General features: G+C 67.0%; 46 protein-coding genes, 3 tRNA genes and 1 pseudogene (2 of these 50 only partly in view). 25 read left to right on the top strand and 25 right to left on the bottom strand.

All coding sequences use genetic code 11. The features are described from left to right. Positions 1 to 1990 carry the beginning of a phosphoribosylformylglycinamidine synthase gene (gene purL, locus AC5WJ1_RS06505; protein WP_135705055.1) on the bottom strand. It extends 2057 nt beyond the left edge of the window, so only the first 1990 of its 4047 coding nucleotides appear in the window; its start codon is at positions 1988 to 1990; its stop codon lies beyond the left edge, outside the window. Positions 1991 to 2368: 378 nt separating this feature from the next. On the opposite strand from purL, the gene AC5WJ1_RS06500 reads away from it, so the two are divergent. From AC5WJ1_RS06500 to pgi, 7 genes are all read left to right on the top strand, one after another. Further along, complete coding sequence (locus tag AC5WJ1_RS06500; RefSeq protein ID WP_195431409.1) at positions 2369 to 3733, top strand: amidase; 1365 nt, start codon at positions 2369 to 2371, stop codon at positions 3731 to 3733. A 115-nt stretch (positions 3734 to 3848) separates the two neighbouring features. Then, the gene (locus AC5WJ1_RS06495; RefSeq protein ID WP_135705053.1) at positions 3849 to 4814 is read left to right on the top strand and encodes a TRAP transporter substrate-binding protein; all 966 of its coding nucleotides are present in this window, start codon (positions 3849 to 3851) and stop codon (positions 4812 to 4814) included. 83 nt (positions 4815 to 4897) lie between these two features. Next, a complete protein-coding gene (locus AC5WJ1_RS06490; RefSeq protein WP_135705052.1) occupies positions 4898 to 5449 on the top strand; it encodes a TRAP transporter small permease subunit in 552 nt (183 codons plus the stop codon). Then, a complete protein-coding gene (locus AC5WJ1_RS06485) occupies positions 5449 to 6759 on the top strand; it encodes a TRAP transporter large permease (protein WP_133096875.1) in 1311 nt (436 codons plus the stop codon). The genes AC5WJ1_RS06490 and AC5WJ1_RS06485 overlap by 1 nt, the downstream gene beginning before the upstream one ends. Positions 6760 to 6813: 54 nt before the next feature. Next, positions 6814 to 8109, top strand: a complete 1296-nt coding sequence (locus AC5WJ1_RS06480; RefSeq protein ID WP_135705051.1) for a D-amino acid dehydrogenase — start codon at positions 6814 to 6816, stop codon at positions 8107 to 8109. 5 nt (positions 8110 to 8114) lie between these two features. Further along, positions 8115 to 9722, top strand: coding sequence for an NAD(P)H-hydrate dehydratase (locus AC5WJ1_RS06475; protein WP_135705050.1), 1608 nt, complete (start codon positions 8115 to 8117; stop codon positions 9720 to 9722). A gap of 181 nt (positions 9723 to 9903) precedes the next feature. Then, complete coding sequence (gene pgi, locus AC5WJ1_RS06470; protein ID WP_434032895.1) at positions 9904 to 11547, top strand: glucose-6-phosphate isomerase; 1644 nt, start codon at positions 9904 to 9906, stop codon at positions 11545 to 11547. A gap of 4 nt (positions 11548 to 11551) precedes the next feature. On the opposite strand, the gene AC5WJ1_RS06465 is transcribed toward pgi, so the two are convergent. Beyond that, on the bottom strand, positions 11552 to 12250 hold the full coding sequence (locus AC5WJ1_RS06465) for an ABC transporter ATP-binding protein (RefSeq protein ID WP_133096871.1): 699 nt from the start codon (positions 12248 to 12250) through the stop codon (positions 11552 to 11554). On the opposite strand from AC5WJ1_RS06465, the gene AC5WJ1_RS06460 reads away from it, so the two are divergent. After that, the gene (locus tag AC5WJ1_RS06460) at positions 12237 to 12926 is read left to right on the top strand and encodes an arylesterase (protein ID WP_135705049.1); all 690 of its coding nucleotides are present in this window, start codon (positions 12237 to 12239) and stop codon (positions 12924 to 12926) included. The genes AC5WJ1_RS06465 and AC5WJ1_RS06460 overlap by 14 nt on opposite strands. A gap of 118 nt (positions 12927 to 13044) precedes the next feature. On the opposite strand, the gene AC5WJ1_RS06455 is transcribed toward AC5WJ1_RS06460, so the two are convergent. After that, the gene (locus tag AC5WJ1_RS06455; protein WP_494476429.1) at positions 13045 to 14976 is read right to left on the bottom strand and encodes a SurA N-terminal domain-containing protein; all 1932 of its coding nucleotides are present in this window, start codon (positions 14974 to 14976) and stop codon (positions 13045 to 13047) included. Positions 14977 to 15184: 208 nt separating this feature from the next. Here AC5WJ1_RS06455 and AC5WJ1_RS06450 point away from each other — a divergent pair, with 208 nt between their 5' ends. Beyond that, positions 15185 to 16501, top strand: a complete 1317-nt coding sequence (locus tag AC5WJ1_RS06450) for an IS4 family transposase (protein WP_135704128.1) — start codon at positions 15185 to 15187, stop codon at positions 16499 to 16501. Positions 16502 to 16685: 184 nt separating this feature from the next. On the opposite strand, the gene AC5WJ1_RS06445 is transcribed toward AC5WJ1_RS06450, so the two are convergent. The 7 genes from AC5WJ1_RS06445 to mnmC form a co-directional block, all read right to left on the bottom strand. Continuing rightward, positions 16686 to 16762, bottom strand: a tRNA-Asp gene (locus AC5WJ1_RS06445). A gap of 50 nt (positions 16763 to 16812) precedes the next feature. Further along, positions 16813 to 16888, bottom strand: a tRNA-Val gene (locus AC5WJ1_RS06440). 181 nt (positions 16889 to 17069) lie between these two features. Continuing rightward, entirely contained in the window at positions 17070 to 19481 is a 2412-nt protein-coding gene (gene lon / locus AC5WJ1_RS06435) for an endopeptidase La (protein ID WP_133096923.1), read from the bottom strand. Positions 19482 to 19736: 255 nt separating this feature from the next. Next, complete coding sequence (clpX, locus tag AC5WJ1_RS06430) at positions 19737 to 21014, bottom strand: ATP-dependent Clp protease ATP-binding subunit ClpX (RefSeq protein WP_133096868.1); 1278 nt, start codon at positions 21012 to 21014, stop codon at positions 19737 to 19739. A gap of 271 nt (positions 21015 to 21285) precedes the next feature. Beyond that, complete coding sequence (clpP, locus tag AC5WJ1_RS06425) at positions 21286 to 21936, bottom strand: ATP-dependent Clp endopeptidase proteolytic subunit ClpP (RefSeq protein ID WP_029049269.1); 651 nt, start codon at positions 21934 to 21936, stop codon at positions 21286 to 21288. A 120-nt stretch (positions 21937 to 22056) separates the two neighbouring features. After that, complete coding sequence (gene tig, locus AC5WJ1_RS06420; RefSeq protein ID WP_135705047.1) at positions 22057 to 23415, bottom strand: trigger factor; 1359 nt, start codon at positions 23413 to 23415, stop codon at positions 22057 to 22059. A 210-nt stretch (positions 23416 to 23625) separates the two neighbouring features. Beyond that, positions 23626 to 25599 (bottom strand): bifunctional tRNA (5-methylaminomethyl-2-thiouridine)(34)-methyltransferase MnmC2/FAD-dependent 5-carboxymethylaminomethyl-2-thiouridine(34) oxidoreductase MnmC1, encoded by a 1974-nt coding sequence (mnmC, locus tag AC5WJ1_RS06415; RefSeq protein WP_494476428.1) that lies wholly within the window; start codon positions 25597 to 25599, stop codon positions 23626 to 23628. A 143-nt stretch (positions 25600 to 25742) separates the two neighbouring features. Here mnmC and AC5WJ1_RS06410 point away from each other — a divergent pair, with 143 nt between their 5' ends. Further along, the gene (locus AC5WJ1_RS06410) at positions 25743 to 26600 is read left to right on the top strand and encodes a 23S rRNA (adenine(2030)-N(6))-methyltransferase RlmJ (RefSeq protein WP_135705045.1); all 858 of its coding nucleotides are present in this window, start codon (positions 25743 to 25745) and stop codon (positions 26598 to 26600) included. 31 nt (positions 26601 to 26631) lie between these two features. Here the strand turns inward: AC5WJ1_RS06410 and AC5WJ1_RS06405 are convergent, their stop codons facing one another. After that, positions 26632 to 27003, bottom strand: a complete 372-nt coding sequence (locus AC5WJ1_RS06405) for a VanZ family protein (protein ID WP_133096864.1) — start codon at positions 27001 to 27003, stop codon at positions 26632 to 26634. Between the two features lie 259 nt (positions 27004 to 27262). Here AC5WJ1_RS06405 and AC5WJ1_RS06400 point away from each other — a divergent pair. From AC5WJ1_RS06400 to AC5WJ1_RS06390, 3 genes are all read left to right on the top strand, one after another. Then, positions 27263 to 27349 (top strand) — tRNA-Leu (locus AC5WJ1_RS06400). Between the two features lie 137 nt (positions 27350 to 27486). Further along, the gene (locus AC5WJ1_RS06395; protein ID WP_494476427.1) at positions 27487 to 27795 is read left to right on the top strand and encodes a hypothetical protein; all 309 of its coding nucleotides are present in this window, start codon (positions 27487 to 27489) and stop codon (positions 27793 to 27795) included. Then, positions 27792 to 28145 (top strand): hypothetical protein, encoded by a 354-nt coding sequence (locus AC5WJ1_RS06390; RefSeq protein WP_135705043.1) that lies wholly within the window; start codon positions 27792 to 27794, stop codon positions 28143 to 28145. The genes AC5WJ1_RS06395 and AC5WJ1_RS06390 overlap by 4 nt, the downstream gene beginning before the upstream one ends. A gap of 41 nt (positions 28146 to 28186) precedes the next feature. Here AC5WJ1_RS06390 and AC5WJ1_RS06385 read toward each other — a convergent pair whose 3' ends face one another. Continuing rightward, positions 28187 to 31300, bottom strand: a complete 3114-nt coding sequence (locus AC5WJ1_RS06385) for an efflux RND transporter permease subunit (RefSeq protein ID WP_494476426.1) — start codon at positions 31298 to 31300, stop codon at positions 28187 to 28189. A gap of 7 nt (positions 31301 to 31307) precedes the next feature. Then, positions 31308 to 32495 (bottom strand): efflux RND transporter periplasmic adaptor subunit, encoded by a 1188-nt coding sequence (locus AC5WJ1_RS06380; RefSeq protein ID WP_133096861.1) that lies wholly within the window; start codon positions 32493 to 32495, stop codon positions 31308 to 31310. Between the two features lie 301 nt (positions 32496 to 32796). On the opposite strand from AC5WJ1_RS06380, the gene hpnD reads away from it, so the two are divergent. Both hpnD and AC5WJ1_RS06370 read left to right on the top strand, forming a co-directional pair. Continuing rightward, positions 32797 to 33633: a presqualene diphosphate synthase HpnD gene (hpnD, locus tag AC5WJ1_RS06375; RefSeq protein WP_195431419.1), complete on the top strand. Its 837-nt coding sequence runs from the start codon at positions 32797 to 32799 to the stop codon at positions 33631 to 33633. A gap of 36 nt (positions 33634 to 33669) precedes the next feature. Then, positions 33670 to 34932 carry a Zn-dependent hydrolase gene (locus AC5WJ1_RS06370; protein ID WP_135705040.1) on the top strand — a complete coding sequence of 421 codons (1263 nt, stop codon included), beginning with the start codon at positions 33670 to 33672 and terminating at the stop codon, positions 34930 to 34932. A gap of 16 nt (positions 34933 to 34948) precedes the next feature. Here AC5WJ1_RS06370 and AC5WJ1_RS06365 read toward each other — a convergent pair whose 3' ends face one another. Next, positions 34949 to 35176: a hypothetical protein gene (locus tag AC5WJ1_RS06365; RefSeq protein ID WP_255519910.1), complete on the bottom strand. Its 228-nt coding sequence runs from the start codon at positions 35174 to 35176 to the stop codon at positions 34949 to 34951. Between the two features lie 438 nt (positions 35177 to 35614). Between AC5WJ1_RS06365 and ompR the strand changes: the two genes are divergently transcribed. The 5 genes from ompR (at position 35615) to AC5WJ1_RS06340 (ending at position 40007) form a co-directional block, all read left to right on the top strand. After that, positions 35615 to 36337, top strand: a complete 723-nt coding sequence (gene ompR / locus AC5WJ1_RS06360) for an osmolarity response regulator transcription factor OmpR (RefSeq protein ID WP_010810107.1) — start codon at positions 35615 to 35617, stop codon at positions 36335 to 36337. A 24-nt stretch (positions 36338 to 36361) separates the two neighbouring features. Further along, positions 36362 to 37711: an ATP-binding protein gene (locus AC5WJ1_RS06355; RefSeq protein ID WP_133096857.1), complete on the top strand. Its 1350-nt coding sequence runs from the start codon at positions 36362 to 36364 to the stop codon at positions 37709 to 37711. 317 nt (positions 37712 to 38028) lie between these two features. Next, positions 38029 to 38577: a peroxiredoxin gene (locus tag AC5WJ1_RS06350; RefSeq protein ID WP_133096856.1), complete on the top strand. Its 549-nt coding sequence runs from the start codon at positions 38029 to 38031 to the stop codon at positions 38575 to 38577. Between the two features lie 118 nt (positions 38578 to 38695). Continuing rightward, a complete protein-coding gene (locus tag AC5WJ1_RS06345) occupies positions 38696 to 39217 on the top strand; it encodes a carboxymuconolactone decarboxylase family protein (protein ID WP_133096855.1) in 522 nt (173 codons plus the stop codon). A gap of 214 nt (positions 39218 to 39431) precedes the next feature. After that, entirely contained in the window at positions 39432 to 40007 is a 576-nt protein-coding gene (locus AC5WJ1_RS06340) for a GNAT family N-acetyltransferase (RefSeq protein ID WP_133096854.1), read from the top strand. A 42-nt stretch (positions 40008 to 40049) separates the two neighbouring features. Here AC5WJ1_RS06340 and ispF read toward each other — a convergent pair whose 3' ends face one another. Then, positions 40050 to 40559 (bottom strand): 2-C-methyl-D-erythritol 2,4-cyclodiphosphate synthase, encoded by a 510-nt coding sequence (gene ispF, locus AC5WJ1_RS06335; RefSeq protein ID WP_133096853.1) that lies wholly within the window; start codon positions 40557 to 40559, stop codon positions 40050 to 40052. A 14-nt stretch (positions 40560 to 40573) separates the two neighbouring features. Then, entirely contained in the window at positions 40574 to 41323 is a 750-nt protein-coding gene (gene ispD, locus AC5WJ1_RS06330; RefSeq protein WP_133096852.1) for a 2-C-methyl-D-erythritol 4-phosphate cytidylyltransferase, read from the bottom strand. Between the two features lie 234 nt (positions 41324 to 41557). Between ispD and mfd the strand changes: the two genes are divergently transcribed. The 5 genes and pseudogenes from mfd to AC5WJ1_RS06305 all read left to right on the top strand — a co-directional run bounded on the left by mfd (position 41558) and on the right by AC5WJ1_RS06305 (position 48165). After that, positions 41558 to 45007 (top strand): transcription-repair coupling factor, encoded by a 3450-nt coding sequence (mfd, locus tag AC5WJ1_RS06325; protein WP_133096851.1) that lies wholly within the window; start codon positions 41558 to 41560, stop codon positions 45005 to 45007. Between the two features lie 91 nt (positions 45008 to 45098). After that, a complete protein-coding gene (argE, locus tag AC5WJ1_RS06320) occupies positions 45099 to 46313 on the top strand; it encodes an acetylornithine deacetylase (RefSeq protein WP_195431423.1) in 1215 nt (404 codons plus the stop codon). Positions 46314 to 46575: 262 nt separating this feature from the next. Further along, on the top strand, positions 46576 to 47430 hold the full coding sequence (gene serB, locus AC5WJ1_RS06315; protein ID WP_494476425.1) for a phosphoserine phosphatase SerB: 855 nt from the start codon (positions 46576 to 46578) through the stop codon (positions 47428 to 47430). A 155-nt stretch (positions 47431 to 47585) separates the two neighbouring features. After that, positions 47586 to 47861 (top strand): annotated as a pseudogene (locus AC5WJ1_RS06310) (PepSY domain-containing protein); the annotation flags it as partial. A gap of 64 nt (positions 47862 to 47925) precedes the next feature. Then, complete coding sequence (locus tag AC5WJ1_RS06305; RefSeq protein WP_029049291.1) at positions 47926 to 48165, top strand: DUF2789 domain-containing protein; 240 nt, start codon at positions 47926 to 47928, stop codon at positions 48163 to 48165. Positions 48166 to 48210: 45 nt separating this feature from the next. On the opposite strand, the gene AC5WJ1_RS06300 is transcribed toward AC5WJ1_RS06305, so the two are convergent. The 9 genes from AC5WJ1_RS06300 to phaC all read right to left on the bottom strand — a co-directional run. Further along, positions 48211 to 49437 (bottom strand): cystathionine beta-lyase, encoded by a 1227-nt coding sequence (locus AC5WJ1_RS06300; protein ID WP_135705034.1) that lies wholly within the window; start codon positions 49435 to 49437, stop codon positions 48211 to 48213. 164 nt (positions 49438 to 49601) lie between these two features. Beyond that, a complete protein-coding gene (locus AC5WJ1_RS06295) occupies positions 49602 to 50210 on the bottom strand; it encodes a hypothetical protein (RefSeq protein WP_494476424.1) in 609 nt (202 codons plus the stop codon). Positions 50211 to 50227: 17 nt separating this feature from the next. Beyond that, positions 50228 to 51412 (bottom strand): beta-ketothiolase BktB, encoded by a 1185-nt coding sequence (gene bktB / locus AC5WJ1_RS06290; protein WP_494476423.1) that lies wholly within the window; start codon positions 51410 to 51412, stop codon positions 50228 to 50230. 115 nt (positions 51413 to 51527) lie between these two features. Continuing rightward, positions 51528 to 52907, bottom strand: coding sequence for a 30S ribosomal protein S12 methylthiotransferase RimO (gene rimO, locus AC5WJ1_RS06285; protein ID WP_135705032.1), 1380 nt, complete (start codon positions 52905 to 52907; stop codon positions 51528 to 51530). A 144-nt stretch (positions 52908 to 53051) separates the two neighbouring features. Next, the gene (locus AC5WJ1_RS06280; protein ID WP_494476422.1) at positions 53052 to 54020 is read right to left on the bottom strand and encodes a tRNA dihydrouridine synthase; all 969 of its coding nucleotides are present in this window, start codon (positions 54018 to 54020) and stop codon (positions 53052 to 53054) included. Positions 54021 to 54249: 229 nt separating this feature from the next. Beyond that, positions 54250 to 54801 carry a polyhydroxyalkanoate synthesis repressor PhaR gene (gene phaR / locus AC5WJ1_RS06275; RefSeq protein ID WP_018004481.1) on the bottom strand — a complete coding sequence of 184 codons (552 nt, stop codon included), beginning with the start codon at positions 54799 to 54801 and terminating at the stop codon, positions 54250 to 54252. Between the two features lie 425 nt (positions 54802 to 55226). Then, on the bottom strand, positions 55227 to 55967 hold the full coding sequence (locus AC5WJ1_RS06270) for a 3-ketoacyl-ACP reductase (protein WP_135705030.1): 741 nt from the start codon (positions 55965 to 55967) through the stop codon (positions 55227 to 55229). Positions 55968 to 56071: 104 nt separating this feature from the next. After that, positions 56072 to 57253, bottom strand: coding sequence for an acetyl-CoA C-acetyltransferase (locus AC5WJ1_RS06265; RefSeq protein WP_029049660.1), 1182 nt, complete (start codon positions 57251 to 57253; stop codon positions 56072 to 56074). 81 nt (positions 57254 to 57334) lie between these two features. Beyond that, positions 57335 to 57671: the end of a class I poly(R)-hydroxyalkanoic acid synthase gene (gene phaC / locus AC5WJ1_RS06260; RefSeq protein WP_135705029.1), read on the bottom strand. 1433 nt of this gene lie beyond the right edge of the window; 337 of the gene's 1770 nt are visible here — the last part of the coding sequence; its start codon lies off the right edge, out of view; its stop codon occupies positions 57335 to 57337.

Raw genomic sequence — 57671 nt, 5'->3', positions numbered from 1 at the left:
CGGCCTGCTCCAGGCTAATGCTGGTCACGTCCACCGCAGGCAACGGCTGCTCGACGCGCTTGACGTCGCGGTGCATGCGCGGCGGCTTGCCCAGCAGCACGTCCATCGGCATGTTGACGGCGTAGTGCTCCTTGAGCGCAGCGTCGACGCTGGCATCGACCAGTTGCAGCTGCTTTTCCTCGGTGGCGATGCCGACCACGGCGAATGGCGAACGTTCGCGCTCGCACATGGCCTGGAACTGCGGGAAGCTGTCCGGCGCGATCGCCAGCACATAGCGCTCCTGCGACTCGTTGCACCAGATTTCCGCCGGCGACAGGCCGGACTCTTCCAGGTGCACCTGGCGCAGGTCGAAGCGCGCGCCACGGTCGGCGCCGTCCACCAGTTCAGGGAAGGCGTTGGAGATGCCGCCAGCACCGACGTCGTGGATCGAGAGGATCGGGTTGGCGTCGCCAAGCTGCCAGCACGCGTTGATCACTTCCTGCGCGCGGCGCTCCATCTCTGGGTTGCCGCGCTGGACCGAGTCGAAGTCCAGGTCGGCGGTGTTGGTGCCGGTTGCCATCGAGCTGGCGGCGCCGCCGCCCATGCCGATGCGCATGCCCGGGCCGCCCAGCTGGATCAGCAGCGTGCCGGCCGGCAGCGGGTTCTTGTGCGTGTGCGAGGCATCGATATTGCCAATGCCGCCGGCGATCATGATCGGCTTGTGGTAACCGCGCACGGTGCCGCCGACGTTCTGCTCGTAGACGCGGAAGTAGCCACCCAGGTTGGCGCGGCCGAATTCATTGTTGAACGCGGCGCCGCCGAGCGGGCCGTCGATCATGATCTGCAGCGGCGAGGCGATGCGGTCCGGCTTGCCGGTCACGCCAGGCTTGTCGTCGGGGTTGCGGTGCGCCACCGGCTGGGCGGCGTCGCGGTCGTTTTCCCAGGACTCCACCGCCTCGGGCAGCATCAGGTTGGACACCGTGAAGCCGGTCAGGCCGGCCTTGGGCTTGGCGCCGCGGCCAGTCGCGCCTTCGTCGCGGATTTCACCGCCGGCGCCGGTCGAGGCACCCGGGAACGGCGAGATCGCGGTCGGGTGGTTGTGCGTCTCCACCTTCATCAGCGTGTGCGTCAGCGCCTCGTGGCGGCCGTACTTGTGGCTGTCGCCGCGCGGGAACCAGCGCTCGGCCACGTCGCCTTCCATCACCGCCGAGTTGTCCGAATAGGCCACGATCGAGCCCTGCGGATTGAGCTCGTGCGTATTGCGGATCATCGCGAACAGCGACTTGTCCTGCTGCACGCCGTCGATGGTCCAGGTGGCGTTGAAAATCTTGTGGCGGCAGTGTTCGCTGTTGGCCTGCGCGAACATCATCAGCTCGACGTCGGTCGGGTTGCGCTCCAGCTTGCCGTAGGCGTCGACCAGGTAGTCGATCTCGTCCTCGGACAGCGCCAGGCCCATCTCGACGTTGGCCGCGGCCAGCGCGCTGCGGCCGGCGGAGATGTCGATGAAGCGCAGCGGCTTGGCCGGCAGTTCCTGGAACAGGCCGGCGGCATCGTCGCGCGAGGCCACCACGGTCTCGGTCATGCGGTCGAACAGGTGCGCGGCGACGGCGGCGCGGGTGTCCGCGTCCAGCGACTTGCGGCCGCGCAGCAGGCCCTTCTTGCAGATCACGGTGATCTCGATGCCGCGCTCGATGCGGTGGATATGCGTCAGGCCGCAGTTATGGGCGATGTCGGTGGCCTTGCTGGCCCACGGCGAGATCGTGCCGAAGCGCGGGATCACGACGAAGCGGTCGCCCTCGGGCTGCTCGGCGAACGGTGCGCCATAGGTCAGCAGCGCCGCCACGCGCGACTGGTCGTCGGCCGACAGCGGCGTCTGCGCGTCAACAAAATGCAGGAACTGGCCGTGCACCGATTCGATATCGGCATCGATTTGCCGCAGGGCGGTAAGCAGGCGTTGCTGACGGAAGGCGGAAAGCGCCAAAGCGCCGGGGAAGCACGAGAAATGCGCCATGATCGTAGCGGTCGGGAGGCGTGTAGTAAGGCCGGGAAGGCCTGGGTAATGGCTGGGTATGGCTGCTGCTTGGCCGGCACCGCTGCATGGGGTGTCCGGCTGGCGGGAAACCGCTATTGTACCTTGCCGAGGGCGTGATTTTGCACTGCGCCATCACGACGGCTCCGTGCTACACGGATTCGTGATAATGCTTATGCATCACTTTACGCAATTTATCGCCCATGCGGCATGTGCGACCGCCGGGCCGACACCGGGCCGAATCTCGCCTGCCATGCACGGCACGCGGCGCTTATGCGCGCCATTCGGCATTTTTAGCTTGACACTTGATTCCCGAATTATGAGCATGGTCACCACCCCCGGTACCGCAACCCCGCGCCCATGCCATCCATGCTTCCCGATCTCGATACCCTGAACACCCGCCTGCGCGAGGGCGCCACCAGCCGCGCGGCGATCCTCGAGCAGGCCGCCGCCGCGGCAGCCGGGCCCGCCGCCGAGGCGGTGTTCCTGCACAGCACGTTCGAGGCTGCTGCCCAGGTTGCCCGCGCCGCCGATGCCGCCAGCGGTGCCGGCAAGACGCTGCACCCGCTGGCCGGCCTGCCGGTCTCGGTGAAAGACCTCTATGACATCGCCGGAGAAGTCACGCGCGCAGCCTCGGTCGTGCGCCGCGATGCCGCCCCGGCGACGGCGGACGCGACCGTGGTGGCGCGCCTGCGCCAGGCGGGCGCCGCCCTCGTCGGCCGCACCAATATGACGGAGTTCGCCTTCTCCGGCGTCGGCATCAATCCCCACTACGGCACGCCGGCCAACCCGGCCAGCGAGCCCGGCACGCCGCGCATTCCCGGCGGGTCGTCGTCGGGCGCGGCAGTGTCGGTGGCGCTCGGGCTGGCGGTCGCCGCGCTCGGCAGCGATACCGGCGGCTCGATCCGCATCCCGGCCGCGCTGTGCGGCATCACCGGTTTCAAGCCGACTGCCCGGCGCGTGCCGCTGACCGGCGCCTTCCCGTTGTCGTATACGCTCGACACCGCGTGCGCCATGGCGCGCACGGTCGGCGACTGCGTCGCGGTCGATGCCGTGATCGCCGACCAGGCGGTGCTGCCGCGTGTCACCAGCCCGACGGCGACGCGGCTGGCAATTCCGCGCCAGTACCTGCTGGACGACCTCGACCCCGTCGTGGCCCGCGCCTTCGACCGCGCACTCGGCCGGCTGTCGGCCGCCGGCGTGCAGCTGGAACACGTCGACCTGCCCGAGCTTGGCGAGCTCGCCGCCCTGAACGCACAGGGCGGCTTCAGCGCGCCCGAGGCCTATGCCATCCACCGCCATGTGCTGGCCGGCAAGCGCGAGCTGTACGACCCGCGCGTGGCGTCGCGCATCGACCGCGGCGCAACGGTCAGCGCCGCCGACTATATCGACCTGGGCCGCGCCCGCCTCGACTGGATCGCCCGCATGGAAGCGCGCCTGGCCCGCTTCGACGCCGTGGTGTGCCCGACCGTGCCGATGGTTGCGCCCGAGATCGCCCCGCTGCGCACCGATGACGCGCAGTTCTTCCGCGTCAATGCCCTGCTGTTGCGCAATACCTCGGCCTTCAACTTCTTCGACGGCTGCTCGATCTCGATGCCCTGCCATGCGCCGGACGAACTGCCGGTCGGGCTGATGCTGTCGCACGGCCCGATGCGCGATGCCGGACTGCTGGGCACGGCGCTTGCATTGGAACGGATCGTGCAACCGTCTTCGCGCGACGACTGAGACCGCCGCCGCGCTGTTGATCTTGCGCCGACCGCGGCCCGCCGCGCAAGGCACCAGGTAGTACGCAGACAAGCTGTACAACCGCGCCCCCGAGCGCACACCAGGAGAGATCGAGATGCGAGTCAAGGCAATCGTTGCGGCTGGCCTGGCGCTGGCCGCCATGACGGTACAGGCGGATACCAAGTGGGACCTGCCCACCGGCTACCCGGCGAGCAACCTGCATACGGAAAACCTGCAGCAGATGGCCAACGACGTCGACAAGGCGACCGGCGGCAAGCTCAAGATCGTGCTGCATCCCAATGGCTCGCTGCTCAAGGCCAACGAGATCAAGCGCGGCGTGCAGACCGGCCAGGTGCAGATGGGCGAGATCCTGATGTCGCTGCTGGCCAACGAGAATCCGGTGTTCGGCGTGGATTCGGTGCCATTCCTGGCCACCAGTTATGGCGATGCCTACAGGCTGTGGCAGGCCTCGCGCCCGGTCACAGAGAAGGTGCTCGACAAGCAGGGCATCAAGCTGCTCTATGCGGTGGCATGGCCGCCCCAGGGCATCTACGCCAACAAGCCGATCAACTCGGCCGCCGACATGAAGGGACTGAAGTGGCGGGCCTACAACCCGGCCACCTCGCGCATCGCCGAACTGGTCAGCGCGCAGCCGGTGACGATCCAGGCGGCCGACCTGGCGCAGGCGCTGGCCACCGGCACGGTCAATTCGTTCATGTCGTCGGGGGCGACAGGGGTCGACACCAAGGTGTGGGAAAGCGTGAAGTACTTCTACACCGTGGATGCGTGGCTGCCCAAGAACATGCTGGTGGTCAGCAAGAAGGCCTTCGCGGCGCTGGACAAGCCCACGCAGGACGCGCTGCTCAAGGCCGTCGCCGACGCCGAGAAGCGCGGCTGGCAGGTCTCGGAGCAGAAGACCAGGGAGTACCTGGCCACCTTGTCGAAGAACGGCATGACGGTGCAGGCGCCCTCGCCGCAGCTCAAGGCCGACATGCAGAAGGTCGGCCAGACCATGGTGGACGACTGGGCCAAGACCGCGGGCGATGACGGGAAGGCCATCCTCAACGCTTATCGCAAGTAAGCAAGCAAGCCCGTACCGCAGCCTTCCCGCCAGGCCGCGCAGGCTGGCATGGCGGGAATTCCTTCCTTCCTGACGCTGCCATCATGCCGACTACCCCACTCCCCAAGCGCTGGCTCGACCGTCTGCTCGACCTGTTCGCCGCGCTCGGCGCGCTCTGCATTTTCGCCGTCTGCGTGATCATGATCCTGATGTCGCTGTCGCGCGAGACCGCGGTGATCTTCAAGGGCGGCGACGATATCGTCGCGTGGCTGTGCGCGGCCTCGGCCTTTCTCGTCCTGGGCCAGACTTTCCAGCACGGCGGCATCGTGCGCGTGGAAATGCTGCTCGAAGCCGTCGGCCCACGCCTGCGCTGGGTGCTGGAGGTGGTCTCGCTGACCGTCTGCCTGGCGTTTGCCGCCTACGCGGCATGGGCACTCGGCACCTTCGCCTGGCAAAGCTGGGACATCGGCGATGTCTCGCAGGGACAGATCGTGATCCCGCTGTGGATTCCGCAGAGCTTCGCGGTGGTGGGCATCATCGGCTTCCTGCTGGCGGTGGCCGACGAATGGCTGCGCGTGCTGCGCCGGCAGAAGCCGCGCTACCGGCTCGCGCAGGAAGCCAGGCTCGCCGCCGGCGATTTCGGGGAGACGGTCTGATGAGCACAGTCCTGGTTGCATTGGTCCTGCTGCTGGTGCTGATCGTCTTCCTGGCGATCGGCGCGTGGATCCCGGTGGCCATCGCGGTCACGTCGTGGATCGGGCTGGTGGTCTTCTCCGACCGCGAGGCGCTGGTGAGCCTGGCCAACGCGTGGTGGTCGTCGAGTGCGTCGTACACGCTGGCCTCGCTGCCGCTCTTTGTCTGGATGGGCGAGATCCTGTTCCGCACCAAGCTGTCGGAGCAGATGTTCACCGGGCTTTCGCCGTGGTTGAACTGGCTGCCAGGGCGGCTGATGCACGTTAACATCCTGGGTTGCGGCATCTTCGGCTCGGTGTCGGGATCGTCTGCGGCGACGTGCGCCACCATCGCCAAGTCCGCGTTGCCGGAGCTGACGCGGCGCGGCTATGACGAGCGCACCACGCTCGGCTCGCTGTCTTGCGCGGGCACGCTGGGCATCCTGATCCCGCCGTCGATCACGATGGTGGTGTATGCGGTGTCGGCGGACGTGTCGATCATCCGCGTGTTCCTGGCCGGCTTTATCCCCGGGCTGATGCTGATGCTGCTGTTCTCCGGCTATATCGTTGTCTGGGCGCTGGCCAACCCGGACAAGACCCCGGCGCCAGACCGCTTCGACTGGCACGCGCGGCTGGCGTCGATCCGTCAGCTGCTGCCGTGCATCGTGCTGATCGCCTTTATCGCGTGGGTGATGGTCACCGGTTATGCCACCGCGACCGAAGCGGCGGCTTACGGCGTGGTGGCGTCGCTGGGGCTGGCGTGGGCGGGCGGCTCGCTGACGCGCGCGGCGTTCTGGGACAGCCTGATGTCGGCGACGCGGCTGACCGCGATGATCATGTTCGTGCTCGGCGCCACCTCGTTCCTGTCGGTGACGATGAGCTTTACCGGCATCCCGCGCGCACTGGCCGAGTGGGTGGCGGCGCTGCAACTGTCGCCGTGGGCGCTGATCGCGGTGCTGACGGTGATCTACATCGTGCTCGGCACCGCGCTGGACGGCATCTCGATGATCGCGCTGACGACTGCCACGGTGCTGCCGATGGTGCAGGCGGCCGGGTTCGACCTGGTCTGGTTCGGCATCTTCATCGTGCTGCTGGTGGAGATCGCCGAGGTGACGCCGCCGGTGGGGTTCAACCTGTTCGTGCTGCAGAGCATGACCGGCAAGGACAGCAACTATATCGCCCGGGTCTCGCTGCCGTTCTTCATGATGATGGTGGTCGCCATCGGCATCATCACGATCTGGCCGCAGGTGGTGACGTGGCTGCCTGACCTGGTCATGCAGCAGGAGGTCAAATAGCATGGGCCCGGCGCCGCTCGTGCGCCGCTGCGCTGGGCGGAGGCCGCTGACCGCATGCATGTGATTGTCATCGGCGCCGGCGTAATCGGCGTCTGTTCCGCGTGGTACCTGCGCCAGGCCGGTTTCGACGTGACCGTGCTGGAGCGGCGCGCCGCGCCCGCGCAGGAAACCAGCTTCGGCAATGCCGGCATGATCGCGCCGGGCTATGTCACGCCGTGGGCGGCGCCGGGCATGCCGGGCAAGGTGCTGCGCACGCTGTTCGCGCGCGAGGCGCCGGTGGTGTTCCGCCCGTCGGCGGACCCGGCGATGTGGCGCTGGATCGCGCGCTGGCTGCGCGAATGCGATCTGGAACGCTACCGTGCCAACAAGCTGCGCATGCAGCGGCTGGCGTTCTACAGCCGCGCCTGCCTGCACCGGCTGCGCAGTGAACTGGAGATCGACTACGAGCAGTCGCAAGGCTACCTGCAGCTGTTCCGCACCGCGCGCGACCTGGACGTGGCAGGCCCCGCGGTGGCGCTGCTGCGCGAGAACAATGTGCCGCACCGGCTGGTCAGCGCGCAGGAATGCCGGCGCATCGAACCCGGCCTGGCGGCCGATACGCCGCTGGCCGGCGGCCTGCACCTGCCCGAGGATGAGTCCGGCAACTGCCCGATGTTCGTGCGCGCGCTGCACCGGCATGCCGAGGCGGCGGGGGTGGCATTTCGCTTCGAAGCTCAGGTAGCGCGCATCCGGCCAGACCAGCGTGGCAAGCTGCAGGTCGAACTCGCGCACGGCAAGAGCGAGAGCGCGCTGGTGCTGGCCGCCGACCGCGTGCTGGTCGCCGCCGGGGTCGACAGTGTCCCGCTGCTGCGGCCGCTGGGCCTGCGCGTGCCGCTGTATCCGGTCAAGGGATACTCGATCACGCTGCTGGTGCGCGACGAACTGCAGGCGCCGCTGGGCGCGCTGATGGACGAGTCGTACAAGATCGCGATCACGCGGCTGGGCAACCGCATGCGCGTCGCCGGCACGGCCGAGCTGGGTTCGCGCCGGCTCGACCTGCGCCCCGCCGCGCTGCGCACACTGGTCAAGGTAGCGCGCGACTGGTTCCCGGTGGCGGGCAACTACCAGGAAGCCACGCAATGGGCCGGTGCGCGCCCGATGCTGCCGGACGGACCGCCGCTGATCGGCCCCACCGCCGTGCCCGGCCTGTTCCTTAACCTCGGCCACGGCTCGACGGGCTGGGCGATGAGCTGCGGATCAGGCAAGATTGCGGCTGACCAGATCGCCGCCAGCGCCGGCGCGGCACGCGGGCCCGACATCGACATGGAGGGGCTGCTGCCGGACCGCTATGGCCTTGGCCCCGCCGGATAGCCACCATGAGCCACCCTGCCACTTCCACCGCCGCGCCGCAAGACCAGGGCGACGGCTGGTTCGAGCTCGACGCCGCCTCGCCCTTGGCTGTGCCGCTGTACGACGTCGCCGCCATCCGCCGCATCGAGAATGCCGCATTCGCACGACTGCCTTCGTTCACGCTGATGTCGCGCGCCGGCGCTGCCGCCGCGGACTGGCTGGCGCGGCATGCGCCGGCGGGTCCATTGTTATTTCTTGCCGGGCCGGGCAACAACGGTGGCGACGCACTGGTGGCCGCGACGCTGCTGCACGGCGCGGGCCGCACGGTGCAGGTATGGATCGCGGCGAACCCGGCCCGGCTGCCGGCCGATGCGGCGATCGCGTGGCAGCAGGCGCAGGCGGCCGGCGTGCCGATCCGAGAAGCCGGGGAGATGCCGGCATCCGCATCGGATCCCGCACCGGAGTGGCCGCCACAGGCCGCCGCCATCGTCGACGGCCTGCTCGGCATCGGGCTGAACCGCGCGGCCAGCGGCGCCATGGCGTGGTGGATCGAGCAGGTTAACCGCAGCGGGCTGCCGGTATTCGCGCTCGACATTCCCAGCGGGCTGTTCGCCGATACCGGTGCGGGCGCACCGGCGATCCGCGCCCGCCGCACGCTGACCTTCATTGCCGCCAAGCCCGGCCTGCTGACGCTGGATGGCCGCGATTGTGCCGGCGCCGTCGACATCGCGCCGATCGGCCTCGACTATCCTCCCGCGGAACCGCCGCATGCAATGGCCAACGGCACGGCGCTGTTCGGCGCAGCGCTGCCGCGACGGCACCATGCCGGCAACAAGGGCACGCATGGCTCGCTGGCGGTGATCGGCGGCAACCACGGCATGACGGGCGCGCCCTTGCTCGGTGCCCGTGCCGCGCAGTTCCTGGGCGCGGGCAAGGTCCATATCGGCTTTCTGGCGCAGCCGGCGCCGCTGCTCGACCCGGTGCATCCGGAACTGATGCTGCATGCGCTGGACGGCCTGGCGCCGGGCGCAATGTCGGCACTAGTGATCGGCCCCGGGCTTGGCACCGACGCCACGGCGCAGCGACACTTCGCGCGGCTGCTGCAGGCACTAGCCACGACGCCGGTGCCGACGGTGCTCGACGCGGATGCGCTCAACCTGCTCGCTGCCGATCCCGCCCATGCCGGCGCGCTGGCCGCCGCCCGCGCACCCTGCGTGATGACGCCGCACCCGCTTGAAGCGGCGCGCCTGATGGGCACCTCGGTGACGGACGTGCAGCGCGACCGCATCGCGGCGGCCACCGCGCTGGCCAGGCAATGGCAGGCGGTGGTCGTGCTGAAGGGCTCGGGATCGGTGATCGCAGCGCCGGACGGCAGTCCCGCCACACTGAACCCGACCGGCAACGCGGCGCTGGCCAGCGCCGGCACCGGCGACGTGCTGGCCGGCATGATCGGCGCATTGCTGGCGCAGGGCATGCCGCCGCTGCCGGCCGCGCAGGCGGCGGTATGGATCCACGGCCAGGCGGCGGACGACCTCGTCACGCAAGGCACCGGACCGGCCGGCGTGACCGCCAGCGAACTGTACCTGCCCGCACGCACCGTATTCAACCGGTTGCTCACGGAGAGCGGCGCGTGACGTCCGGTGCGCCGGTCACGACGCGGCCGTCAGACAACGTCCGATAGCTGGCTGGCACGCCGGATGCTATGTTGCAAGTGGTAACGATATGGCGTGGCGACCTGCACGGATGGTCACATTGCTGACGCTATACTTCCTGTCTGCGACTCGGCTCGCGCCCCTGCAACCTGAATTGTCCTGCATGCCCACTGACCTTCACGCCTGGAACGCCCTGCTTCGGCACCATGACACGATTCGCGATGCACAGATGCGCGAGTGGTTCGATGCCGATGGCAAGCAGCGCGTCGCGCAGTTTTCGCTGGAAGCCGCCGGCCTCTATCTCGACTATTCGAAGAACCGCATCACGCCCGAGACCATGCGGCTGCTGGTGCAACTGGCAGCCGAATCCGGTGTGCCGCAGCGGCGCGACGCGATGTTTGCCGGCGAGCATATCAACACCACCGAGGACCGCGCGGCGCTGCATGTGGCGCTGCGCGCCACGGCCGGTGATGGCTACAAGGTCGACGGCGAGCGCGTCATGCCGGCCATCCAGCAGGTGTTGGTGCGCATGCGCGACTTCTCCGAGCGCGTGCGCAGCGGCGCATGGAAAGGCGCCACGGGCGAACGCATCACCGACGTGATCAACATCGGCATCGGCGGCTCCGACCTCGGGCCGCGCATGGTATGCCGCGCGCTGTCGCACCTGTCCGACGCTGATGGCCACGACGGCCCGCGCATGCACTTCGTCTCCAATGTCGACGGCACCGACCTCGCCGAAACGCTGGTGCGCCTCGACCCGCAACGTACGCTGGTGATCGTCTGTTCCAAGACCTTCACCACGCTGGAAACCATGGCCAATGCGCGCAGCGCGCGTGCCTGGTTCATCGCCAGCGGGGTGGCCGAGAACGACCTGGCCAAGCATTTCGTCGCGGTCTCGACCAATACCGACGCGGTGCGCGAGTTCGGCATCGATCCCGCCAACATGTTCGAGTTCTGGGACTGGATCGGCGGGCGCTTCTCGCTGTGGTCGTCGGTCGGCCTGTCGATCACGCTGGCGGTGGGCTTCAACGCCTTTGCCGACCTGCTCGCCGGCGGCCACGCCATGGACGAGCACTTCCGCACCGCGCCGCTGGAGCGCAACATGCCGGTGATCCTCGGCATGCTGGGCATCTGGTACCGCAATTTCTGGCACCTGCCGACCAGCTGCATGGCGCCCTACTCGACTTCGCTCGAACTGTTCCCCGCATTCCTGCAGCAGCTGGAGATGGAGAGCAACGGCAAGTCGGTGCAGCTCGACGGGCAGCGCGTGCGCACGCATACCTCGCCGGTGGTGTGGGGCACGGCCGGCACCAACGGCCAGCATGCCTACTTCCAGCAGATTCACCAGGGCTCGCAAGTGGTGCCGGTGGATTTCGTCGCGCCGCTGGTGCCGCCGCGCCGGCTGCCGGGCCATCACGCCAAGCTGCTCGCCAACTGCTTTGCGCAGGCCGAGGCGCTGATGCGCGGCCGCAGCGCCGACGAGCTGCGCGCCGGGGGGCTGAACGACGAAGTTCGCATCGCCCATATGGTGTTCGATGGCAACCGGCCCAGCAATACCTTGCTGATGGAGGACCTGACGCCGCACGTGCTGGGCGCGCTGATCGCGCTCTATGAGCATCGCACCTTCGTGCAGGGCGTGGTGTGGAAGATCAATTCGTTCGACCAGTGGGGCGTGGAACTGGGCAAGATCCTCGCGCGGCCGATCGAAGCCGAGCTCACCGGCGCCGGCACCGGCCAGCACGACGCCTCGACCGCGGCGCTGATCGAGCGCGCCCGCGCGGTCCTGAAGGCAGGCGCCGCCAGCTAGCGCGTCAGACCTCAGCGCCCATCCATTCGTCGCTGGCCACACGGCCGGCGTCGATGGTCAGGATGCGCCCACAGCGTGCCGCCACCGAGCGGTCATGCGTGACCAGCACCAGCGTCGAGCCGGCGTCGCGGTTGAGCGCGAACATCAGCGCGATCACCGCCTCGCCGGTGGCCGTGTCGAGGCTGCCGGTGGGTTCGTCGGCAAACAGGATGTCGGGACGCGCGACGAACGCGCGTGCCAGCGCCACGCGCTGCTGCTCGCCGCCCGACAACGTGCGCGGATAGTGGCTCAGGCGCGCTCCCAGGCCGACGCGTTGCAGCATGTCCACCGCGCGCTCGCGCACCTGCGACGTTTCACCGCGCAATTCCAGCGGCAGCATCACGTTTTCCAGCGCGGTCAGGTGCCCCACCAGCTGGAACGACTGGAACACAAAGCCGACATGCCGGCCGCGCAGCGCTGCGCGCTGGTCCTCGTCCAGTGCATACAGGTCCTGCCCATGCAGGCGCACCGTGCCCGCGCTGGGCAGGTCCAGCCCGGCCAGCAGTCCCAGCAGCGTCGACTTGCCCGAGCCGGACGCGCCCACGATGGCCAGCGTTTCACCCGGCGTGACGGAAAACGACACCTCGTGCAAAATCGTCAGCGAACCTGTCGTGTCGGCTACGGTCTTTCCAAGGGACTCGACGGCAAGAATGGAAGAGGACATGGATAAAGTGATCCGAGTGATCGGAGAAATCCGGCACAAAAGGCGCAGGCTGCTGCTGGCAGCCGCGGCGACGCTGACGATGTTGGGCGGGATGCAGCCCGCACAGGCCGCAGCGCCTGCGTTGCTGGTGCTGGGCGACAGCCTGTCCGCCGAATACGGCATCACGCGCGGCACCGGCTGGGTCACGCTGCTGCAAGACCGGCTCAGGCAAGAGCGCTTCGATTATAACGTCGTCAATGCCAGCATCAGCGGCGAGACCACCATCGGCGGCAAGACTCGCTTGCCGGACCTGTTGTCGCGGCACAAGCCGGCCATCGTGGTGGTGGAGCTGGGTGCCAACGACGCCCTGCGCGGCCTGCCGCTGCAGACCACGGAGTCCAACCTGCGCCAGATCGTCAGCAGCGCGCAGAAGGCCGGCGCCGGGGTGCTGCTGGTCGGCATGCGCATCCCGCCCAACTATGGCCAGGACTACACCGAAAAGTTCTTCTCGCTGTATCCGAAGCTGGCCGGCGAATACAAGGTGCGGCTGGTGCCGTTCTTCCTCGACAAGGTGATGGCCAGGCAGGATTGGTTCCAGCCGGACCGCATCCACCCCACCGCCGAGGCGCAGCCGGCACTGCTGGAGACAGTGTGGCCGCAGCTCAAGCCGATGCTCAAGCGTAACGCTGACAGGTAGACGATTAAGAGATAAGAGACGATCACGGCGAAGCTTCCAGCAACAAAAAACCCCTGCCTCCATGGCAGGGGTTTTTTGCTTGCGGCGCGCGGCGTGGCGCGTGCCAGCCTTACCAGCCTTACTCGGCGTTCTGCGCCTGCTTGTCCGCCGGCGTCAACAGCTTGACCTTGGAGCGCGCCTTCAGGCTTTCATAGAAGGCCTGCAGGTCAGCCTGGCCGGCGAGTTGCGACAGTTGCTGCGCTTCGGCCTGGCGTTGCGCCGGGTTGGCTTGCGCCGGCTGGCTGACCTTGGAGATGCGATAGACGGCATAGCCATCGGCGCCCAGGTCAACGCCAACTACCGCGGGCAGCTTGGTGGCATCGGCCCGCATCACTGCCTCGACCGCCTTCGGCGGCACGCCATCGGCCTTGGCGCGCGACACGGTCTGCACCGCGCCGAAGCCGTCGGCGCTGTCGGCCTTCTTCAGCGCCTCGAGGCGCGCCTCGCCATCCTTGCGGGCCAGTTCCGCAGCCTGCTGGGCGATATAGCCTTCGCGCACCTTGGCTTCCACTTCCTCGAACTTGCGCACGGTGGCCGGGCGATAGTCGACGATGCGGGCCGCGACCAGCGTATTCGGCGCGACCTGGACGGCTTCGGTATTGCGCTTCTTCTGGACCGACTCTTCGCTGAACAGTGCCTTCAGCACCTTTTCGTTGTTGAGCGGGTTCTGCGCGCCCTGGGCCGGGTTCGGCTTGCGCGTCACGTTGTCGGCGGTCTGGATCGTCAGCTTGAATTTGTCGGCGGCCGGCTTCAGGCTGTCAGCCTGTTCGTACACCATGTTGCCGAAGGCGTCGGCCTGCTCGGCGAACTTCTTGTCGGCCAGCTGTTTGCGCAGCTCGGCTTCCAGTTCGGTGCGCACGGCTTCAAGCGGCCTGGTTTCAGACGCCTTGATGCCGGTCAGCTTGATGATGTGGAAACCGTAGTCGGTCTCGACCACGTCGCTGATCTGGCCATCCTTGAGCGCGTACATCGCCTCCTCGAACGGCTTGACCAGCGCGCCCCGGCCCATGAAGCCGAGGTCGCCGCCCTTCTCGGCCGAGCCCGGATCCTGCGACTGCTTCTTCGCCACATCGGCAAAGGTCTCGGGATGCTTGCGCAGCTCTTCCAGCAGCTTGGTCGCCTTGTCCTTGGCGGCCTGGCGTTCGCCAGCCGGTGCATCCTTCGGCGCGACGATCAGGATATGGCTGGCACGGCGCTGCTCATCGGTACGGAAGCGCGCGATATTGCTTTCGTAGTAGGACTTCAGCTCTTCCGGCGTGACCGCCTGCGCGGCAGCAAGGGCTTCGCCCGACAGCACCAGATATTCGACCTTGGCCTGCTCCGGCACCGAGAACGCCGACTGGTGGCTGTCATAGTAAGCCTTCAGCGCGGCGGCATCGGGCTGCACCTTGGCGGTGTAGCTGGCCGGCTTGAACACCAGTGCCTGCACATCGCGCTGCTGGTCGCGCACGGCGATCAGGCGCTCGAGCAGCGACTTGGGCATGAATGCCGTGGCGGCCACCGAGGCGCCCAGTTGCTGCGTCGCCAACTCGAAGCGCATGCGGGCATCGAACTGCTCGGGCGTCATGCCCTGCGACTGCAGCAGCTGCAGATAGGCCTTGTCGTCGATCTTGCCGTCCGCCTTGCGCGGCAGCTGCGCGATCGCCGGCAGGTTGCTGATTTCCTCGAGCAGCTTGGCATCCGACACGGTCAGGTGCTCGCGCGCCACGGTATTGGCCATGACGCGCTGCAGGATCAGCTGGTCCAGTACCGCCTTGCGCGCCTCCGGGCCTTCGAACTGGCGCGGATCGTAGTTGTTGCCGAGGATCTGGCGCGCACGCTCGCTCTGGTCACGCACGACGTTGTCGACTTCCTGCACGCTGATGGCCCGGCCCTCGACCTTGGCCGCATCGTGCGAGCTGTCCATGAAGCGCGAGTAGCTCTCCACGCCGAAGAACACGAACGACGGGAAAACAAGCACCAGCAGCAGCAAGAGCATCAGGCGCCGGTTGTTGCGTACGAAATCAAGCATGCGGATTCGGGTAGTGGATTGGCACGAAAGACAAACTTCGCGATTCTAGCAGGAGCCGGTGGGGGCGGACCTTTTGTGGAGGGCGCGAAACATGGCGCAGAAAGGAAAAACGCCCGCGAAAGCGGTAATGCCGTTCAGTTAAGTCTGAACGGCATTTTTCTTTGCAGGGGTTGTAAACAAGGTGTCGAGCTGTTAACTTGCCGTTCCGATGCTATCGGAACAAGTCCACGCCACCCTTGAGCTTAGTGAGCCGGCCAGTTTTGCCCGGCTCAGCGAGCACCTGCCGATGGCTTGGATTGAGCAAGCGCTGGCAGCCTCGGGGACAGCGTCCGTTCGCCGGCGCCGACTGCCAGCAGAGCAGGTGGTCTGGCTGGTCATCGCGCTGGCGCTCTATCGGCACCAATCGATTCCCGATGTGCTGGAGACGCTGGACCTGGCACTGCCCAACGATGCCAACGCCTGTGTCAGCAAGAGCGGGATCGCCCAAGCCCGCGAGCGGCTTGGAGACAAGCCTCTGTTGTGGCTGTTCGAGCAGACCGCACGGGCGTGGGTGGCTCAGGATGCTGCGCACTACAAATGGAAGGGCTTGGCGCTTTACGCCATGGATGGGACCACCTTCCGCACTGCCGATAGCCCTGAGAATCGCCTCCACTTTGGCGCGCAGAGCTACGCCAGCGGCAAGGTCGCCAGCTATCCACAAGTCCGCGGGGTCTCGCTCACGGCTGTTCCCACCCATCTTGTTGCCGATATCGCCTTTGGCTGTTACGGGCGCAACGAGATGCTCTATGCCAAGGAGCTCATTGAGCGGATCCCGGATCATTCGTTGACGATCTTTGACAAGGGCTTTCTGGCCGCAGAGATCCTGTGGGGCTTGCGCATGGGCGGCAGCGAGCGCCACTTTCTGATCCCCGCCAAGAAGAATCTGCAGTGGGAGCTGCTCTCAGGCAACGAGGGTGATGGCATCGTCCAGATGAAGGTCTCGCCTCAGGCTCGCCGCAAGAATCCTGCCTTGCCAGAGACTTGGACAGCTCGCGCGATCCGGGACGAGGACTCAGACCGCGTCCTGTTGACCTCGTTGACAGACCGTCGGCGCTTCAAGGCAGCCGACATCATTGGGTGCTACAAGCGCCGTTGGGAAATCGAAACCAGCTATCGAGAACTGAAGCAGACGATGCTCGGGGCCGAACTGACCTTGCGCAGCCGCCAGCCTGAGGGCGTGCATCAGGAAATCTGGGGGGCACTGATTGCGTACAACCTGGTGCGTCTGGAGATGGCCAAGGCTGCGCTCGAGGCCCGCGCCGAGCCCACCGACTTGAGCTTTGTGCTGGCCTTGCGCCTGATACAGGGCGAGTTGATCTGGGCAGCCGGCATGGCCCCAGGCAAGCTGCCGGCCCACCTGCAGCGCATGCGCGCCAAACTTCAGTTGGCGATCGTCCAAAAGCGACGGGGGCGTAAGTGCCCCCGTGAAGTCAAAGCCCTGCCTAAGCGCTACACCGTCCGGTTCCTCAGAAAGGACCTTAACTGAACGGCATTACCGCGAAAGCGGGCGCTTCATAAAACTGGCGGAGTGGACGGGACTCGCCCACGTCCCGCGGGCCGCGGCTGCGCTTGCAAGCGCAGCCCTTCGACTCCCGCCGGAAGCCGCGCAGGCGGCTTCCTCTACTCCGCAAAAATGAAAAACGCCCGCTAAAGCGGGCGTTTCATAAAACTGGCGGAGTGGACGGGACTCGAACCCGCGACCCCCGGCGTGACAGGCCGGTATTCTAACCGACTGAACTACCACTCCTTTGTCGGTTGCTTCCTGCCGCATATGTACCGCACTTGCGATGGGGAACGTGGTGGGTGCTGAGGGGCTCGAACCCCCGACCTACGCCTTGTAAGGGCGCCGCTCTACCAGCTGAGCTAAGCACCCGTTCGACCATCGCAGGCAAGCTGCCTGCAGGTTGCTTTCGCTTCGCACCTCGCGGCAGCTGCCGTGGTTTGCGTTGCGAGGGCGCAAGTGTAATACAGGAGATTTCAGTTTGCCAAGGCCGTGCGCATAAAAAAACGCCGCCGGGCATCGCTGCCCCGCGGCGTTCATTTCACGCAGCCAATCAGTGGTGCAGACGCTCCACCTTGGCCGTGGCCTTGTCCGCCACGTCAGCGGGCTTGGCATCTTCTTCCGGCAACGGCTCGGGCTTGCGCTCGAGCGCCAGTTCCAGCACCTTGTCGATCCAGCGCACAGGCACGATCTCGATGGCGTTCTTCACGTTGTCGGGGATCTCGGCCAGATCCTTGACGTTTTCCTCCGGGATCAGAACCAGCTTGATGCCGCCACGGTGGGCCGCCAGCAGCTTCTCCTTGAGGCCACCGATCGGCAGCACCTCGCCGCGCAGCGTGATCTCGCCGGTCATGGCGACATCCGCGCGCACCGGGATGCCGGTCAGCACCGACACCAGCGCCGTGGTCATGGCACCGCCTGCCGACGGGCCGTCCTTGGGCGTGGCGCCTTCGGGTACGTGGATGTGGATGTCGCGCTTCTCGAACATCTCATCCGTGATACCCAGGCGGCGTGCCCGCGAACGCACCACCGAACGCGCGGCCTCGACCGATTCCTTCATGACGTCGCCCAGCGAACCGGTGCGGGTGATGTTGCCCTTGCCCGGCATGATCGCGGCTTCGATGGTCAGCAGGTCGCCACCCACTTCCGTCCACGCCAGACCGGTCACCTGGCCGACCTGGTTTTCCTTGCCGGCCAGGCCGAAGTCGTACTTGCGCACGCCGAGGAACTTGTCGAGGTTCTCCGAATCGACCTTGATCGTGCCGGACTCCTTCTTCAGCAGCAGGAGCTTGACCGCCTTGCGGGCGATCTTGGACACCTCGCGCTCAAGCGAACGGACACCGGCTTCGCGCGTGTAGTAGCGGATGATGTCGCGGATCGCAGCATCGGTCACCTCGATCTCGCCAACCTTCAGACCATTGTTCTTGATCTGCTTCGGCAGCAGGTAACGCGTGGCGATGTTGAGCTTTTCTTCCTCCGTGTAACCCGACAGGCGGATCACTTCCATCCGGTCGAGCAGCGGCGGCGGGATGTTCAGCGAGTTCGACGTCGCCACGAACATCACGTCGGACAGGTCGAAGTCCACCTCGATGTAGTGGTCCTGGAACGTGTGGTTCTGTTCCGGGTCCAGCACCTCGAGCAGCGCCGACGACGGATCGCCGCGGAAGTCCATGCCCATCTTGTCGATTTCATCGAGCAGGAAGAGCGGATTGCGCACGCCGACCTTGGACAGGCTCTGCAGGATCTTGCCCGGCATCGAACCGATGTAGGTACGGCGGTGGCCGCGGATCTCGGCCTCGTCACGCACGCCACCCAGTGCCATGCGCACGAACTTGCGGTTCGTCGCGCGCGCCACCGACTGGCCGAGCGAGGTCTTGCCCACGCCGGGAGGCCCGACCAGGCACAGGATCGGCGCCTTCACCTTGTCCACGCGCTGTTGCACCGCGAGGTACTCGAGAATGCGTTCCTTGACCTTCTCCAGGCCGTAGTGGTCTTCATCCAGCACGCGCTCGGCGTTGGCCAGGTCGTTGTTGACCTTGCTCTTCTTGCGCCACGGCAGGTTCACCAGCGTGTCGATGTAGTTGCGCACGACGGTGGCTTCGGCCGACATCGGCGACATCAGCTTGAGCTTCTTGAATTCGGCGTCGGCCTTCTTCTTGGCTTCCTTCGGCATGCGCGCAGCCTTGATGCGCTTGTCGAGCTCTTCCAGGTCGGCGCCTTCTTCGCCCTCGCCCAGTTCCTTCTGGATGGCCTTGACCTGCTCGTTCAGGTAGTACTCGCGCTGGCTCTTCTCCATCTGGCGCTTGACGCGGCCACGGATGCGCTTTTCAACCTGCAGGATGTCGATCTCGCCCTCGAGTTGCGACAGCAGGCTTTCCAGGCGCTCGGTCACATTGACCATCTCCAGGATCTTCTGCTTCTGCTCGAGCTTGATCGGCAGGTGCGCGGCGATGGTGTCAGCCAGGCGCCCTGCCTCGTCGATGCCCGACAGCGAGGTCAGGATCTCCGGCGGAATCTTCTTGTTGAGCTTCACGTACTGGTCGAACTGCGACACGATCGCGCGGCGCAGGGCCTCGGTCTCGGCGCTTTCGCCAGGTGCGGGCGGCACGGGCACGGCTTCGCACATGAAGTGCGATTCGTCCTCGCTCACCTCGCGGATATTGGCACGCTGCGTGCCTTCGACCAGCACCTTCACGGTACCGTCGGGCAGCTTCAGCATTTGCAGGATATTCGCGATGCAGCCGACCTCATACAGGTCGTCGGCGGTCGGCTCGTCCTTGGCCGCCGTCTTCTGGGCTACGAGCATGATGCTCTTGCCCGCCTCCATCGCAGTCTCAAGCGCCTTGATGGACTTCGGGCGTCCCACGAACAGCGGGATCACCATGTGCGGAAACACCACCACGTCGCGCAGCGGCAACAACGGGAGGCGAATCGGCTCGGCCGGGAGGAGTTGTGTTCCGGACATCATTTTCCCCAAGTCAGTCATTTAAGGCGTAAATTGGGCCGCCTGATTCGATTACAAGATACATGCCAATCGATTCACCAAGGCAGGGAGATGCCGCTCCCTGCACTTGCAGGCCCCTCTGAAACAGCATACCCGCGTTTCCTCCTTCTCGTCGGTGGAAATAAACAAAAAAAGCCGCTCGCTTCTACGCGAACGGCTTTCTCGCCTGGCTGCCGGTGTGGTTCCAAACACTTACCACCGTTGGCAGCCCTCGCGTCAGTTGGAGCCTGCCACTTTCGGCTGCTGCTCTTCGTACATCAGCAGCGGCGGCGCATCCCCGGTAATCGTATTTTCATCGATCACCACCTTTTGCACGCCCTTGTAATTCGGCAGGTCATACATGACGTCCATCAGCGATTGCTCCAGGATCGAACGCAGGCCGCGGGCGCCGGTCTTGCGGCGGATCGCCTTGCGCGCGATCGCGGTCAGCGCGCCCGGGCGGATTTCCAGCTCGACGCCTTCCATCGCCAGCAGCTTCTGGTATTGCTTGACCAGCGCGTTCTTGGGCTCGACCAGGATCTGCACCAGCGCGGCCTCGTCCAGCTTGGACAGCGTGGCGACCACCGGCAGGCGGCCGATCAGCTCGGGGATCAGGCCGAACTTGATCAGGTCTTCCGGCTCGGTCTGCGGCAGGACTTCGCTGACGTCGCGCTCTTCCTTGCTCTTGACCTGCGCGGCAAAGCCGATCCCGGTCTTGTCCGAGCGCTGCATGATGACCTTTTCCAGGCCGTCGAACGCGCCGCCGCAGATAAACAGGATGTTGGTCGTGTCGACCTGCAGGAAGTCCTGGTTCGGATGCTTGCGGCCACCCTGCGGCGGCACCGAGGCCATCGTGCCCTCGATCAGCTTCAGCAGCGCCTGCTGCACGCCCTCGCCCGACACGTCGCGCGTGATCGACGGGTTGTCGGACTTGCGCGAGATCTTGTCGATCTCATCGATGTAGACGATGCCGCGCTGCGCCTTCTCGACTTCGTAGTTGCAGTTCTGCAGCAGCTTCTGGATGATGTTCTCGACGTCCTCGCCCACGTAGCCGGCTTCGGTCAGCGTGGTCGCGTCAGCGATCACGAATGGCACGTTGAGCAGGCGCGCCAGCGTCTGCGCGAGCAGCGTCTTGCCGGAGCCGGTCGGCCCGATCAGCAGGATGTTGCTCTTGGACAGCTCGACGTCGTCCTTCTTGCCGAGGTGCTTCAGGCGCTTGTAGTGGTTGTAGACCGCGACCGCCAGGATCTTCTTGGCCTGTTCCTGGCCGATCACATACTGGTCCAGGCTTTCGCGGATTTCGTGGGGCGTGGGCAGGTCCGAGCGCGCGGCCGCGGCGGCGTCTTTCTCGGTTGCGGTGGCTTCGTCACGAATGATCTCGTTGCACAGGTCGATGCATTCGTCGCAAATGAACACCGAGGGGCCCGCGATCAGCTTCTTGACCTCATGCTGGCTCTTGCCGCAGAAGGAGCAGTAGAGAAGCTTTTCGCTGGATGAACCTTTTTTGTCCGCCATAGGAATCAGTCACTTTTGCATTGCGCACATCGCGGGGCGAAAGGCTCCCCGGCAATACGCATTAAACGCATCATACGCCAAAACAATTGGCCTCACCGGCGCTCTCCCCCAGCTGTGGGGCAAAAGCAAAAAACGAGGCACAAGGCCTCGTTCCGGTGTAGCCTTCGCCATTTGGGCAATGCTGCCGCGCCAGGACGTTCCGCGCAATGCGGGTTTCCCGGCAGGCTGGCATAGCCGCCGTTGCGGATTGCGCCGCCGGCGGCCCGTGGCATCAGCCGCGGCGGGCGATGACCTTGTCCACCAGGCCGTAGTCCACCGCCTGGTCGCCGCTCATGAAGTTGTCGCGATCGGTATCGCGTGCAATCTTCTCGACCGGCTGGCCGGTCACTTCCGACAGGATGCTGTTCAGCCGCTCGCGCAGGTACAGGATCTCGCGCGCCTGGATCTCGATATCCGAGGCCTGGCCGCGCGCGCCGCCCAGCGGCTGGTGGATCATGATGCGCGAGTTGGGCAGCGCGAAACGCTTGCCCTTGGCGCCGGCCGCCAGCAGGAAGGCGCCCATGCTCGCCGCCATGCCCATGCACAGCGTGGACACGTCCGGCTTGATGAACTGCATGGTGTCGTAGATCGCCAGCCCCGCCGAGACGGAACCGCCCGGCGAGTTGATGTAGAGCGACACGTCCTTGTCGGGGTTCTCGCTCTCCAGGAACAGCAGCTGTGCCACCACCAGGTTGGCGGTCTGGTCGTTGACCTCGCCCACCATGAACACCACACGCTCCTTCAGCAGGCGCGAATAGATGTCATAGGCGCGCTCGCCCCGGCCGGACTGCTCGACGACCATCGGCACCAGCCCCAGGCCCTGGGTTTCCAGTGCCGAAGCCTGCGTGGTGGCGAGACGGTCAAGCAAATCATTGCGGGTCATGCAGGTTCTCCATGGATTCATCGGATCGCAAGGCGATCAGTCACTCGGGACACTGGCCCGCTTTCGCTTGCCTCCGCGCCGGGGCGCGGAAGAAAGCGGGCTTGCGGGTTATCCCCGACCTCAGGCAGCTTGCTGCTGGTTGCCTTCGGCGGTGAGTTCCTCGAAGGACACCTTCTTGTCGGTGACCTTGGCCTTGTCGCACACGAAATTTACCACGTTGTTTTCGAGCACGTAGGCTTCCATTTCAGCCAGGCGTTGCTGGTCGCCGTAGTACCAGCGCATCACTTCCTTCGGGTCTTCGTAGCTCTTGGCGAAGTCCTCGATCTCGGCCTTGATCTGGTCGGCCTTGGCTTCCAGGCCGTTGGCCTTGACGATCTCGGCCAGGATCAGGCCCAGCTTGACGCGGCGCTCTGCCTGCTGCGCGAACATCTCGGCCGGGATCGGCATGTCCTTGGCATTGGGCATGCCACGCTGTTCCAGGTCGCGGCGGGCCATCTCGACCAGGCGCTCCTGGTCCTGCTCGATCAGGGCCTTGGGCACGTCCAGCTCGCTCGCCTTCAGCAGCGCTTCCATGACCTGGTCCTTCAGCATCGAATGCGTACGGCGCTTGACTTCACGCTCCAGGTTCTCGCGGATGTCGGCGCGCATCTTCTCGACGCTGCCGTCGGCGATGCCCAGCGACTTGGCGAAGGCTTCGTTGACTTCCGGCAAGTGGGCCCACTCGATCTTCTTCAGCGTCACGGTGAACTCGGCGGTCTTGCCGGCCACTTCCTTGCCGTGGTAGTCCTCCGGGAACGCCAGCGGGAAGGTCTTGCTCTCGCCGACCTTCAGGCCCAGCGTGGCCTGTTCGAACTCGGGCAGCATGCGGCCTTCGCCCAGCACGAACGGGAAGTCCTCGGCCTTGCCGCCGGCGAACTCTTCACCGTCGATCTTGCCGACGAAGTCCAGCGTCACGCGGTCGCCGTTCTGGGCGGTGACGTCGGCACCGCCGTCGCCATGCTCGCCGGCTTCGCCGCGGGTGTGGTAGTGCACGCGCTGCTTGCGCAGGATGTCGACGGTCTTGTCGACTTCGGCGTCGGTGATCTCGGTGCCGGTGCGGGTGACTTCGGCGGCCGACAGGTCGCCGATCTTCACTTCCGGGTACACCTCGAAGGTGGCATCGAACGCGACTTCGTCAGCGCCCACGCCTTCGGTCTTGACCTCGAACTTGGGCTGGCCGGCAACCTTGACGTCCTGTTCCTTGGTGATGTCGAAGAACTTGCGCGCGGCCTTGTCGAAGCGCACTTCGAACTCGACTTGCTGGCCGTACTGCTTCTCGACCATCTTCATCGGCACCTTGCCCGGACGGAAGCCCGACATCTTCACGGTCTTCGACAGGCGAACCAGGCGCTCCTGCTTTTCCTTCTCCACTTCGGCCTTGGGGATGGCCAGGGTCACCTTGCGGTCCAGCTTGCCGAGGTTCTCAATCACGTTCGACATGGTCGTAGATCCAATCCAGAAATGTAGTTGTGTTCGTTGGCGCTACCGCTTGCGCTGCGCCATATGCAGCACTGCCTGGGGCCGCCGCGGCGCGACGGCGCACGGAGGGCTCCGCGCAAACGGAAAACGGGGATTATCGCACGGTTTTGATTCGCTTCCGGCGTTTTTGCCCTGAAGCGGGCCGGGAACCGCTTTCCGGCACCCTCGCCCCTAGCTCACCTGGCCGTGGCGCAGCGCGCGCAGCAGCAGGCGTGCCGGATCGATGGCATCGGCCAGGTCGGCCTCGAGCGGCAGCGGCTCGCCTTCGATCTGGCTGGCCAGCAGCTCGGCCCCCAGTGCGGACCATGTGAGGCCGCGCGACGCATAGGCAAGGGCCGCGTACAGGCCGGGGATTCGCGGCAGGTCGCGCAGGTGCGCGCCGCGCAAGGCACCCGCGTGCGCACGTGCCGCCGCTTCGTCGGCGACCTGCCCGATCAGCGGCAGCCGGTTGTGCGTGACCGTGCGCACGCCGACATAGCCGGTGAGCGCGGCGGGGTCGATGCCGGCCACCGCGCCGGCCTGCCGCGGCAACAGGCCCGCCAGGCGCACGAGGTTGGCGGCATGCACGTCCGGATGATCGACCAGTGGCCCTTCGTCGGGGTCGTAGCTGGAGCCGACGCGGCCCGTGCCGTCGGCGGCACGCGGCAGCAGGTAGCCCGCGCCCGTGACCACGCAGTCCGGCCAGCCGCCGATCGCATCGACTTGCGCGGCCGGCAGCGTGGAGAGCTGGCCGCGCACGCGCCGCATGGTCCAGTGCTGCTGCGGCAGCAGGTGCTGCGCCTCGTGCGCATTGGCCAGCACCAGCACCGGCGCCGACGCCAGCACGGCGCCGTCGGCAGCCAGCGCGTGCCACTGGCGATCGTCGCGCGCGATGCGCGCCACGCGGCAACCGAAGCGCGCGGCGACGGCATCGCCCGCACGCGCCAGCTGCGCCTTGCAGACATCGGGCGGCGCAACCCAGCCGCCGGCCGGGAACCACAGCCCCCCTCGCGGCACGCCGGCCCGGTGGGCGGACGCCGCCTCTTCGGCACTCATCCAGCGCACGAACGATTCCGGCAGTCCCATGGCCGCGAGCGCGGCGCGCTGGGCCTCGCCCTCGGCTTCGTCCTCGCCGATCTGCAGCACGCCGCAGCCGTGCCAGTCGACCGCGTAACCGGCTTCGCCCAGCGCCGCCCAGGCTCGCAGCGCGTACTGGTTGCCGGCGCGCGAAAGGCGCGACAGCAGGCTGTCGTCGGCAGACACGTGGGCATGCATGGCCGCCGCGCGATGCGCCGAGGTCTGCCGCGCCGGGCCGTCATGGGCATCGAACAGCGTAATGCGCCAGCCGCGCGCCGCCAGGCGCTCGGTCACGGCGCAGCCGGCCAGGCCGGCACCGATCACGATGGCATGCCGGTCGGGCCATTGCGCGGCCAGCGGCGGCGCATGGCGGCGCGACTTCCACAGCGGGCGAAAGCGCGCGACCGTCATGTCGCGCTTGCCACCGAAGCCTGGCGCCTTGCTGGCCTCGAACCCGACCTCCTTCAGCCCGCGCCGGACAAACCCGGCGGCGGTGTAGGTGGCCAGCGTCGCGCCCGGCCGGGCCAGCCGCGCCAGCCCGCGGAACACCGGCGGCGACCACATGTCCGCATTGCGCGCCGGGGAAAAGCCGTCGAGGTAGAAGGCGTCGGCGCCCACCGACAGCCTGGGCAGCAACTGCCCGGCGTCGCCAAGCGCAATCGTCAGCACCACCTGCCCGCCGTCGAAGGCAAGCCGGTGCAGGCCCGGCAAGGCGTCGGGCCATTGCGCCTGCAGCGCCTGCGCCAGCGGTTCCAGCCTTTGCAGGCCGGCATGCAGCCGGGACAGGCCCTCGCGCGTGAAGGGATGCTTCTCGATCGAGACGAAATGCAGCGTGCCGCAGCGCCGGGGATCGTCGCGCCACGCCTGCCAGGTCGCCAGGAAATTCAGCCCCTGGCCGAAGCCGGTCTCGACGATGACGAACTGGCGCTGCCCGGCCCACGCCTGCGGCAGGCCGTTGCCGCCCAGGAAGACATGGGCGGCCTGCGCCAGCCCGCCTTCGGTGCTGTGGTAGACGTCGTCGTAGCGGGGTGAATACGGGGTGCCCTCGGCAGACAGGATGGGCTCGGCGGGCTCGAGTGCGCGCGGCATGGGATACGGATACTTGGGGCCCGGGCGGAGGTGCCGGACATGGGGAGGGGGCGACTCGCCGCGGATGGTAGCATAGCGGCCTTCCCCGCAGTGGCCACGCCGCCCTGCTCCCGATCTTGCGCCTCAGCGGCGCCCGCTTCGCCATGCTCAGCTATCGTCACGCCTTCCATGCCGGCAACCATGCCGATGTCCTCAAACATGCCATCGTCGTGCAGTTGCTCGAGCATCTGACGCAGAAGGACAAGGCGTTCTGGTACATCGACACCCACGCCGGCGCCGGTCTTTATGCGCTCGAGCACGAGTGGGCGCAGAAGAAGGCCGAGTTCGAGACCGGCATTGCGCCCCTGTGGCAGGCCGCCGCCAGCGGCACCGCGCTGCCGCCGCTGCTGGACGAGTACCTGGACCAGGTACGGGCACTGAACCAGGACGGCACACTGCGCCACTATCCCGGTTCGCCATGGCTCGCCTGGCAGATGCTGCGCGAGCAGGACCGGCTGCGCCTGTTCGAACTGCACAGCACCGAGATCCAGGTGCTGCGCGATAACTTCCGCGGCGCCGGCCGCCGCGTGATGCTGTACGACGGCGACGGCTTCGGCGGCATCAAGGCGATCCTGCCCCCGCCGCCGCGGCGCGCGCTGGTGCTGGTGGACCCGTCCTACGAAGACAAGCAGGACTATGCCCGCACCGTGCAGACCGTGCGCGACGGCCTGGAGCGCTTCGCCACGGGCGTCTACGCGGTCTGGTACCCGCAGGTGCAGCGGCGCGAATCGCTGCAGCTGCCGGTGCAACTGAAGGCGCTGCCGCTGAAGAGCTGGCTGCACGTGACGCTGACCGTCAGGAACCCGGTCGAAGGCGGCCTCGGCTTGCACGGCAGCGGCATGTTCATCGTCAACCCGCCGTGGCGGCTGAAGGAGATGCTGCAGGAGGCGATGCCGCTGCTGGTCGACCTGCTCGGCCAGGACGGCGGGGCGAAGTTCACGCTGGAAGCCGAAGAGCGGTAGAGCGGCAGACCGACAGGCGCCGCCGCGCGAACTAGCGCGGCCAGCGCCGGCCACGGCCGCGCCACAGCCAGTCAAGCGCCAGGCCCGCCAGCACCCCACAGGCGTCCGCCACCAGGTCGAGCCAGTCGGCCTCGCGGTAGGCGGTCATGCCCTGCAGCAGCTCGATGACGCCGCCATAGACGACCAGCACCAGCAGCAAGGGCAGCCCGTGGCCGGCAAACGCGCGGCGCCCCAGCAGCGCCAGCACACCGAAGGCCAGCAGGTGATTGCTCTTGTCCCAGCCCGTTGTCGGCAGCGGCTGGGACGGCGGCATCAGCGACAGCGCCAGCACGGCGGCGGCGCAAGCCCAGAACAGCAGGCGCCATGGCGGCGCCTTGAGGGAGGAAGTCTGACCAGGGAGCATGGGACGAGGAGCGCGCCGCCCCATGCGGCACGCGTTGGCAATGCCGACAATATATATCGCTGGCCGGCAGGGCTGGATTCCCCCCGCGCCTTGCGCTACAATCCGCAGCCTCGTTGCGCTGCGGGCGCATAACTGCCGCGGCAGGCGCCGGCAGCAGCGGACCGATGAAAGGCGGGCAGTTCCAGCCGCCTTTTTTGCTTTCGAGTCTGCGCAGGCAACGAGCATCGCGGCCGCCCGTCCGGGCTGGGCCGCAAGGACCGCGAGGGTGGCGAAATTGGTAGACGCACCAGGTTTAGGTCCTGACGCCAGCAATGGTGTAGGGGTTCGAGTCCCCTCCCTCGCACCATCCGCCCTTCCTGTGGCGGCGCCAGCACATCCCCAATCGTCACGGAACCCTCTCAGGCAACGCGGATCGCCGCGCCGGCATTCACTCGTGCCATTCGACGGCCGCTGACACCGCCGCAACTGGCAGCGCTGACCGGCATGACCAGCAGTTCGGCTCAGGGGACAGTCCATACGCTCGAGGCGCGCGGCTACGTCGACAGGTATCGGCGAGCGCAGGGGTACGCCTGCAGTGAGGCGGAATTTTTCCTCGTCGACATGGGTGGTCTCGTCGCGCCGATCGTGTCGGTATTGCCGATGCCAGGAAAAGACTGGCGAGGTGGTAGAACACCTGAGTGCCAACGGCTTTCGCAGCCCTTCCCCGCCATCTATGCTGAAGGTGTTGGAGCGCTGTTGCGCACTTCGCCTGCCGCTCCAGTCTTCACCTCAGCCCTATCGGAGGGCATATGAAAGTTTCTGCCTTGCTGTTGGCAGCGTCGATGGCCGCTGGCTGGTCATCGCTCGCCCAGGCTGCCGGATGCCAGTACGACATGCAGTGCAAAGGGGAGCGGATCTGCCAGCAAGGGCAGTGCGTATTCCCTGATGCCGAAGAAACGGCCGAAGCCGGCGGGCCGAGCCCGGTTCCGGCGCCGACCCTCAAGCGCACACCGATGCCGCCACCGCCGCGCGGCTGCTGCACGGTAGCAGGCAAGCTCAAGCTGTCGCCGGCTTCGGCCTCCGACACCAGCCTGTCCACCGGCGACGCTTGCCAGGGCCTGACCAACTCCGGCAAGCCGGTTCCCGGCACGATCTGCAACTAGGCGCGCAGGCCTGAGGCATGATGCCGGCGCGCCGCGGCCCGTCAGGCCGCCAGCGCCCCCACCCCTGCCTCGGGCCGCCTGATGCGGAACCACGCCGCATACAGCGCCGGCAGGAACAGCAGCGTCAGCACGGTGGCGATGATCAGCCCGCCCATGATCGCCACCGCCATCGGCCCCCAGAACATCGAGCGCGACAGCGGGATCATCGCCAGCACCGCCGCCGCGGCGGTCAGGATGATCGGGCGGAAGCGGCGCACCGCGGCCTCGACGATGGCGGTCCAGGGCGGCACGCCCGCGCTGATGTCCTGCTCGATCTGGTCGACCAGAATCACCGAGTTTCGGATGATCATGCCCAGCAGCGCGGTGATCCCCAGCTGCGCCACGAACCCCATCGGCGCGCGCAGCAGCAACAGCGTCGCGGCGGCGCCGATCAGGCCCAGCGGGCCGGTCAGGAACACCATCAGCGCGCGCGAGAAGCTGTGCAGCTGCAGCATCAGCAGCGTGAAGATCAGGAAGATGCACAGCGGCAGCTGCGCCGCGATCGAAGCGCCGGCCTTGCCGCTTTCCTCTTCCGCGCCGGCCACCGTGATGCGGTAGCCCGCCGGCAACTGCGCGCGCAGCTTGTCCAGCTGCGGGTTGATCTGCGCGGTCACGGTCGGGCCCTGGATGCCGTCGACCACGTCCGCCTGCACGGTCACGCCGAAGTCGCGGTTCTCGCGCCAGACCACGCCGGGCTCGGACTTCAGCGCCACGCGGGCCACTTGCGTCAGCGGTACGGTGCGGCCGGTGTTGGTCGGCACCAGCACGTTGTTCAGGTCGGACATGGCATCGCGCTCGTTGCGCGGCGTGCGCATCAAAATCTCGATCAGCTTGTCGCCGTCGCGGTACTGCCCGACCGGCACGCCGGTCAGCACGGTCTGCGTCACGCGCGCGATCGCGCTGGTGGTGACGCCCAGCGCGCGCGCCTTGTCCTGGTCGATCTCCAGGCGCAGCATCTTGACGTTCTCGTTCCAGTTGTCATTGACGCCGACCGTGTTCGGGTTCGCGCGCATCTCGGCCTTGACCTGGTCGGCCAGCTGGCGCACCGCGCCCGCCTCCGGGCCGATCACGCGGAACTGCACCGGATACGCTACCGGCGGCCCGTTCGGCAGCAGCTTGACGCGGCCACGCAGGTACGGCAATTCGGTGTCGAGCAGCGCGATGATGCGACGGCGCAATGCATCGCGCACCTCGGTGCTGACCGGCATCACGATCACCTGCGCCACGTTGCTCTGCGGGAAGATCTGGTCGAGCGGCAGGTAGAAGCGCGGCGCGCCGGTGCCGACGAAGGTGGTCAGGCTTTCCACCTGCTTGTCCTTGCCCACCAGCCGCTCGAAGCGCTTGGCCTCGGCTTCCATCTGGGCAAAGCTGGTGCCTTCCGGCATCCACAGTTCCACCATCAGCTCGGGCCGGCTGGAGTCGGGGAAGAATTGCTTCTCGACGAACTTGAACGCATAGATGCCCAGCACGAACGTCACCAGCGTGATGGCGATCACGGTCTTGCGCCACGTCACGCACCAGTCCACCAGCCGGCGGAAGCGCGCGTAGAACGGCGTGTCGAACACCTCATGGTGCTCGCCGGCGCCCGGCCCGCGCGTCCTGAGCAGCAGGTAGCCGAGGTAAGGCGTGAAGTACACCGCCGCCAGCCACGACAGCACCAGCGCCAGCGCGGTCACGGCAAAGATGGCGAAGGTGTACTCGCCCACCGTCGAGCGCGCCAGCCCCACCGGCAGGAAGCCCGCCGCCGTGATCAGCGTGCCGGTCAGCATCGGCATCGCCGTCGAGGTATAGGCAAAGGTGGCTGCCTCCATCTTGGAGAAGCCCTCTTCCAGCTTGCGCACCATCATCTCGACCGCAATGATGGCGTCGTCGACCAGCAGCCCCAGCGCCACGATCAGCGCGCCCAGCGAGATCTTGTGCAGGCCGATGCCGAAGATGTTCATGAACAGGAAGGTCACCGCCAGCACCAGCGGAATCGTCAGCGCCACCACCAGCCCGGGCCGCACGTCCAGCCGCAGCGGCCGCGTATGCAAGCCCAGCGCGACAAAGCTGACCGCCAGCACGATCACCACGGCCTCGATCAGCACGCGCACGAACTCGCCCACCGATTGCCTGACCGCCTTGGGCTGGTCCTGCACCTGGTCCATCTCGATGCCGACCGGCAGCTGGCCGCGCAGCTTCTCGAAGGCCGCGCGCAGGTCCTTGCCGAGCTGGATGATGTCGCCGCCCTTCTGCATCGAGATGCCCAGCCCGATCACATCCTTGCCGTTGAAGCGCATGCGTGTCTGCGTGGGGTCGACATAGCCGCGGTACACATGCGCGATGTCGCCGAGACGGATATTGGCGATGCCGTTGGGCCCGCGCAGCACCAGGTTCTCCAGGTCGCCGACGCTGGCGAACTGGCCGGACAGGCGCACCTGCAGGTTGTCGCTCGGCGTGACCAGCACGCCGCTGCCGGTCAGGTTGTTCTGCTGCGAGATCTGGTCGGCGATGGCATTGATGTCCAGCCCGAGCTGGGCAAAGCGCGCCTGGTTGAACTCGATATAGACCTTCTCGTCCTGCAGCCCGATCAGCGACACCTTGGCCACCGACGGCACGCGCAGCAATTCCTGCCGCACCAGGTCGGCGTACTCGCGCAGCTCCTTGTAGTTGAAGCCGTCGGCGGACAACGCATAGATTGTGCCGTAGACGTCGCCGAACTCGTCGTTGAAGAACGGCCCGCGCACGCCCGCGGGCAGCGTCTGCTGGATGTCGCCGATCTTCTTGCGCACGGTGTACCAGATCTGCGCGGTTTCCTTCGCCGGCGAGGTGTCCTTGAGCTGGAAGATCACCGTGGTCTCGCCGGGCTTGGAGAAGCTGCGGATCTTGTCGGCGTAAGGCACTTCCTGCAGCTGGCGTTCGATCTTGTCGGTCACCTGCACCGCGATTTGCTCGGCGGTGGCGCCCGGCCAGAACGCCTGCACCACCATCACGCGGAAGGTAAAGGGCGGGTCCTCGTCCTGGCCCAGCTGGAAGAACGCCAGCAGGCCGCCCAGCAACAGCACCACCAGCAGGTAACGGGTCAGCGGCTGGTGCTCGAGCGCCCAGCGCGACAGGTTGAAGCGGGAATGATCCATGCCGGCTTCAGCCCTCCCTGGGGGTCGGCGCGGAAGCGGGCGCGACGGTCTGCAGCGGCCGCACCTTCTGCCCCGGGCGCAGCAGGTGTACGCCTGCGGTGACGATGGCCTGGCCCGGCGCCAGCCCCTGGCGCACTTCCACCTCGTTGCCGACGGCCTCGCCCAGCGTCACCGTGACCGGCTTGACCGTGCCGGCGGCGGCGTCGTAGATCCACACCTGGTTGCGGCCCTGCTCCTGCAGCAGCGCGGTCAGCGGCACGCGGATCGCGGGAGTGGCCCCGGTCCGCACGAAGGTCACCACAGCGGTCATGCCGAGCTTGAGGTCGGCGGGCGGATCGGGAATGGTGACGCGGGTCGCATAGGTGCGCGTGACCGGGTCGGCTGCCGCGGCAATCTCGCGCACGCGGGCGGGCAGCGCGCGCTTCGGCTCGGCCCAGGTATGGATACTGACATCGGTAATGCCGCGCAGCAGGTCTACCTGGTCTTCCGGCAGGCCGATCGCCACTTCCTTCTCCGCGGTCTGGGCCACGCGCACCACCGGCTGGCCCGCGGTGACGACCTGGCCCACCTCGGCGTCGATGGCCGTGACCACGCCGTCGGCGTCGGCGTGCAGCACGGCATAGCCGGTCTGGTTGGCCTGGCTGCGCAGGCCGGCCTGGGCCTGGCGCAGGCGCGAGTCGGCCGCCTCGAAACTGGCCTGGCGGCGGTGCTGCTCGGCGGCGCTGATAAAGCCCTTGGCGAACAGGTCGTTGTAGCGCTTCAGGTCGGACGCGGCAAGGTCGCGGTCGGTCTTCGCCGCCTCGAACTGGGCGCGCGAGCCTGCTTCGGCCAGCGAAAGATCGGTCGGGTCGAGCCGGGCCAGCGGCTGGCCCTTGGTGACGACGGCACCCACATCCACCAGGCGGGCCGCGATCTTGCCGCCCACACGGAACCCCAGCCGCGATTCGACGCGCGGTCGCACGTCGCCGGAAAATTCGAAGGCGGTCTTGCCGCTGTGCTGGCTCAGTTGCATCAGGCGCACCGGACGGACTTCCTGCACCGGTTCGGCCTTCTTGCCGCAGCCCGCGACCATGACAGCGGCGACGGTCACCAGCGCGGCAGCCGCGAAGCGCCCGAAGCGCGCGCGGCGTAACGATTTTGTGTCAAAAAGAGTCGCTGCGGCCGCAACTTCCGGCACTGGGCAAAGCACTGGCATCGGTAAGCTAGGAGTCGGATGGAACAGCTGGCAAGGCAGGCCGTCGGCCGTGGAGGCCAGTGCGGGGCAATAAATAACTGGCCGGTCAGTAATATAGCGATCCCCGCGGGGGTGCGTCAAACGACAGGCGACGAAATGTCTGGAATGCCTCCTCGGGTGCCGTTCCCGGCGGACGAGCTGTGGTTAAATGGCCGCCGCCGGGTCGTCAGCCGGCGTCCGGCTGTCCGGATCGGCGATGCTACAATCGGCGCCCCGCGCTTCTGCCATCCTTCCCCCACCCCATCTTCAGACCGAGACCGGCGTGACGCCCGATCAGTATTGCCAAGAGAAAGTCGCCCAGAGCGGCTCCAGCTTCTATTACAGCTTCCTGTTCCTGCCGGCCGAGCGCCGGCGCGCCATCACCGCGCTGTACGCCTGGTGCCGCGAAGTCGACGACGTGGTCGACGATACGCATGATACTGGCCTGGCTCACCAGCAACTGGACTGGTGGCGCGCGGAACTGCGGCGGCTGTTCGACGGCGCGCCCACGCACCCGACGACCCAGGCGCTGCAGCCGCATGTTGCCGGCGCCGGCCTGCCGCAGGGCGAAATGGCCGAAGTGCTCGACGGCATGGAGATGGACCTGACGCAGACACGCTACCTTGATGAGGCCGGCCTGAACCGCTACTGCCATTGCGTGGCCGGCGTGGTCGGCACGCTCAGCGCGCGGCTGTTCGGCTATACCGACCCCAAGACGCTGGAGTTTGCCGAGAAGCTCGGCCTGTCGCTGCAGCTGGTCAATATCCTGCGCGACGTTGGCGAGGATGCCCGGCGCGGCCGCATCTACCTGCCCGTCAATACGCTGCAGCAGTTCCAGGTGCCGGCTTCGGAAATCCTCAAGGGCCAGCATTCCGAGCGCTTCGTCGCGCTGATGCAATACCACGCCGAACGCGCCCGCAAGCTGTACCGCGAGGCGCTGGCAGCCCTGCCCCGCCAGGACCGCCGCGCCCAGCGCGCCGGCCTGCTGATGGGGGCGATCTACCATGCGCTGCTCGATGAGCTGGAAGCCAGCCAGTTCCAGGTCCTCAGCCAGCGCATCGCACTGACGCCGCTGCGCAAGCTGTGGATCGCATGGAAGACCTGGATCCGCAATAGCTGACACATAGCAAACAGGCCGCAAGCCACGATACCCGCCATGACCCAGACCACCGCTTCCCTCGGCCAGGCCATCCTCGACCACGCCGACCAGCTCGCCCGCTTCTCCGACATGGAAGGCGGCCTCACCTGCGCCTACCTGACGCCGGCGCACCGCGCCGCGCAGGACCGGCTGGCGCAATGGATGGAAGCCGCGGGCATGCAGGTGCGCATCGACGCCATCGGCAATGTCATCGGCCGCTACGCCGCCGACCCCGCCGTCACCGATGCGCGCGTGCTGATGACCGGCTCGCACTTCGATACGGTGCGCAATGGCGGCCGCTATGACGGGCGCCTCGGCATCCTGCTGCCGATCGCCGTGGTGGATGCGCTGAACCGGGCCGGGATACGGCTGCCGTACCACTTCGAGGTGGTGGGGTTCGCCGAGGAGGAAGGGCTGCGCTTCAAGACCAGCTTCCTGGCCAGCAGCGTGCTGGCGGGCCGCTTCGACCCCGCGCTGCTCGCCCGCGCCGACGCTGACGGCGTCACGCTGGCCGAGGCGCTGGCCGCCTCCGGCCTGCCCGGCGCCGGCGGCCTGGATGCGCTGCGTGCCGCGGCGATCGATCCGGCGACACTGCTGGGCTTTGTCGAAGTGCATATCGAACAGGGGCCGGTGCTGCTGCACCACGGCCTGCCGCTGGGCGTGGTCACGCAGATTGCCGGAAGCAGCCGCTTCCAGGTCCGGGTGGAAGGCCAGGCCAGCCATGCCGGCACCACCCCGATGGGCATGCGCAAGGACGCCGCCGCGGGTGCGGCCGAGATGATCCTGCTGGTGGAAGAGCGCTGCGCCGCCGCGCCCACGCTGGTCGGCACCGTCGGCCAGCTGCAGGTGCCGAATGGGTCGAGCAATGTGATCCCGGCCGCCTGCACCTTCTCGATGGACATCCGCGCCGGCGCCGACGACATCCGCGAGGCGGCCATTGCCGACATCGTCGCCGGCATCGAACGGATCGCCGCACGGCGCGGGCTGTTGGCGCAGGTCGAGCGCGTGCCGCCGGTCAACAACGCGCCCTGCGCCCGCTGGCTGATGGACCAGTTCGGCGCGGTATTGAAGAAGCGGGGGATGGAGGCGTTCGAGCTGCCTTCCGGCGCCGGCCACGACGCCATGATGATGCACCGCATCACCGACGTGGCGATGCTGTTCGTGCGCTGCGGCAATGGCGGGATCAGCCACAACCCGCTGGAGACCATCACCGCCGAAGATGCGCAGCTGGCGGCCGAAGTCTTCGTCGACTTCCTGCGCCACTTCCAGCCGCGCGGCTGACAGCACACGGCAGCGCTCAACTGCCGTCGTACATCTCCCGCCCGAAATCGTAGAGGCTCTTGCGCAGGCGGCGCCGCTCGTCCGGCGACAGCCGCGAACCGCCGCGCTCGCGTTCGTCCGCGCGGCGGCGGTCGGTCTCGCGTTGCTCGGCGCGATGGCGCTCGGCACGGGCACGCGCCTCGCGCTGGCCGTTGCCCGGATCGCTTGCCTGCGTCGACGGATGGCGCTTGAGCAGGTTGGCCATGCCGGCCGACTGGGCCCGCGCCGGCCCGGCCGGCCCCAGCAGCCATGCGGCAGCCGCAAGCGCAATACATGCGCCGGCTATACCATGCTGCGGAGGCCCGTGCCGGGTTCGGTTCACTTTCATTGATAATGGCGGTCTTGGCTTCGGGAAACGCGGTCGTTGAAACCATCTGAAGCCGGGAAATTTCGTTACCCCGTCCGATCCCCGCCTGGCGCTGCTGGCCTCTGCAAGCATCGGGCCAGGGCCCGCGAGCCAGGGCAGCCGATGCCGCGGATCATGCGGTGCAAATGCGCGGAAAATCAGTCCGCAAGGAGCGCAAATAGACGGGATGGCGCAGTGTAATCGCACGATTGATGCACGCTGCCATACCACGGGGTAAAGTATGTAACGTTTTGTTAAGCCATTTTGAGCGAAAGCGATAGTCGCTAAGATACCGCCATGGAAAATACCAGCCACAAGATTCTTGTCGTCGACGATGACCCGCGTCTGCGCGATCTGCTGCGCCGCTATCTGGGCGAACAGGGTTTCACCGTACTGGTGGCGGAAAACGCCACCGCGATGAACAAGCTCTGGCTGCGCGAGCGTTTCGACCTGCTGGTGCTGGACCTGATGATGCCGGGCGAAGACGGCCTGTCGATCTGCCGCCGGCTGCGCGGTGCCAACGACCAGACCCCGATCATCATGCTCACCGCCAAGGGCGAGGACGTGGACCGCATCGTCGGCCTGGAAATGGGCGCCGACGATTACCTGCCCAAGCCGTTCAATCCGCGCGAGCTGATCGCGCGCATCCACGCGGTGCTGCGCCGCAAGGGCCCGGCCGAAGTGCCCGGCGCCCCGTCGGAAACTCCCGAGACCTTTGCCTTCGGCGACTTCGTGCTGAACCTGGCCACGCGCACGCTGACCAAGAACGACGAGGAAATCACGCTCACCACCGGCGAATTCTCGGTGCTCAAGGTATTCGCCCGCCATCCGCGCCAGCCGCTGTCGCGCGAAAAGCTGATGGAAATGGCGCGCGGCCGCGAATATGAAGTGTTCGATCGCAGCCTGGACGTGCAGATCTCGCGCCTGCGCAAGCTGATCGAGCCGGACCCCAGCAACCCGCGTTTTATCCAGACGGTCTGGGGCCTGGGCTACGTCTTCATTCCCGATGGCGTGAAATAACCGATAACGGCCGCTGTTCCTATCGTGGCGACCGTTATCGGCAGAACCGCGACGCGGTTCTTTGGTTCGCTGTTCTGGCGAACCTTCATGCTTATCGCCCTGCTGCTGGCGATCTCGCTGGGCATCTGGTTCCAGAGCTACCGGCTGTTCGAACGCGCCCCGCGCGCGCAGCAGATCGCCATGCAGGTGGTCAGCGTGGTCAAGCTCACGCGCGCCGCGCTGCTCTACTCCGACCCCGCGCGGCGCCGCTTCCTGCTGCTCGACCTGGTGCAGAACGAAGGCATCAAGGTCTATCCGCGCGAGAAGGACGACGACTTCGCCGCGCCTACCGCCAATCCCTTCCTGACCTCGCTGGTCCAGCAGGAAATCCGCAGCCGCCTGGGCGAGGACACCGTGCTGGCCACCACCGTCAACGATATCCCTGGTGTCTGGGTCAGCTTCGAGATCGAGGGCGACGACTATTGGGTCGCGATCAGCCCCGAGCGCTTCGAACGCGTGCCCGGCATCCAGTGGCTGTGGTGGAGCATTGCCGCGCTGCTGCTGTCGATCATCGGCGCGGCCTTTATCACCGCGCGCGTCAACTATCCGCTCAAGCGCCTGGCCAATGCCGCGCGCGCGATCGGCGCCGGCGGCGACCCGCCGCCGCTGCCCGAGCGCGGCGCCAGCGAGGTGGCGCTGGCCAACCACAGCTTCAACCAGATGGTGCAAGACCTGCGCCAGCTTGACGACGACCGCGTGGTGATGCTGGCCGGCATCTCGCACGACCTGCGCACGCCGCTGACGCGGCTGCGGCTGGAGACCGAGATGTCGCCGATGGACACGCCCACGCGCGACGCCATGATCGCCGACATCGAGCAGATGGACGCGATCATCGGCCAGTTTCTCAACTACGCGCGGCCGCCGCTGGAGACCGTCGAACCGGTCGACCTGTCGGCACTGGTGCACGATGCCGTGGGCGTCTATGCCGCGCACGACGACGTGCGCGTGCATGTGCGCGCCAACGCGCCGGTGATGGCCGTGGCCAACCGCATGGAAGTCCAGCGCATCCTCGACAACCTGGTAGAGAACGCGCGCCGCTATGCCAAGGACGAGCAGAGCGGCATGGCGGTGGTCGAGATCTCCACCCGCGTCGATGACAAGGAAGCCGTGCTGACCGTAGCCGACCGCGGCAATGGCGTGCCCGAAGGCCAGCTGTCGCTGTTGACGCGGCCGTTCTACCGGCTCGACAGCGCGCGCAGCGAGGCCAAGGGCGCGGGACTGGGCATGTCCATCGTCAACCGCATCATGCAGCGCAACGGCGGACGGCTGCTGCTGGCCAACCGCCCCGCGCCGGATTCGGGCCTGGTGGTCAGCGCCTGCTTCCGCCGCGCCTGAGCGCGGCTGCCTTCCGCGCGCGTCGCAGCGGTGCCGTGCTGCAGCCGGCTTGAATCCCGGCGGATCGTCACCAACTTGCCCTTTGTGTGCCTGCCTTGCATGGCATACTTGCCGCTTCGCAGCGTCGGCCCTGCCCGGCGCTGAACCACTGCATGCCGTGCCTATCGGGCTCTTTGAGAATATCAATTAGCCCCCCGCGGGATGTTCACGCATAATCACGTTTTGTCGCGGTGCGCCGCAGCAAAGTGCCTGGCAAGCTTCACGCCGGGCCAGCGGCGGACACTGTACTTATCGCAACCGTATCTGGAGATAGTCTTATGAAGACCGTTGGTGAAAAGCTCGAAGCCTTCCACGTCGTCGGTGTCAAGCCGGGTTTCAACAATCACGAAGAGAACGGCCAGTCGGCTTTCGAAGACATCACCGAAAAGTCGTTCGAAGGCAAGTGGAAGGTCATCTACTTCTACCCGAAGGACTTCACCTTCGTGTGCCCGACCGAAATCGTTGCCTTCGCCAAGCTGAACGGCGACTTCGCTGACCGCGACGCGATCGTGCTGGGCGGTTCGACCGACAACGAGTTCGTCAAGCTGGCATGGCGCCGCGAGCACAAGGACCTGAACAAGCTGAACCAGTGGCAGTTCGCCGACGTGACCGGCTCGCTGATCGACCAGCTGGGCGTGCGTGACCAGGCCGCCGGCGTTGCCCTGCGCGCGACCTTCATCGTCGACCCGGACAACGTGATCCAGCACGTTTCGGTGAACAACCTGAACGTCGGCCGCAACCCGGACGAAGTCCTGCGTATCCTGGACGGCCTGCAAACGGACGAGCTGTGCCCGTGCAACCGTGCCGTTGGTGGCGCAACGCTGTAATTTGCGCTGTCACCTGCAATTCTTCGCCAGACACCGTGGCGAGCCGCGGAGGGCCCTGCCCTCCGCTCCGAAACCCGCTTGCGCGGGTTTTTTGGGCCCCGATCGATAGGAGAAATAAATGGAATTCCTCAGCACAATTAAAAATCTCATCCCCGATTACGCCAAGGATATCCGCCTGAATGTGGACGGCACCATCGCCCGTTCCTCGCTGGAAGGCAACGATGCGGTCGGCGTGGCGCTGGCGGCGGCATTCGCGGCGCAGAGCAAGGTGCTGGTGGATGCCATCCGCAATGCCGGCGTGCTATCGCCCGAGGAAACCAACGGCGCACTGACCGCCGCGGCGCTGATGGGCATGAACAACACCTGGTACCCATACGTCGAAATGGCGGACGATACCGACCTGTCGACCCAGCCGGCCGGCCTGCGGATGAACGCCTACGCCACCCATGGCGGCGTGGACAAGCGCCGTTTCGAGATGTACGCTCTGGCCGCGTCGATCGTGGGCAAGTGCCACTTCTGCGTGAAGTCGCACTACCAGCTGCTGAAGAACGAACAGGGCATGACCGCGCAGCAGCTGCGCGACGTGGGCCGCATCGCCGCGGTGATCGTGGCCGCGGCCAACGTGATCGCCGCCGAGTAAGCAGGCAGCGAGCACGTAACGAGCACGCAACAAGCACACAGCGCGCCCCCGCGCCCTCCGACGGGGCCGTCCCACGGCCCCTGTAGCACAGCAGCCGGCAGCTTCCCAGCGGGAACTGCCGGCTGTTCCCATCTTGCAACCGCCCCCGCATCGGGACTGCACTGGCGCGGCGATCGGCCTACAATCCAGGCAGCATATGCACTTTCAGCCTGCCATGACCCTGCCTTCGCCGACTTCCCCCCGTTTCCACTACCGCCTTGCCGCGGTGCATGACTGGGGCGACATCGCTGCCGTCACGCAGCAAGCCTATGGCCAGTATGAGCTGGAAATCATGGAAGACTGCCGGGCCTCGTTCCAGCGCGGCATGCAGGCGGTACTGGCGACCAGCAATCCCGACATGGAATGGTGGGTGGCGGAAACCGATCACGGCATCATGGGTGCCGTGCTGTTCTGCCATCCCGGGGCTACGCTGCCCGCGCTCGACGGCAGCACCATCACGCTGACGCAGCCGGAGGCGCGGCTGCTGTCGGTCAGCCCGCAGGCGCGCGGCCTGGGGCTGGGGCGCACCCTGATGCAGATCTGCATCCAGCGCGCGCGCGATATCGGCTCCCCTACGCTGCTGGTGCGAACCATGCCGGAGATGGACTCGGCCAACCGGCTGGTGCAGCAGATGGGCTTCACCAAGCGCACCGAGGCCGGTGCGCGCTCGGGCGCGATGGCGCGGCTGATCGACTACACCTACGCCATCCCGCCGGACAACGCCCCGGCGGCGGACGCGCCGCGCAGCTAGCAAAGCTCGTCCGCGCCACCCACTGCGCCCGCCACAGGTCGCTCAGTCCTGCGCGCCCGTCACCGAGGCGCGCCAGACCAGCACCGCGGCCTGCGCCACGATGCCTTCCTGCCGTCCTTCGAAGCCCAGCTTTTCGTTGGTCTTTGCCTTGACGTTGCAGCGCCCCGGCGCCAGCCCGAGGTCTTCCGCCAGGTTAGCCACCATCGCGCCGATATGCGGTGCCAGCCTGGGCGCCTGCGCAATCACGGTGGCATCGACATTGCCGATTTCATAGCCCGCCTCGCGCACGCGGCGCGCTGCCTCGCGCAGCAGCACGCGGCTGTCGGCGCCGGCAAATCGCGCGTCGGTATCGGGGAAATGGCGGCCGATATCGCCCAGCGCGGCTGCGCCGAACAGCGCGTCAGTCACCGCGTGCAGCAGCGCGTCGGCATCGGAATGGCCCAGCAGGCCGCGGTCGTGCGGGATCTCCACGCCGCCCAGTATCAGCTTGCGGCCCGGCACCAGCGCGTGGACGTCATAGCCCTGACCCACGCGGATATCGAAAGGCATCATTGCGGTTACGCTCCTTATGCTCCTGTTGCTCCTGGTGCGCCTGTACCCAGCAGCACTTCGGCGAGCGCGAAGTCTTCCGGGTATGTCACCTTGAAATTGCGCAGCGAGCCGTTGACCAGCCGCGGATGCAGCCCCAGCCGTTCGATCGCGCTGGCTTCGTCGGTCACCACCGCGCCGGCCGCCAAGGCATCCTGCAGCGCCTGGCGCAGCACGCCCAGCCGGAACATCTGCGGCGTCTGCGCCTGCCACAGCCCTTCGCGCGGCACGGTGCCGCCAATGCGGGCATCGTCCTGCGCGCGCTTGAGGGTGTCGGGCACCGGCACCGCCAGGATGCCACCGATGGCCGCATCCGGATCGTCGTCGCCGTCGCTTTCGACCGCGCGCACCAGCGCGTGGATCATCGCCGGGGTCAGGCCCGGGCGCGCCGCGTCGTGCACCAGCACCCAGTCGGTATCGGTGGCGCCGAGCTGGGCCAGGTGATGCAGCCCGGCCAGCACCGACGCATGCCGCGTGTCGCCGCCAACGAAGGCGGTGTCGAAGCGCAGCCCGGCGAACGCAGCGGCGCCGAAGCGCGATTCCAGCGGCATGTCATCGGGCGCCAGCACCAGCGCGGTGGCGTTGATCGCGTCGCACGCCGAGAACGCCGCCAGCGCGTACCAGATCATCGGCCGGCCGGCCACGGTCTGGTATTGCTTGGGAACGGCGCCGCCGGCGCGGCTGCCGGTACCGGCACAGGGAATCAGGGCAAAGCGGCGAGCGGACACGGCTGGGGCAGGAAGTGGATGGCGAAGTGAAGCTGCAAGGGACTGGGCTAGCGCAGGCGCCGTGGCGCCAGCGGGACAACCGGGTCGCATTCTATAATACGGCCCTTGCCCGTCGCCATGGCGCATGCGTGCCTGGCGGCGTGGGCGGGTGCCGCCACGTGCCCGCAGCATTCTGTCCGACCCCCGCCCGCGCTGCCGGCGGGGTGTCGTCGTTTTGAACGCCCCGTTGCCGACATGCCTGACGCTACGCCCTCCCTGCCCTTCGTCAACCTGCCGCTGGTCAAGCCCGGCCTGCGCCACACCGTCGCCGGCCTGCGTGGCTCGGCCGATGCCCTGGCCCTTGCCGCCTACGCGCGGCAGCACCGCGCGCGCGCGCCGATGCTGGCAGTGGTGTGCGCCAATGCCGTCGACGCCCAGCGCCTGGCCGAGGAAATCCCCTGGTTCGCGCCCGAGCTGCGCGTGCGCCTGCTGCCCGACTGGGAAACGCTGCCCTACGACAGCTTCTCGCCGCACCAGGACCTGGTCTCCGAACGCCTGGCCACGCTGCACGACATCCAGGGCGGGCAATGCGACGTGATGCTGGTGCCGGCCAGCACCGCGCTGTACCGGCTCGCGCCACCGTCCTTCCTGGCCGCCTACACCTTCTTCTTCAAGCAGGGCGAGCGCCTGGACGAGGCCGCGCTGAAGGCGCAGTTCACGCTGGCCGGCTACGAGCACGTCAGCGCCGTGATGCGCCCGGGCGAATACAGCGTGCGCGGCGGCCTGATCGACCTGTACCCGATGGGATCTGCGCTGCCGTACCGGATCGACCTGTTCGGCGACGAGATCGAGACTATCCGCGCGTTTGACCCGGACACGCAGCGCAGCCTTTACCCGGTCAAGGAAGTGCGCCTGCTGCCGGGCCGCGAATTCCCCCTCGACGAAGCCGCGCGCACCGCGTTCCGCGGCCGCTGGCGCGAAGTCTTCGAGGGTGACCCGACCAAGTCGCCGATCTACAAGGACATCGGCAACGGCGTGCCGTCGGCGGGCATCGAGTACTACCTGCCGCTGTTTTTCGAAGAAAGCGCGACGCTGTTCGACTACCTGCCCGCGGATACCCAGCTGGCCTTCGCGGGCAACATCGACGAAGCGATCCGCCGCTTCTGGGCCGACACCACGCAGCGCTACAACTTCATGCGGCACGACCGCGAGCGTCCGCTGCTGCCGCCGGCCGACCTGTTCCTGTCCGAGGAGCAGTTTTTCGTCGGCGCCAAGCCGATGGCGCGGCTGGTGCTGCAGACGGAGCCAGGCGCGGACCAGGTGCCGTTCTCGGCGATCCTGCCGGATGTCTCCGTCAACCGGCGCGCGGAAGATCCGCTGGTCAACCTGGAATCGCTGCTGCTCGACAAGCAGACCCGCGTGCTGATGTGCGCCGATTCCGCCGGCCGGCGCGAGACGCTGCTGCAGCTGTTCGCCGAAAGCGGCCTGCGCCCGCATCCGGTGGACGACTTTGCCGCATTCCTCGCCGGCGAGGCGCATTTCTCGATCGCGGTGGCACCCTTGCAGAGCGGCTTCGCGTTGCCGCAAGGTCAGCTCGCCTTCGTCACCGAAGCCGAGCTATATGCCGGCACCGCGCGCCGCGCCGGCCGCCGCAAGCAGGAGCAGGCCACCGCCGTCGACTCGATGGTGCGCGACCTGGCCGAACTGAAGATCGGCGATCCGGTGGTGCACAGCGAGCACGGTATCGGCCGCTACCACGGCCTGGTGTCCCTCGACATGGGCCAGGGCGACGAGGAATTCCTGCACCTCGAATACGACAAAAGCAGCAAGCTGTATGTGCCGGTGCACCAGCTCCACGTGATCTCGCGCTACTCCGGCGCCGATCCGGACACTGCGCCGCTGCACCACCTGGGCTCGGGCCAGTGGGACAAGGCCAAGCGCCGCGCTGCGCAGCAGATCCGCGATACCGCTGCCGAATTGCTCAACCTCTACGCACGCCGCGCCGCTCGCGAGGGCTTCGCCTTCCCGCTGTCGCCAAAGGACTACGAGACCTTTGCCGAAAGCTTCGGCTTCGAGGAAACGCCGGACCAGGCCGCCGCCATCGCCGCAGTGATCGCCGACATGACCTCGGGCAAGCCGATGGACCGGCTGGTCTGCGGCGACGTCGGCTTCGGCAAGACCGAGGTCGCGCTGCGTGCGGCCTTTGTCGCGGTGCTGGGCGGCAAGCAGGTGGCGATGCTCGCGCCGACCACGCTGCTGGCCGAGCAGCACTTCCAGACGCTGTCCGACCGCTTCGCGGAATGGCCGGTGCGCATCGTCGAACTGTCGCGCTTCAAGACCAAGAAGGAGATCGACGCGGCCATCAGGCAGATCAACGAGGGCAGCGTCGATATCGTCATCGGCACGCACAAGATCCTGTCCGACCAGGTCAGGTTCCAGCGGCTGGGCCTGGTCATCATCGACGAGGAACACCGCTTCGGCGTGCGCCAGAAGGAAGCGCTGAAGACGCTGCGCGCCGAGGTCGACATCCTGACGCTGACCGCCACGCCGATCCCGCGCACGCTGGGCATGGCACTGGAAGGCCTGCGCGATTTTTCGGTAATCGCGACCGCGCCGCAGAAGCGGCTGGCGATCAAGACCTTCGTGCGCCGCGAGGAAGACGGCGTGATCCGCGAGGCCATCCTGCGCGAACTCAAGCGCGGCGGCCAGATCTACTTCCTGCACAACGAGGTCGAGACCATCGAGAACAAGCGCGCGAAGCTCGCCGAGCTGGTGCCCGAGGCGCGCATCGCGGTGGCGCACGGCCAGATGCACGAGCGCGAGCTGGAGCGCGTGATGCGCGACTTCGTCTCGCGCCGCGACAACATCCTGCTGTGCACCACCATCATCGAGACCGGCATCGACGTGCCGACCGCCAACACCATCCTGATCCACCGCGCCGACAAGTTCGGGCTGGCGCAGCTGCACCAGCTGCGCGGCCGCGTCGGGCGTTCGCACCACCAGGCCTATGCCTACCTGCTGGTGCATGATGTCGACGGCCTGACCAAGCAGGCGCAGCGCCGGCTCGAGGCGATCCAGCAGATGGAGGAACTGGGCTCGGGCTTCTACCTGGCCATGCACGATCTGGAAATCCGCGGCGCCGGCGAGGTGCTCGGCGACAAGCAGTCGGGCGAGATCCACGAGATCGGCTTCCAGCTCTACACCGACATGCTCAACCACGCGGTCAAGGCGCTGAAGGCCGGCAAGGAGCCGGACCTGATGGCACCGCTGGCGGCGACCACCGAGATCAACCTCGGCACGCCGGCGCTGCTGCCCAACGACTACTGCGGCGATGTGCATGAACGCCTGTCGCTGTACAAGCGCCTGGCCAATTGCGAAACCGCCGAGCGTGTCGACGATATCCAGGAAGAACTGATCGACCGCTTCGGCCGCCTGCCGGCGCAGGCGCAGGCGCTGGTGGAAACGCACCGGCTGCGCATCGCCGCGGCGCCGCTGGGCGTGCGCAAGATCGATGCGGGCGAGGCCACCTTCAGCGTGCAGTTCGTGCCCAACCCGCCGATCGATGCCATGCGCATCATCGACCTGGTGCAGAAGAACCGGCATATCAAGCTGGCCGGGCAGGACAAGCTGCGCATCGAGGCCAAGATGCCGGACGTGACGGTACGCGCGCAGACGATCAAGCACACGCTGCGGCAACTGTCGTAAACCTGCGGGGCGGCGTCATGCGCCGATTGCATGGACTCGGTACACGACCGGGTGTAGCATCGGACTCCTGATCGGTTAGTGATAGCGCCCCATGCCAGCCCAAGCCGCCGCCCCCAGCCAGACCGTCAATGACCACGCCGCGCGAGGCAGCGCGCTCGAATGGACCCAGCGGCTGGTCGCCTACGACACCACCAGCCGCCACTCCAACCTCGGCCTGATCGAGACCGTGCGCGACCACTTCCTGGCCAAGGGCCTGAAGCCGCATCTGAGCTACAACCCGCAGCAGGACAAGGCCAATCTCTTTGTCACGGTGCCCGCGGCCGATGGCGGCACCAACGGCGGCATCGTGCTGTCGGGCCACACCGACGTAGTGCCGGTGGACGGCCAGGACTGGACCACCGATCCGTTCAAGCCGGTGATCCGCGATGGCAAGCTCTATGGCCGCGGCACCTGCGACATGAAGGGCTTCATCGGCACCAGCCTGTCGCTGCTGCCGGCCATCCTCGGCGCGAAGCTGCGCGAGCCGGTCCACTACGCCTTCTCCTTCGATGAAGAGATCGGCTGCATGGGCGCGCCCTACCTGCTGGCCGAATTGCGCGACCGCGGCGTGACGCCCGGCGGGTGCATCGTGGGCGAGCCGACCAGCATGCGCGTGATCGTCGCGCACAAGGGCATCAATGCCTACCGCTGCTGCGTGCGGGGCCAGGCCGCGCACTCGTCGCTGACGCCGCGCGGCGTCAATGCGATCGAATACGCGGCGCGGCTGATCTGCTTCATCCGCGATATCGCCGATGAATTCAAGGCCAACGGCCCTTACGACCAGGCCTTCGACGTGCCTTATACCACCGCGCAGACCGGCACCATCCAGGGCGGGATCGCGCTCAACACCATCCCGGCGCTGTGCGAGTTCGTATTCGAGTTCCGCAATTTGCCCGGGGTGGATCCGGAAGCGATCTACGCGCGGATCCATGCCTACGCCAACGACGTGCTGCTGCCGAAGATGCGCGCCGAGCATGCCGATGCCGACCTGACGCTCAGCAAGATTGCCGCCGCGCCGTCGCTGGATGTTGCCGAGCAGGCCGCGATCACGCAGCTGGTGCGCGCGCTGACGGCCGATCGCGAGACCAACAAGGTTGCCTATGGCACCGAGGCCGGGCTGTTCCAGCGCGCGGGCATTCCGGCGGTGGTGTGCGGGCCTGGCGATATCCAGCAGGCGCACAAGCCGGATGAGTTTGTCGCGCTGGAGCAGCTGGCGGCGTGCGAAGCGTTCCTGCATAAGGTGGTGGATAGCCTGCGCATGGCCTGACCAACTATGTCTGGCGTGACACCAGGCTCAGGATGTGACCAGGGCGCCCTTCAACCACTCGCCCGAGTTCTATGTGGACGAGCCGGCGCTGATCAACGGCGTGCGCGCGCTGCCCAACCTGACGGTGGACTACATGCTGATGGCGCGGCGCTGAGCATCCGGGCAGTGCTCAGCCAACCGGCCAGGGCGGCTACAATAGCGGTTTTTCCGCGTTGCCGCCCTGCCTGCCCGCCATGCTGCGCGCGCCCGATCCTCACCTGCCATGCCCCTGATCCTCCAGAGCACCGCCCCGCTTTCCGCCGCCGACCTCGACACCGCCCGCACCCTCGCCCGCGCCTCCGCGCTGGTGCCGCGCAGCGACACCGTGGCTGCCGCCGAGGACTGCGCGCCGCTGACGCCGGCGCTGCGCGATGCGCTGGATGATTTCTGCGGTCCGCGCGCGATCGACTGGGCCGTGGTCCCGGCCGGACGCAGGCTGTCGGATTTCCGGCTGGTGGCGATGGACATGGACTCGACGCTGATCACGATCGAGTGCATCGACGAGATCGCCGACTTCTGCGGCCTCAAGGCCGAGGTCTCCGCCATCACCGAAGCCGCGATGCGTGGCGAGATCACCGACTTCAACGAAAGCCTGCGGCGCCGCGTGGCGCTGCTAAAGGGCCTGGACGCCAGCGTGCTCGACCGCGTCTACGGGGAGCGCCTGCGCCTGTCGCCGGGTGCCGAGCGCATGCTGCAGGCCGTGCAGGCGCTGGGCATCAAGACGCTGCTGGTGTCCGGAGGCTTCGTCCACTTCACCGACCAGCTCAAGCCGCGCCTGAAGCTGGACTTCACCCGCGCCAACACGCTGGAAATCGTCGACGGCAAGCTGACCGGCAACGTGGTCGGCGAGATCGTCAATGCCGACGTCAAGGCCCGTACCGTGCAGGAGGTCTGCGCGCGGATCGGCGCCACGCCGGACCAGGCCATCGTCATGGGCGACGGTTCCAACGACCTCAAGATGATGGCAGTGGCCGGCCTGTCGGTGGCCTTCCGCGCCAAGCCGGTGGTGCGCGCGCAGGCCAGCGTGGCGTTCAACCACGTCGGGCTGGACGGGCTGCTGGCACTGTTCCCCCACTGAAGTCACGCAAGGGGGCGGCAGCGCCACTTCCGTGGCGTCGATTCCGTGGCGTGGATTCCATGGCGTCGGGTCCGTCGCGCCGCTGGGTGGCGGTTGTGCCACCTTTCGACGCCCCTTCTCCAACACTCCGGGCATCCCGGTCAGCGGAATCTACTGCGGCACTGGCCGCGCTGGCCGTGCCGCTGTCCAACGCCATCCTGACCGGCGACCACCTGCTGCGCAGCATCCCCAGCGGGCACTGGATCATCGCCGGCTTCGATATCGGCGCCATCGCGCTGGCGGCAGGCTTCGTCGCCCTCGCCCGCGCCACCCGGCGGCGTGCGCGCAGCGGACCGGCCGAATCGGTGTGGGCGCTGCCGCGTGCCGCCGCCGCGGCCACGGACACGGCCGCCGCCGGCGCCAAGCCGATGTCCGGCGCCGACGCCCGCTGAGCGCCGGCGGTTGAACGGGGCTCGGCTACACTACATGAGCCCCCAACCAACAGACCCGACCGCCATGGAACCGACCTTCCACCAGTTTTCCGAACTGTTCGCGCAACTCGGCCTGGCTTCCGATGAGGCCAGCATCCGCAGCTTCATCGGCCAGCACGCGCCGCTGCCAGACGATGTGGAGCTGGCAGAGGCGCCGTTCTGGACGCCGGCGCAGTCAGCGCTGCTGCACGACGAGCTTCTCGACGACGCCGACTGGGCCGAGGTGGTCGACCAGCTCAACCTGGCTCTGCGCAAGCCTGCCTGAAGCGGGCGCGGGGCGCCTGCGCGCCCCGCCTAAGCCTTACATCCCTTACGCCGCGCCCAACTGCGCCTCCATCGCCTGGCGCAGGTCGGCGATCAGGTCGCGCGTGTCTTCCAGGCCGATATAGAGCCGCACCAGTTCACCGGTGTCCTGCCAGCCGGCCGGCGGCCAGGTGCCTGCCGGACGCATGTTCTGGACGTGGTAAGGCACTGCCAGGCTGTGCGCGCCGCCCCACGACCAGCCGATCGCGAACAACTGCAGCGCCTCGACAAAGGCATCGACCTGCTGGCGCGAGTAGCGCGCGCGCAGGATGATGGCGAACAGGCCGGTAGCGCCGGTGAAGTCGCGCCGCCAGTTGGCGTGGCCCGGGCAGTCAGGCAGCGCGGGATGCAGCACACGCGCGACCTCGGGCCGCTGGCGCAGCCATTCGGCGACTTCGCGCGCGCCGCGGTCGTGCGCCGCCAGCCGCACCGGCAGGCTCGGCAGCCCGCGCAGCACCAGGTGGCAGTCATCGGCGGACACGCCCCAGCCCATCAGCATGCGGGTGCGCCGCAGGCGGTCGTGCAGCGCATCGTCACAGGTCATGACCGCGCCCATCAGCACATCGCTGCCGCCGGACTGGTATTTGGTCAGCGCCTGCACCGAGATATCGATGCCTTTCTCGAACGGGCGGAAGTAGACGCCGCCCGACCAGGTGTTGTCGATCGCGGTCAGCACGCCATGCGCCCGCGCGGCGGCGACGATGGCATCGGTGTCCGCCACTTCCATCGTCACCGAACCCGGCGACTCCATCCAGATCAGGCGCGTCTCGGGCCGGATCATCGCGGCCATGCCGGCAGCGTCCATCGGATCGTAGTAGCGCACCGACACGCCATAGTCGCGCGCCAGCCATTCGCCATGGTCGCGGTTGGGGCCGTAGACGTTGTGCGGCATCAGCACGTCGTCGCCGCTCTTGAGCAGCGCGAAGTAGACCAGCGAAATCGCCGCCAGCCCGGAAGGCAGCAGCAAGGTATGGCGCGCCCCTTCGATCAGTGCCAGGTGCTGGCACAGCGCCTCGCTGGTCGGGGTGGCGTGCAGGCCGTAACGCCAGTAGGTGGTGGCACCGTCACCTTGCGCACGCAGTTCGGCCAGGTTGCGGAACACCACGGTCGAGCCACGGTGGGTGGCGGGCGAGAATGAGGCAAAGCCGGAGGCGATGTCCAGCTCGGGCTGGACCGCGACGGTCTGCAGGTAATGGGGGCGGGATGCGGGCTTGTCGGACGGCGAATCGGACACGGCGGATTCCTTGCTGGCTGCTGGCCGGCGCTGGCACGATGCCAAGCAGGCATCACGCTGTCCGGCCAGGAATGAGACTCGGTGAGCCTTCGAGCTTACCAGCAAATGCCGGCCGCGCCACCGGGAACGACGGCGGTTCGCATTTCAGGGGAAGATGCGTGCGCTTACCAGCCCGAGATCGACGACTTGGGCGGCGGCGGGGCGTAGGTGACGCCGCTGTTGGGCGTCATGTCGAAAGGCGGGATGACCAGCACGCCCAGCGGGCGGATAAAGAACGGCAGCACGATGGCGGGATTGAAGGCATCGGTCCAGGTGCCGCGCACGGCGCCGCTGGCGTCGATGTTGCCCTCCCAGTTGCCGGTTACGCGCGTACCATCGTCCGACTCTTCCATCAGGAAAGCGCCGTTTTCCCATTCGCCGGCAAGCAGGCGCACACCGGCGCCGCGGCCGCTGTATTCGCCGCGCACGCTGTCGCGCTCGTCGGGCTTGGGGCCGAGCCGCAGTCGCACGGGCTGGTCGCCGACCTTGCCGACATAGACCGGCAGCGAGGAATACTCGGGGCGCGGCGCCAGCGGCCTGGGCGCGCCGGTCGACAGTGCCGTGCCACGTTTGGCCTCGCCATCGCGGATGGCCTGGTTGATGCCCAGGCTTTCACCGCCAACCGATGCCGCCCCAACCGGGCCGGTCGACAACTCGGTCGCCGGTGTCGCCTGCGCCGTGCCCGCCAGGACGAGCACGGCAGCCAGCGCCGGGACAGACAATTTCAGCAGCACACGGCGCAAGTCGAACCTCAGATGCGTTCGAAGATGGCGGCAATGCCCTGCCCGCCGCCGATGCACATCGTCACCAGCGCGTAGCGGCCTTGCACCCGTTGCAGCTCGTACAGCGCCTTGACCGTGATCAGCGCGCCGGTGGCGCCGATCGGGTGGCCCAGCGAGATGCCCGAGCCATTCGGGTTGACCTTGGCCGGGTCCAGGCCCAGCGCCTTGGTCACGGCGCAAGCCTGCGCGGCGAAGGCCTCGTTGGCTTCGATCACGTCCAGGTCCGACACCTGCAGGCCGGCGCGTTCCAGCGCGATCTTCGTCGCCGGCACCGGGCCGATGCCCATGGTCTTCGGATCGACACCGGCATGGCCGTACGAGACCAGGCGCGCCAGCGGCTTCAGGCCGCGGCGCTCGGCCTCGGCGCGCTCCATCATCACCACTGCGGCGGCGGCATCGTTCAGGCCCGAGGCATTGCCGGCCGTGACGGTGCCGTTTTCCTTGGCGAACACCGGCTTGAGCTTGGTCATGTCGTCCATGGTCGCGTCATGGCGCACGTGCTCGTCGGTGTCGAACGTCACATCGCCCTTGCGGCCCTTGCTCACCACCGGGACGATCTGGTCCCTGAAATAGCCGGCCTTGATCGCGGCGGACGCGCGGCGGTGCGATTCCAGCGCGGCTTCGTCCTGCTGCGCACGCGAGATGTCGTATTCCCTGGCCACGTTCTCGGCCGTGACACCCATGTGGATGCGGTGGAACGGGTCGTGCAGCGCGCCCAGCATCATGTCGACCAGGCCGGCGTCGCCCATGCGGGCGCCCCAGCGGGCCGCGGGCGCCAGGTACGGGGCGCGGCTCATGCTTTCGGCACCGCCGCCGATGGCGACGTTGGCATCGCCCAGCAGGATGGTCTGCGCGGCGCTGACGATGGCCTGCAGGCCCGAGCCGCACAGGCGGTTCACGGTCAGCGCGGGCGCGTTGATCGAAACCCCGCCGTTGACCGCGGCAACGCGGCCCAGGTACATGTCGCGCGGCTCGGTCTGGATCACGTTGCCGAACACCACGTGGCCGACGTCGTCGCCGGATACCTGCGCGCGGGCCAGCGCCTCGCGCACCACCAGCGCGCCCAGTTCGGCCGGCGCCACGTCCTTCAGGCTGCCGCCAAAGGTCCCGATCGCGGTACGGACACCGCTCACCACTACGACTTCACGCGTCATGACTTGTCTCCCAGGAGGTTTGTTGCGCTGCACAGTATAGCGGCGCCCGCGCAGAAACGAACGACCGTACTTTTACCTAATCGCGCCGCGCCCCGCCTCGTCCGGCAGGACTAGCTCAGACCTCGCCCCACAGGTCGTGACCATCGGCGCCCGTGATCTTCACGTCGACGAACTCGCCTGCGCGATAGCGCTGCGAGGTACGCTCCGGCGGCGCGATATAGACCAGGCCGTCGATTTCCGGCGCATCCGCCGACGAACGGCCGATGCCGCCGTCCTGGTTGACCTCGTCGACCAGCACGCGCAGGGTCTGGCCGACCTTGCGCTGCAGCCGGCGCGCGGACACTTCCTCGGCCACTTCCATGAAGCGGGCGCGGCGCTCCTCGCGCACCTCGTCGGGCAGCGCGCCCGGCAGGTCGTTGGCCGTGGCGCCTTCCACCGGCGAGTATGCAAAGCAGCCGACGCGGTCCAGCTCGGCCTCGGCGATAAAGTCCAGCAGCGTCTGGAACTCGGCCTCGGTCTCGCCCGGGAAGCCGGCGATAAAGGTGCTGCGGATGGTCAGCTCGGGGCAGATCTCGCGCCAGGCACGGATGCGGTCCATGGTCTTTTCGGCGTTGGCCGGGCGCTTCATGCGCTTGAGCACGTCCGGGTGGGCGTGCTGCAGCGGCACGTCCAGGTACGGCAGCACGTGGCCGTTGTTCATCAGCGGGATGATCTCGTCGACGTGCGGGTACGGATAGACGTAGTGCAGGCGCACCCAGGCGCCGTACTGCGCGGCCAGTTCGCCCAGCGCCGCCACCAGTTCGGTCATGCGGGTCTTGAGCGGACGGCCGTTCCAGAAGCCGGTGCGGTACTTGACGTCGACGCCATAGGCGCTGGTGTCCTGCGAGATCACCAGCAGTTCCTTGACGCCGGCCTTGAACAGATTCTCGGCCTCCAGCATGACCTCGGCCACCGGGCGCGACACCAGGTCGCCACGCATCGACGGGATGATGCAGAACGAGCAGCGATGGTTGCAGCCTTCCGAAATCTTCAGGTAGGCGTAGTGCTTGGGCGTCAGCTTGATGCCGGCGGCCGGCACCAGGTCGGTAAACGGGTCGTGCGGCTTCGGCAGGTGCGTGTGCACGGCCTGCATCACTTCGCCCAGCGCATGCGGGCCGGTCACGGCCAGCACCTTGGGGTGCACCGACGACACGATGTCGTGCCCCGCCGCATCCTTCTTGGCACCGAGGCAGCCGGTCACGATGACCTTGCCGTTCTCGGTCAGCGCCTCGCCGATGGCGTCCAGGCTTTCCTGCACAGCCTCGTCGATAAAGCCGCAGGTATTGACCACCACCAGGTCGGCGCCGTCATAGGTGCCGCTGATGGCATAGCCCTCGGCGCGCAGCTGGGTGATGATCTGCTCGGAGTCGACCAGGGCCTTGGGACAGCCGAGCGAAACGAAACCCACGCGCGGACTACTGTCTTTCTGGGTCGTTGATTCTGAAGGGTTTTTCACGGTGCGATACGAATGTGGGGCAGGCGCGGCGGAGTATATCCGGTTATCGCGCGGGCGATCGGGCGCCAGGCGATGCAGGCCAATCGCGTATTTTACCCGTTTGCCAGTCTTTGCCGGCGCCTGACGCCACACTTGATGGCTGGTTCAGCCAGGAATCGGAGAGGCGCCGGGAGCACTCAGCAGCAGACGCGCGATCTCGGCCGAGTCCTGCATGCGCCGGATTGCGTCATGCAGTTCGGTGGCCTGCGGCCAGGTCCGCTTCAGGTAGCTGAGCCAGAGCTTGACCCGGCCGTGCTCATGGCAGGACGAGATCCGTTCGTGCAGCTTCTTCAGGTACAGCGAGATCTGGCGCAGCACCAGCGGCCATTCGGCGGCGGACGGCGTGCGCTCCATCTGGCCGCGGATGCGCCGGACCAGGAAAGGGTCGGAGACCGCGCCGCGCCCGATCATCACATCGTCGCAACCGGTCACTGCGCAACAGCGCTCCCAGTCGGCGACGGTCCAGACGTCGCCGTTGGCAATGACCGGAATGTCGATGGCCTCGGCGATCCGCGCGATCCACTCCCAATGCGCGGGCGGCCGGTAGCCGTCGTCGCGCGTGCGCGCATGCACCACCAGCGACGCCGCCCCGCCCTCCGCCAGCGCGGCGGCGCAGTCCAGCGCGAGAGCGGTATCGGAAATGCCCAGCCGCATCTTGGCGGTCACGGAGATATGCGCCGGCACCGCGGCGCGTACTGCGGCCACGATGCGGTTCAGCAAGTCAGGTTGCCCGAGCAGCATGGCGCCGCCGCCATGCCGGTTGACGACCTTCGCCGGACAGCCGAAATTCAGGTCGATGCCGTGGGGCGACAAGGTCGCGGCATACGCGGCATTGCGCGCCAGCCATTCTGGGTCGCTGCCTAGCAGCTGGATCACCATCGGCGTACCGCTGTTGGTGTAGCCGCCCTGCAGGGTTTCGGGCGTATCGCGCTCATAGACACGGGCGGGAAGCAGCGAGCCCGTCACCCGCACGAACTCCGACACGCAGCCGTCGTAGCCGCCAAGGCCAGTCAGCACGTCGCGCAGGACGTAGTCCGCAAGCCCCTCCATCGGAGCGAGGATCAGCCGGCTCATGATCAGGAGTGCGCCAGGCGGCGTGCGCCGGCTTCGCGGGCGCATAAATGGCAAGGACGGTGGATTCTGGAAGGCATCGGGATTCGCGCTATGCAGGCGAGTCCGCAAATGAGCCGCCAGTTCAGGAGGTCGGCATTTTAACCGCTTTGGCCGCTGCGCTGCACGACGGGGCTGTTTATCGACAGCGCACAGGAAAAGCGGCAGGCCGAACGGCCCGCCGCCACGTCGATTACTTCTTGTCCGGCTGGTTGAACGGGAACGTCCCGAACATATTCTTGGCCTGGTTCTGCATCTGTTCCTGCATCTGCACGAACAGGTTCTTGCTCTGCTCGATGTAGTTGCTCATCATGCCCTGCATCATCGGGCCCTGCATGTTCATGAACTGCGACCACATGTCGGGGCTGAAGGCCTCGCCCGAATACAGGCCCTTGGAATTCTCGGCCAGCTTGTTCTGGATATCGATAAAGGCCTGGATGTTCTTTTCCAGGTAGGTGCCCATCATGCCCTGCATGGCATGGCCGTAGAACCGGATGATCTGCGACAGCATGGCACTGGAGAACATCGGCACGCCGCCGGTCTCTTCTTCAAGGATGATCTGCAGCAAGATGCTGCGGGTCAGTTCATCCCCCGACTTGGCGTCAACGACCTTGAATTCTTCGGAATCCATGACCAGCTGCTTGACGTCAGCCAGGGTGATATAGGTGCTGGTCTGGGTGTCGTAGAGCCTGCGGTTCGGATACTTCTTGATCAGTCGCTCTGCGCCTTTTTTGGTCGTGGCCATCGGTGCTCTGTCCTTGTGTCGTCGCTGATTGCGCGCTGCTGCACCGCATGGGGTGCACTGCGCAAATCGGTACCGCCTGCGCCATCTGTGTTTGTCGTGTCGGCTTGCCGCGGCGTGTTCGCGCATGGCTGCGCGTTGCGGCTTCGCCACCTCGCCCCCGCGAGGGCCGCACTGCACGACTATGGTGCTGGCTGCGCCGCTGCCCTGATTCTATGCCCAACACAGCACTAAGAAAAGCGACCCAGCTTAAGGAAAACCCGGTAAACCCACGCCAAATCGGCAGACAAACCGCTGCGCGGAAATGATTCGCGGGCCCTTGCGGCCCGCGAAAGAGACAGCGAAACCAAACCTCCGCCGCCTTGTGCGCCGCGCTGGCTGCACCGCAAAATGCGGCCGCCGGCGCGGTTGCCGATCACGCCGGCAGGTCAGCCCATGTGCAGGCCGCCGTTCAGCGAGAAGTCGGCGCCGGTCGAGAAACCGGACTCATCGGACGACAGCCAGGCGCAGATCGAAGCGATCTCGTCCGGCTCGCCCAGGCGCTTCACCGGGATCGTGGCGACGATCTTGTCGAGCACGTCCTGGCGGATCGCCTTGACCATGTCGGTGGCGATATAGCCCGGCGAAACGGTGTTGACCGTCACACCCTTGGTCGCCACTTCCTGCGCCAGCGCCATGGTGAAGCCGTGCAGGCCGGCCTTGGCGGTGGAGTAGTTGGTCTGGCCGAACTGGCCCTTCTGGCCGTTCACCGACGAGATATTGACGATCCGGCCCCAGCCACGGTCGACCATGCCGTCGATCACCTGCTTGGTGACGTTGAACAGCGAGGTCAGGTTGGTGTCGATCACCGCATCCCAGTCGGCGCGCGTCATCTTGCGGAACACCACGTCGCGCGTGATGCCGGCGTTGTTGATCAGCACATCGACCTCGCCAACCTCGGCCTTGACTTTGTCGAAAGCGGCCTTGGTCGAATCCCAGTCGGCAACGTTGCCTTCCGAGGCAACGAAATCGAAACCGAGCGCCTTCTGCTGCTCGATCCACTTTTCACGGCGCGGCGAGTTGGGGCCGCAGCCGGCCACCACACGAAAGCCATCCTTGGCCAGGCGCTGGCAAATGGCGGTCCCGATGCCGCCCATGCCGCCGGTCACATACGCAATGCGCTGAGTCATGTCCACTCCTTGATTGGCTCTTCGTTATCGTTGCCGGGCCCGCGAGGACCGCTGGCCCGGCCTACTGCTGATTCGTTGCCGCTTGATACCGAACTGGTTGCGGATCAGTTGCGCTCAACCGCCAGCGCCACGCCCATGCCGCCGCCGATGCACAGCGAGGCCAGGCCCTTCTTGGCGTCGCGCCGCTTCATCTCGTGCAGCAGCGTCACCAGGATACGGCAGCCCGATGCACCAATCGGGTGACCGATGGCGATGGCGCCGCCGTTGACGTTGACCTTGGAGGTATCCCAGCCCATCTGCTGGTGCACCGCCAGCGCCTGCGCGGCAAAGGCCTCGTTGATTTCCATCAGGTCGAGGTCCTGCGGCGTCCAGCCGGCACGCGACAGCGCGCGCTTGGAAGCCGGCACCGGGCCCATGCCCATCACCTTGGGATCGACGCCGGCGTTGGCGAAGCTCTTGATCGTGGCCAGCGGCGTCAGGCCCAGTTCCTTGGCCTTGGCCGCCGACATCACCACCACCGCGGCGGCGCCGTCGTTCAGGCCCGAGGCATTTGCCGCGGTCACCGAGCCGGCCTTGTCGAAGGCGGGCTTCAGGCCGGCCATGCTGTCCAGCGTGGCGCCATGGCGGACAAACTCGTCGGTCTTGAACGCAACCGGGTCGCCCTTGCGCTGCGGGATCAGCACCGGCACGATTTCCTCGTCGAACTTGCCGGCCTTCTGCGCGGCCTCGGCCTTGTTCTGCGAGCCGACGGCAAATTCATCCTGCGCCTCGCGCGTGATGCCGTATTCCTTGGCGACGTTCTCGGCGGTAATGCCCATGTGGTACTGGTTGTACACATCCCACAGGCCATCGACGATCATGGTGTCGACCAGCTTGGTATCGCCCATGCGGAAGCCGTCGCGCGAGCCCGGCAGCACGTGCGGAGCGGCGCTCATGTTTTCCTGGCCGCCGGCCACCACGATCTCGGCGTCGCCGGCAGCGATGGCATTGGCCGCCAGCATCACGGCCTTCAGGCCCGAGCCGCAAACCTTGTTGATGGTCATGGCCGGCACCATAGCCGGCAGGCCGGCCTTGATCGACGCCTGGCGCGCCGGGTTCTGGCCCGAGCCGGCGGCGAGCACCTGGCCCATGATGACTTCGCTGACTTGTTCCGGCTTGATGCCGGCACGCTCCAGCGCCGCCTTGATGACTACTGCGCCCAGTTCGGGGGCCGGGATCTTGGCCAGCGATCCGCCAAACTTGCCTACTGCGGTACGGGCCGCGGAAACGATGACAACGTCAGTCATGGTGTAGTCCTTTCGATGGAAATGGAAAGCCTGCGCGGCAGCCGATGCCGCCAGTGTGGCGGCCCGGCCATCATGCAAGCATCATGCCTTGGCTTTGACGTAACGCCCAGGCGCGGGTTCGATCACGGGATAGCGCGCGTTGCCGTACTCGGCGGGCGCGGCGCGCTTGGCACCGGCATGGCCGGCAAGCCATGCCATCCAGTCTGGCCACCAGCTGCCGTGGTGCTCGGTGGCATCGGCCAGCCATTGCTGCGGCGATGCCGCCAGCTTGTCGTTGGTCCAGTGGCTGCGCTTGTTCTTGGCCGGCGGGTTGATCACGCCAGCGATATGCCCGGATGCGCCCAGCACGAAGCGCACCTTGTTCTTCAGCAGCGCGGTCGAGGCATAGGCGGCGGTCCACGGCACGATATGGTCCTCG

It is taken from the genome of Cupriavidus sp. MEYA8 (assembly GCF_059278825.1).
The sequence above is the reverse complement of the archived record's forward strand: the minus strand, read 5'-3'. Positions and strand labels throughout refer to the sequence as shown.

What these genes read in the sequence shown, in the direction of transcription:
- argE (WP_195431423.1), top strand. Translation starts at nt 45,099, where the DNA reads ATGCCAGCCCAAGCCGCCGCCCCCAGCCAGACCGTCAATGACCACGCC.
- AC5WJ1_RS06490 (WP_135705052.1), top strand. Translation starts at nt 4,898, where the DNA reads ATGCCGACTACCCCACTCCCCAAGCGCTGGCTCGACCGTCTGCTCGAC.
- AC5WJ1_RS06265 (WP_029049660.1), bottom strand. Translation starts at nt 57,253, where the DNA reads ATGACTGACGTTGTCATCGTTTCCGCGGCCCGTACCGCAGTAGGCAAG.
- AC5WJ1_RS06465 (WP_133096871.1), bottom strand. Translation starts at nt 12,250, where the DNA reads ATGTCCTCTTCCATTCTTGCCGTCGAGTCCCTTGGAAAGACCGTAGCC.
- AC5WJ1_RS06405 (WP_133096864.1), bottom strand. Translation starts at nt 27,003, where the DNA reads ATGCTCCCTGGTCAGACTTCCTCCCTCAAGGCGCCGCCATGGCGCCTG.
- lon (WP_133096923.1), bottom strand. Translation starts at nt 19,481, where the DNA reads ATGTCCGGAACACAACTCCTCCCGGCCGAGCCGATTCGCCTCCCGTTG.
- clpP (WP_029049269.1), bottom strand. Translation starts at nt 21,936, where the DNA reads ATGACCCGCAATGATTTGCTTGACCGTCTCGCCACCACGCAGGCTTCG.
- phaR (WP_018004481.1), bottom strand. Translation starts at nt 54,801, where the DNA reads ATGGCCACGACCAAAAAAGGCGCAGAGCGACTGATCAAGAAGTATCCG.
- AC5WJ1_RS06365 (WP_255519910.1), bottom strand. Translation starts at nt 35,176, where the DNA reads ATGGCCAACCTGCTCAAGCGCCATCCGTCGACGCAGGCAAGCGATCCG.
- AC5WJ1_RS06305 (WP_029049291.1), top strand. Translation starts at nt 47,926, where the DNA reads ATGGAACCGACCTTCCACCAGTTTTCCGAACTGTTCGCGCAACTCGGC.
- AC5WJ1_RS06280 (WP_494476422.1), bottom strand. Translation starts at nt 54,020, where the DNA reads ATGAGCCGGCTGATCCTCGCTCCGATGGAGGGGCTTGCGGACTACGTC.
- ispF (WP_133096853.1), bottom strand. Translation starts at nt 40,559, where the DNA reads ATGATGCCTTTCGATATCCGCGTGGGTCAGGGCTATGACGTCCACGCG.
- AC5WJ1_RS06350 (WP_133096856.1), top strand. Translation starts at nt 38,029, where the DNA reads ATGAAGACCGTTGGTGAAAAGCTCGAAGCCTTCCACGTCGTCGGTGTC.
- AC5WJ1_RS06410 (WP_135705045.1), top strand. Translation starts at nt 25,743, where the DNA reads ATGCTCAGCTATCGTCACGCCTTCCATGCCGGCAACCATGCCGATGTC.
- AC5WJ1_RS06270 (WP_135705030.1), bottom strand. Translation starts at nt 55,967, where the DNA reads ATGACTCAGCGCATTGCGTATGTGACCGGCGGCATGGGCGGCATCGGG.
- AC5WJ1_RS06495 (WP_135705053.1), top strand. Translation starts at nt 3,849, where the DNA reads ATGCGAGTCAAGGCAATCGTTGCGGCTGGCCTGGCGCTGGCCGCCATG.
- AC5WJ1_RS06480 (WP_135705051.1), top strand. Translation starts at nt 6,814, where the DNA reads ATGCATGTGATTGTCATCGGCGCCGGCGTAATCGGCGTCTGTTCCGCG.
- AC5WJ1_RS06345 (WP_133096855.1), top strand. Translation starts at nt 38,696, where the DNA reads ATGGAATTCCTCAGCACAATTAAAAATCTCATCCCCGATTACGCCAAG.
- AC5WJ1_RS06380 (WP_133096861.1), bottom strand. Translation starts at nt 32,495, where the DNA reads ATGCCAGTGCTTTGCCCAGTGCCGGAAGTTGCGGCCGCAGCGACTCTT.
- mnmC (WP_494476428.1), bottom strand. Translation starts at nt 25,599, where the DNA reads ATGCCGCGCGCACTCGAGCCCGCCGAGCCCATCCTGTCTGCCGAGGGC.
- pgi (WP_434032895.1), top strand. Translation starts at nt 9,904, where the DNA reads ATGCCCACTGACCTTCACGCCTGGAACGCCCTGCTTCGGCACCATGAC.
- bktB (WP_494476423.1), bottom strand. Translation starts at nt 51,412, where the DNA reads ATGACGCGTGAAGTCGTAGTGGTGAGCGGTGTCCGTACCGCGATCGGG.
- AC5WJ1_RS06485 (WP_133096875.1), top strand. Translation starts at nt 5,449, where the DNA reads ATGAGCACAGTCCTGGTTGCATTGGTCCTGCTGCTGGTGCTGATCGTC.
- serB (WP_494476425.1), top strand. Translation starts at nt 46,576, where the DNA reads ATGCCCCTGATCCTCCAGAGCACCGCCCCGCTTTCCGCCGCCGACCTC.
- AC5WJ1_RS06455 (WP_494476429.1), bottom strand. Translation starts at nt 14,976, where the DNA reads ATGCTTGATTTCGTACGCAACAACCGGCGCCTGATGCTCTTGCTGCTG.
- clpX (WP_133096868.1), bottom strand. Translation starts at nt 21,014, where the DNA reads ATGGCGGACAAAAAAGGTTCATCCAGCGAAAAGCTTCTCTACTGCTCC.
- AC5WJ1_RS06450 (WP_135704128.1), top strand. Translation starts at nt 15,185, where the DNA reads ATGCTATCGGAACAAGTCCACGCCACCCTTGAGCTTAGTGAGCCGGCC.
- tig (WP_135705047.1), bottom strand. Translation starts at nt 23,415, where the DNA reads ATGTCGAACGTGATTGAGAACCTCGGCAAGCTGGACCGCAAGGTGACC.
- AC5WJ1_RS06460 (WP_135705049.1), top strand. Translation starts at nt 12,237, where the DNA reads ATGGAAGAGGACATGGATAAAGTGATCCGAGTGATCGGAGAAATCCGG.
- ompR (WP_010810107.1), top strand. Translation starts at nt 35,615, where the DNA reads ATGGAAAATACCAGCCACAAGATTCTTGTCGTCGACGATGACCCGCGT.
- AC5WJ1_RS06385 (WP_494476426.1), bottom strand. Translation starts at nt 31,300, where the DNA reads ATGGATCATTCCCGCTTCAACCTGTCGCGCTGGGCGCTCGAGCACCAG.
- mfd (WP_133096851.1), top strand. Translation starts at nt 41,558, where the DNA reads ATGCCTGACGCTACGCCCTCCCTGCCCTTCGTCAACCTGCCGCTGGTC.
- AC5WJ1_RS06475 (WP_135705050.1), top strand. Translation starts at nt 8,115, where the DNA reads ATGAGCCACCCTGCCACTTCCACCGCCGCGCCGCAAGACCAGGGCGAC.
- AC5WJ1_RS06390 (WP_135705043.1), top strand. Translation starts at nt 27,792, where the DNA reads ATGAAAGTTTCTGCCTTGCTGTTGGCAGCGTCGATGGCCGCTGGCTGG.
- AC5WJ1_RS06395 (WP_494476427.1), top strand. Translation starts at nt 27,487, where the DNA reads ATGACCAGCAGTTCGGCTCAGGGGACAGTCCATACGCTCGAGGCGCGC.
- AC5WJ1_RS06500 (WP_195431409.1), top strand. Translation starts at nt 2,369, where the DNA reads ATGCCATCCATGCTTCCCGATCTCGATACCCTGAACACCCGCCTGCGC.
- AC5WJ1_RS06370 (WP_135705040.1), top strand. Translation starts at nt 33,670, where the DNA reads ATGACCCAGACCACCGCTTCCCTCGGCCAGGCCATCCTCGACCACGCC.
- AC5WJ1_RS06340 (WP_133096854.1), top strand. Translation starts at nt 39,432, where the DNA reads ATGACCCTGCCTTCGCCGACTTCCCCCCGTTTCCACTACCGCCTTGCC.